This is a genomic window from Bacillus sp. MHSD_36, from assembly GCF_030757775.1.
In the GTDB taxonomy this organism is placed as follows: Bacteria; Bacillota; Bacilli; order Bacillales; family Bacillaceae_G; genus Bacillus_A.
On sequence record NZ_JAVBIS010000001.1, the window covers coordinates 1,266,915 to 1,324,585 of the forward strand.

Consider the following 57,671-nt stretch of genomic DNA (forward strand, 5'->3'; position numbering starts at 1 on the left):
CCTTCGTTGCATCTTCTTTACCATAACGTAAGTTCTCTTCTATGCTACCTGAAAACAACAATGCCTTTTGAGGCACAAAGCCTATAGAAGCACGAAGTTTTTGTAAATCATACGCCTTAACATTTATTCCATCAATGCATATTTCACCTTGATCAACATCATATAAACGCGGTAACAGTTTTGCTAAAGTAGATTTACCACTCCCTGTAGAACCGATAATCCCTATCTTTTCACCTTTACATATGCGAAATGAAATATCTTTTAAAACATATTCATTATTTTTCGTATAACTATAACTAACATTTTTAAAGTCAATTTGCCCCTCAATTTTCTTAGGTACAAGCGCATTTGTTTCACTCTTAATATCAACCTCAGTATTTAAAACTTGCTGTACACGATCCGCGGACGGAAATGCTCGCGCGATTTGCATAAATACCATACTGATAGACATAAGTGACATTAAAATAATATTCAAATAGTTAATAAACGCTAATATAGCTCCTACTTGAAGCGTTCCATTAAATACTTTTTCTCCACCGACCCATAATGTTGCGACAATACCGCCGCTTACAACTAACATAATGACTGGCATCATTAAAGAAATAAGCTGCACTGCTCGAATATTTATCTTCGTTAAATTTGTATTTACTTTTCCAAACTGAGTGATTTCATATTTTTGTCTTACATACGCTTTAATAACACGTACACCAGATAAATTTTCTTGCAATTTTGTATTCACTTTATCTAATGCTTCTTGCACTTTTTTGAACGTTCCGCTCGCTTTACTTGCAATAAATATAATCGCAAGCAATAAAATTGGAACGACTACGAGTAATATAGGAAATAACTCACGTGCTGTTACAAAAACAATTATTATACTTCCGATAAATAACAAAGGACCACGAACAAGAACACGTAATGTCATCGTCATCGCCGATTGAATTGAAGTAATATCATTTGTCACAATCGTTAATAATTTCCCAGTTCCAAATGAATCACGATTTTCACTAGAAAATGTTTCTATTTTCGCAAATACATCTTTTCGTATGTCTGTAGCGAAATTAACTGCTGCTTTTGTAGAATACATCATGCACCCAAGTCCTCCAACTAAACCGAGTGCTGCAGCTCCTATCATAAGAAGCCCCATTTTTATTACATAATTCAAATCACGGTTTGCTATCCCAACATCAATAATATGTTGCATAATAGTCGGTTGAATTAAGTCCATCGCAACCTCAAGTACCATAAATAGCGGTCCAATAATAGCGAAGAACATGTATGGTTTTAAATACTGTAATAACTTGCGAAATGATTTCATACATAATCTCCTTTTTCCTATGAAATTACTATTTAATAATTCATACCCTCCTTATTTAAACGATGTAGTTTATAATTTCTTTCTTATCCCTATTATATTATGTAAATTAATATTTAACATTATTAAATGATAAGCATTTATGACTTTCTGGTCAATAAATGTGCTTTATATTACGCAAATAGAAAAACCGTATTCTTAAGTAGAAAGAATACGGTTTTTCATCTATATCTCTTCAATTGTAAAATCTAAAAACTCAGTCTCAAATCCATTGTTTTTGGAAGGACTACACGTGTAAAAACCTATTTTAACAGGTGCATTCCCTATATCCTCCATCAAATGAGCGATTCTTATTTGTTCCCATTGACAGCTTTTTTTTACATATATTATATAATCGCCACGTTTACGAACAATTCGAAAACGAAGTTGCTCGTTAGCTAATTCTGTTGGAAAGTCTTGTGTTGACCAATCAGAATATCCATTATTCGTTACGACAGCTCCTAAATGAGAAGGGCCATCTGGAATATACTCTAATGAAGTTTTCAACCAACACTTTTCCGAAATCATAACAAAAAGACCTGCTTGATCGTATTTTGAATTTGGATTCATACACAATTGTACTTCAGCTTGAAAGTCTGTCATCATTTCATTATAAAATACATGACCATTCATTACTTCAAAACCATAATGTGTTTTAAGCCAAAAATCTGTTTCTGCTTTCGAACGGACAATAAACGCCTGATTATCATTAATTTTATAATATTCAGGGACATTCAATATAGTGAGTTGCTCAACATGTTTAGGTATATATGATATATTCATAGTTCCTCCATAATAAGCCTTTATACAAACATTTAAAACTCCGCTAATACAGGAAATTTATAACCTTTAAAATTTAACTCTTTATTACTTCGAACCATTAAATACTTACTAGACTGTAATTCTGTAAACTGTACATCCTCGATCCCTAATTGATCTGGAGAGAAGTAAAATTCGATTTCTGTAAATCTTTCAGCGATTTCCCCGCATATTTCATCTAAAACTGGAATTACTGGTGCAAATACTCCATATAATTTCAACTTTTCATTATCTACTTCATACACAATTAGTGCATCTAGTTTCTCTGAATAATATAATTTCTCATTCCATCCCGAATCATACATATTCAAATAAAACGAAGGATGGAAGTTTAATGTTGAAAAATTATTTGAAAGTCTTTGGCTGCTATCAATAGTTTCATGTATTAACTTTCTATCCTCTTCCATATAATAATCTAACTTTCTAAGTAAGGAATCATTATTATTCTTTTTATCATATAGAATAGTCATCAAATACTCCTGCACAACTTTAAACCCAAATGATGCATATAGTTCAGGTTTTTCCGTAAATAATAATGTACATTCACATTTCTTATCGATTTCTTTTATCATTTTACTCATTAATTGTGTCATGAGTCCTTGTCTACGAAAATTAGGGTGAGTCATTACCGATTGAATGCCCGCTGCATTTATTCTTTCACCATTTACTAGCAATGGTAGAGAAAATGCCGCAACATTTGCAACCGCTTTATCGTCATGTAAAAATGATAAAGCTTTGTATGTATTATCCCAATAACCTCTCTCTGAAAAATCATTCAATGCTTGAATTGAAATCCCGAATACTTCTTCAAATAAAGGAAATAACTGCTCTCTTTTCGGTTCTTCTAAAAGAAGTTTTTCTAAATTTTCAACATTCCCCATGTTGTCCCTCCATACGTTAATTCCATCAAATTAGATTTAGTTATATAACCTGCTCTTAATGTAATAGGTCTTACCAATCAATATACTATCATAAAATATAAAAAAAGAGTCTAATTAATTTTATGTTTTGACTATTCGAAAATAAGTCGAATAAAACAATATTAAGATTATTGAATATTAATAAGTGTATTATATAAAAATAGTGCTTTCTACTTCGTTTTTACTCATAGAAATACACCATTTATAAAAAAATATTTTTTATTTTTTTCCTTCTAGTCTCTCCTTCGTATTAATTTCTTCTCCCCTCATTCGCTTTTCAAATGTATTTCTCCAACTTGTAGAAAGCACATGTACTTCTAAGATTCTTTTTAGCTCTTCCATATTTTGTTTTTTCTTATGAATAATACGATTAGCAAATGCTACTGTAACACCTTTCGGAACAGACTTTATTAACTTTAACGTATCAACAGGTGATACCCAACCTTCTTCTAATACACGAAAATAAAACCCTGTATTTCCTGTTCTTGAAAATATAATGGTAACTTTGGAATATTGTATTTCTTTGCTAATTTAAAACAAGGTTGTCTTGGCTGCGTTACTTGTACAATTTTTACAAACCTAAACGAACAAAAGAGATTATCCTATGGAACCGTTTCACAACGATTTAGTAGAATAATCTCTTTTCAAAGCAAAGTAAAACATTATATATTTTAAGATTTCAATGTACCTTTTTAGATATTGGAATATACTTCGTAAAATATGCCGCTACTAACAACAAAGCAATTGAAATTAACCAAATAATAATCCCGCCAAAGTTTAACCAATATGCAAGTAAATTTAAGATTGCTAGTGTAAAGAAATAAATTGAAGTTAACTCACTCTTCAATCCTTTTACCCCTGCTTTTTTTCTTTTTTTATAAGTAATATATATTAAAACGACAACAAATAAGATAAGAGCAATCAGTAACACTACTTTTAGCAATGGCACTCCCTCCCGTATATATATCCAACTATCGCCATTTTATCTCATCTATTCTTTTGGAATCAATTAATTACGCTCTTCTCTCCAAAAATCAGTATAAGTTTTATTTTCAAAGTTCACATTCACCTCAGAAAAAGGAAGACTCCCTCCAACCTCCAACGAGTACCAGTCATTTAAAAGTGGAGACCCGAAACAAATATTCATTGTGCATTCATGCAAATCAAATAATACGGCATGTAAAGTTCCAAACCATTCTTCATAATTATGCACCGTCAGCCCAGCAGGATATTCTTTTTGTACTAATGCTTTTAAAGACTCTATACTCACTTGTTCATTTCGATTTAAATGTTCATACAATGTGTGATATCGGTTTGTAGATTGTTCTAATCTTCTACTATTCAGTTTTTGAATAGGTAAACTAATTGCATGGTTTGTTGAGACGATAAAGTCTTGGCTTTCCTCATCAATTGAAGTTATTGATTTATACCCGTCAAATATTTCAATACGCGCTGCGTCTAATGGATCTGCTACTATTAGATTAATATTACTCGCAATCGGTATTTCTTCTATTAGTGACTTAGCCTCTTGCACATTTTTGCATTTCTCCAATAAAACTCGAATTACCGCAAAACATTGTAAACCACTTACTATTGGCTTTCGTAAACCTTCAATATTTCCTACTGGTTGACCACATGCTGAAAATGTAACAGCTAATCCATGCTCATTAACCCCTTCCGTTCGACCAAAATATTGAGTAGAAAAGCCACTATGTGCATACGCACCTTCAACATGAGTTGAACAAAAACGCATATCATCTATTTTTGGTGACAAATCATAATTTCTTAATACATATGTGTGGTTTGAATCTGTCTTTTTAGGTAATACCACACAATGACTACATCCTGCTTTTAATAATGTTTGATAATAATACATCATATTTTTAGCAGGAATTTTCAACACTTCACAAAAACCTTCAAGTTCTTCATTAATTCCAGAACAATATTGATTTAGTATATTTCTAGATTCTGTAAAACAGTTATGCGATATTAAGTTTTCTTTCTGTATAAATTGCGGAATAAGATAAGAATGTTGTTTCACAAATTCACCTTGTTGCTTACCGATTTCATAATGACTTCCTTTAAGCGATGAAAAATACCCCTTTACTTGATACATCTAATTCCCCCTTATTGAATTTATCCATATCGTACCAAATAAACTGTATTCATTCTTGATGTTTTTTGCTGTCTTTCAAATCAAATGTGGCTGAAATAAAGCGAACAGTTATAAAATAAAAACTAGGGAACTGTAATCTTTAACAGTTCCCTAGTTTCCTTAATACTAAATGATTCCTTCTTCCACCATCGTTTCTGCAATTTGCACCGAGTTCCACGCCGCACCTTTTAATAAATTATCGGAAACGATCCAAAGATGGAATCCGTTTAGTGTATCAGGATCTTTTCTAATTCTACCGACAAATGTATCTATTTTCCCTTCTGCATATAATGGCATTGGATACAGCTGTTCATTAGGATTATCTTGTAATATAACACCTGGTGCATCTCGCAGTACTTCTCTTATTTCTGCAACGGTCGCTTCTTTTTCAAGTTCAATATAAACCGATTCTGAATGCCCTGAAACAACTGGAACACGCACACAAGTAGCTGCCATTTTCAAGCTTTGGTCCTCCAAAATTTTCTTCGTTTCTTGAATCATTTTTACTTCTTCAAATGTAAAATCATTATCTGTAAATATATCTACTTGTGGCAATACATTAAACGCAATTGGATAGTGTTTTTTATCTTTTTTCGCGGGCAATATAGTACTCTCCACTTCTTCACCTGCAAGCATTGACTTAGCCTGTTTTTTTAATTCATGAATCGCGTGAATTCCTGACCCTGAAACAGCTTGATAAGTGGAAACGATAATTCGTTCTAAACCAAATGCTTTTCGTATTGGCTGAAGAGCTGTTACCATCTGTAATGCTGAACAATTCGGAACTGCTATTATACCTTTATGTTCCTTTAAAGTGTGCGCATTTACTTCCGGAACCACAAGCGGTACATCACGTGCCATTCGATATTCACTTGTGTTGTCAATTACGATGGCACCACTAGCGACTGCATGATTAACAAATTGCCTAGAAACTTCTCCTCCAGCACTAAAAAAGGCAATATCTACACCTTCAAAGCTAGTTGTTTTTGCCTCTTGTATTATTATCTCTCGTCCTTTAAATGGTACTATCTTACCAGCGGATCGTTTTGACGAAAGCAATGTAACTTCAACTATATTAAACTTTATTTCATTCTCTAACAGTTCAATAATTTTTTGCCCTACCGCACCTGTAGCCCCAACAACAGCTACATGATAGCCCTTTTTGATCATCTTTTCTCCTCCAATTTCACTTAAATGAATCTTTCTACAATTTTATTTTATAAAGAATTTAATCATTTGGAAAATTGAAATATGTGATATAATCATTCACAAATCATGATAATAAAAGAGGGATCGCTTATGGAAATGAGACATGTTAAAACTTTTTGTGCCATCGTTAAGTATGGTAATTTTTCTAAAGCTGCTCATGCGTTAGGTTATGCGCAATCTACTGTAACAGCGCATATGAAAGCATTAGAAAACGATTTACACCTCCCTCTTTTTGATCGATTAGGGAAAAAAGTACTTCTTACAAAAGCAGGTCATCAATTTCATCCTTATGCTTTAGAATTACTAGCTATTTATGAAAAAGCGCAAGAAATCCCTCAAAATGGTGATAATTTAGAGGGAACATTAACGATTACATCTAACGAATCATTAGCCGTGTACCGATTACCACAATTATTACGTATGTACAAACAGGAGAATCCGAAAGTAAATATCGTACTGGAAACAACTACAAACGAACAAGCAATGAATAAGCTACGTGAAGGAGAAACAGATGTTATTTTCATAATTGGAGAAAGTATGGAACATAATGATTTTATTACACGTACTTTTAGTAATGAAACATTTGGATGGATTTTACCTCCCCATTACTGTACACACTCTAACCCATTTTATTTATTAAAGGATACTCAGTTTATTTTTACCGAACAAAGCTGCGGTTATAGACCAATGGTAGATCGTTTTTTACGTCAAAGCGGGAACATTCCAGCTAAAACATTTGAAACTTCCAACGTTGAAGTTATTAAACAATCCGTTATGTGTGAGTTAGGAATTTCAATTCTTCCTTACATCGTTGTACAAGAAAGTTGTCAAAAAGAGCAACTCTATTTTCATCCTATTGAAACACCAGCAATTATTCAAAGCCATGTAATCTATCATAAATCTAGATGGATTTCACCCGTTTTACAATCGTTTCTTTCCTTACTAGAGAAAAACTAAAAAGTGCACACAAAAAAGAGTAACTGCCTAAAAAGCAATTACTCTCCTCCAATATTGTCTTATTTATTAGTCTGTCCCCCGCCTGCAATTAATTTACTCCCTGAATATGTACCTTTTTGCATAAACAATTGATTGATTAATTCTTTTTGTTCCGCTTCTGACAGTACTCCTTTCCCTTCGCCTAAATTCCCGCTTTGTAATTTCCAAATCTTATTGTGATCCGCGTCCATCTTTTCATATTTCCCTTGTTTCCATCTCTCTAAAATGTCCGCATATGTATTTCCTTGTACTAGATCATTACTCTTTACAATATCAAGTAAGCTTTCAATACGTTCTTGTGTGATAAAAATATAACCCCACTTTTGATCAGCTTTCGTTTTTTGATGTGCCATTTCATGTAAAGCTGTCTGTATGTTCTCATCTGTCCACTTGAAATTTTTATTAAAGCCGCTATTTGGTAATGAATGATTGCCATTTTCTAAAAGCTTTGCATCTTCAGCTTTTACATTGCTATCAGCTAGTACTTCTGCAGCCGGCGCGGCTGGTGATACCTTTTTCGCAGCTGGTTTACTATTATTCAAATAATACAGCATACCATATGTTACACCTACGCCAATTACCGCCATACCAGCTATAATACCTATTATTTTAAATAATGTTTTCATCTTGCTTGTTTCCTCCCACATGCCCCATTCATAATAATCTGTTTATCAAAAACAGATATAGCATCTCTTTTTTTCACAACCTACAGTAATTTATTTTTTCATACTATTTTACATAAACATAACTTTCACTTTCTAAAAATATAGCAACTCCATCCTCATCATTACTTTTAGCAATAAATTTAGCGACTGCCTTTAATTCCTCAACAGCGTTGCTCATCGCTACACCAACCCCACACTTCTCTATCATTTCCATATCATTGTAGTCATCTCCAAAGGCAATTACTTCAGAGACGTCTCGATTTAAGTGCTGTAGAACATATTGAATACTATTCCATTTTGAAACATCTGCATGCATAATTTGGCACAATGTTCCGTCGTCTGTAATGACTGCCTTGCATTCATCAGGCAATTCTTTAATGAATTCCTTGTTTATTGGACCTTTAGTACAAATAATTGCTTTAGAGGCTTTTTCAAAGTCTAAATCTCTTACACCCATAATTTCACACGGTACATTACCGAAATAATCAGTAACATCAAAATTTGAATACAACTTATCACCTATTTCAAGACAAATCTCATGAAGATGATACTTTTTTGCTATTTCTATAATTTCTAAAATGTTATTTTTAGAAATCTTCATTTCATATAAAATATCATTACCTTTAAGAACTAAAGCCCCGTTATAACAAATTATAATCTCACTCTTTAACACGTTGGGGATATACTGTTTTATAGCTCTTGGCGGCCTTGCTGTAGCAAAAATCAATTCGTCTCCATTATTTTTGCATGCCCTTAAAATATTTATAGATTTCTCTGAAATTGTTTTATCACTTCTTAATAAAGTCCCATCAAGATCTGAAATAATAATCTTTTTCATACCTACGTTAATTCCCCTTTCACAAATAATAACTTAAAAAATTAATTATTCGTTGAATTAACTGAGCCTTTGCAGGTAGTTAATCTTTACCTACTTTTTTCTCAATTCCATTTCAATTCTCATTTGCATTTCTTAAATAGTCTCTATTTCCTCTACCACATATATATTTCCTCATATTATATTTCTTTTCTTTATAAATTGAAAGATTATTCTGTAAAAATACCCCATCTTTTTCAAATACAAATCCACCTCTAAGCATTTCATTTTAAATTGATAAAAATATATGCTAGCCTACATATAAAGGAGATGAATAAATATGAGTTTATTGTATAGCGGTTTAACTTTTTTAAACTTTGATGATACATATTTATTACAAAATAAACTTCATTCTTATTCACATGAAGATATTGATTTTAGTCATTTAGAGCACGCAAACCTGTATTGCGAGCCTCCTTCTTTAATGCGGATAAAACAGGAGTTAAACCGTAGAAAGCAAAAAGGAGTCACTTTTATCGGTTCTGGAAATTATCATTATGTATCTTATTTACTACTAAAAGAAATAGTTGAGCCATTTACCCTTATTTTATTTGATCATCACACTGACATGAACTTAAAAGAAGAAAATGAACATACTCTTATTTCTTGCGGGTCATGGGTATCGTTCGCTCTTCAAAATAACCCGAAATTAAAGAAAGTAATTATGATTGGACCTTCTTCTTTAACAATTCATTCCAATGATTATTCATGTGTAGAAGTGTTCCCAATAGATACGTCAAACGAAGTATCTACACATACAATACTTTCGCATATTCATACAAACACTATATATGTAAGCATCGATAAAGATGTTTTAGACTCAAAAGTAACTATTACGAATTGGGATCAAGGGCAAATGAAACTCTCTACACTTTTAAAATGCATTCATTCTCTTATTAAGAATAAAAATGTCTATGGTATCGATATTTGTGGGGAACTACCCGTTTATCCTTCTCAGCTCTTTCTAACTAAATATACAAATGCTATTCATAAAAATGAACAGGCAAACTTACAAATTTTAAAAACAATTTATGAAACGCACTCACATATTCAATATGCATAAAAAGAACGAGTCCTCTATAGGGGACTCGTTCTTTTTATGCATGCTTTTCTTTTAACCACTTCGTAATAGCATCTAACCTCGAAACATCAAAACGTCTCTCTTCACACACTTTTATACTGTTTAAACTTTTCACAATTTCTAATTCATTCGATTTTACACTTTTCGCGTCAATCATTTTGCAGTATCCGTCTGTAACGGTATTTAAATTTTCATAATAACGTTGAAACGATTTTGATATATGTAAATGTTTTTCAAAGTTTCTTCTTCTTTTTGTCTCGTCAGATTCTTTCCGTTTTCTCAGTTCTTCATCATTTGTATATAAATAAAAATATTGATCGGGAAAACCAATTTCCTTATTGATCAGCTTTTCTTTATAAAAGTTTTCTATTAAAGATAATGGCTGATCAAATATATCAAAATGGAAACACCAATTATAACTAAGCGGCTGATAAATATCGCCATCAAGTATTACTAATTCATATTGCTCTGACTTCTGTACTGCTATTTTCCAGCGCTCTACTTGTTTTTCCAAATACCATGTTCTATTTTCGTTTTTTGGTCTTTCAAATAATACATTCACTTCAGGTATAATGTACGCACCATATTTTTTTTCTAACTCACGACACGTGGTACTTTTACCAACCGCACTCGCTCCCTCAAACGCTATAATCCCCATAATTTCTCCCACCTTCATTAAGTTAATCTCTTTGCTTCACTTTTCTCCCCCATAACTGTCTCCATAAAACAATGGAAGCAATCGAAAGCAATACTGTCGTTATGATACTCCCCTCAATTCCGAACGAACCTCCATGAAGGAATTCCGATCCGTTTGTGACAGGTTTAAAAAGTGGTGTAGAATACATTGCCATTCCACTTACTGCAAAACCATAAATATTGAATTGTGCCCAATTCCACAACGAATGCCATGCGCATATTCCCCAGAGACTACTGTCCTTCAAAACGTAAAAAGCTGCAAATACACCAACTAATATTATATTCGATATTGAAAGAATTGTAATACCTGGATTTAGTAAATGTAGAAAGCCAAATAAAAAAGAAGTAACAACAACCCCAATCCATATACGACTTCTAACGGAAAGGACTGGAAATAACCAGCCTCGAACAACGATTTCTTCTGTTGCACCTTGTATTAAAAAAGCAACTAAAGATCCTGCAATTCCAAGTATGGCAGTCGGTGTAATTCTTTGCATTTCTAGTTGTACATTTCCTGTTATTAAAAGTAGCAAGACTGGTATTGAAATGAAAACAAAACCTAATAATGCACCTCTCAAATATTTTCTAATCCACTCGTTTCTCCAAAAGCCAATGGATGAAACTGATCTTTTCTCTACCAATCTAATCCATAAAAAAACAAAAAATATAGCCCCGCCAAATGTCAATATCATCTCAATATCACTATAAATTGCCTTCATTAAGCCCGTCTTTGCTTCCGGTAAAAACAGCATAAACAACATGAACAATTCACCTAAAGTTAAAAATACAATTGCAAGTATAACAGCGAATATGGGATGAACCTTTCTTCTTCCTTCTTTAGCTGCTTCAATTATTTTAAATTGAGTGAATTGCAATATTCTCGCCTCCTTAAAAAATATATCAATACTATATATTGTTTTCCTAATACAAATTCCTAATAAAAATGTTCTCTGTTTAGCATAAAACCAAATTAGGCATAATATATAAATAAAAGAGATGACTTTGTGCGTTTTACTATTATCACCAAGATTATTCACTGGTATTACCAGCACTTGCTATTTCCCACCATTTGTTGTAAGATAGTAATTAAGGTCAATTTAACAATATATTTTCTTTGCATATTATCAAGTATCAATTAGGAACATTTTATACTCCTTATGGGTTTTTGATAATATGTGAACTTTTATTTTTCAATCAAATAAGGCCGATCATATTGTAATCTTTTTAAATTTTAGGAGGCATTACCATGACATTAACAGGTAAAGTAAAATGGTTTAACAGCGAAAAAGGTTTCGGTTTCATCGAAGTTGAAGGCGGTAACGACGTATTCGTTCACTTCTCAGCTATCACTGGCGACGGCTTCAAATCTCTTGACGAAGGTCAAGAAGTTAGCTTCGAAGTTGAAGACGGTAACCGTGGACCTCAAGCTAAAAACGTTGTAAAGCTATAATTTAAACAATAAAAAGGTTGTTACCAGCACGGTTAACAACCTTTTTAATATATAACTAAAATTTTTTACATAAAAGGAGTGGTTACATGTATCGCAATCGAAAGAACGATGTAGCAGAAGTACCACCAGAACAAACCCCTGTTTGGGAATGTGAAGCAGAGGATTGTTTAGGATGGATGAGAAAGAACTTTTCATTTGAAGAAGAGCCTAAATGCCCTTTATGTAAAAGTAGCATGAAAAGCGGAGAACGTTTATTACCTAAATTAGGTTAATTTTTACTTAACCCCCCTTTTATAAGAGGGGTTTTTTGTTATACATTTATATCCTCTACATCCGTTCGAACTATAGAATACAACAGTGCATCATGTTGCTTATTTCCTTGATGAATATATCCACGTAATAATCCTTCCTTATGAAAGCCTATTTTAGATAACATTTTACAAGAAGTAACATTTTCAGGGTATGTAATAGCTCCAATTCTAAATAAGCCTAAATCTTGAAATCCATAATGAATAATTTCCCCGGCCGCTTCTGACGCATAACCATTCCCCCAATAATGAGGATGTAAATCATATCCAATTTCAGATCGTTTACTCCATAGTTGTAAATTATTTAACCCAATTGTACCTACTAAAGTATTTGTTTCTTTTAATACAATCCCCCATCGTATCGCCTTTTTCTCGAAATAATTTTTTGAAAAAGATTCAATCATACGTGAAGCTTGTCCAAACTCCGTAAAAGAATTCATACCGTAATAACATGTTACCTCATCCAATGAAAAGATTTCATATATTTTTTGACAATAAGATTGTTCTATTTCAACTAAACGCAAACGTTCAGTTTCTAATATAGGAAATGCCATAGAATCATTCCTTTCTTTCTACTCATTCATTATAGCAGAAAAAATATTTTAAATTTGGAAAGTCCTTAATGTCCCATTAATCAAATATTTCAAGAGAAGATTATTCTCTTAATTCAATACGAACTAAGAGTAACCCTTCATGCTTTTATATGATCATCTCTTTATTCTCTAGTTTTAAAATTAATTGTATTATTTCCATCACTCCGCTCCTAATGATATGTCTTATAAATTCGATTCCTTGCTCACTTTTCCCTTCTAAAACAACACCCTAACCCATACATTTATGGTAAAATATAGTTATAACTTTATTGCGGAGGTGTAAATTTCCTATGTATATATTCATAGGCTTATCACTCTTGCTCATATTACTCATATTTTTATTCGCAAAAAAATTCGTCCCCAACTCATTCATGATGACTAGTTTTAAAGGTAATAGCTTTAAAACATTTTCAATCAGCATTTTAATCGCCGCCACTCTTTCACTTTCCTACGGAATCTATCACGCAGCAACATATCAACCTAAACATTTAGATATCAAAGTTCAAAATCAAAACTTTACTGTTTTCGGTAATATTGGAGAACTTGGATATTTCTCAGAAGAGTTACTAAAAAAAGATACAGCAGTTGAACTACATTTTGCCTCTTGGGAACAAATGCAATTAAATAATCCCGAAATAATAGTAAACTATCCTTCAGGTAAACAAGAATCATGGAAACCGAACATAGCATTGCTTCCTGCTAATACATTAAAAGAGAAACACGGTATAAAAGAACTTTATCAACTCTCATCCTATTCATTTAAAGAGTCCGGAAATATAACATTAACGATTACTGAGAATAATAAAACTAATAAAAAAATCTCCATTCAAGTGAAATAAATAAAATGTCCCTCCAATATACTGAAGGGACATTTTATTTATATATGTATTCTATTTTGATGGTTCCTTTAATGTTGCAATTATTTCATTTGCAGTGTTCTTTCCATTTCCAATACATGCACCAATTCCGACACCGTAATATGAAGCGCCAGCTAAGTATACATTCGAATAAAGATCCGTCATTTTTTCTTGTAATGTTTGAACCGCTTGGTTATGTTCTAAATGATATTTCGGCATTAAATCTTTCCAATTTGTAACTTCAACTACTTCTGGTTCACCTTTAATTCCGAGACTCTTTTCGATATCATATAAAGCGACTTGTACTAATTCTTCTTCACTATAATTTTTAATCGTTTCATATACTGGATTGGTACTCTTATAAAACATTCGTACTAATAGCTTTTGTTTTCCAGATGTATGTTTCCATTTCCTGCTTGTCCATGTACAAGCATCACAATGTAAATCACTATTTTCCGTTACGATAAATCCTGTGCCGTCCGCCGGTAATTGTTCATCTAGTATGTCAAATCCTAAGTAAATACTTATAAGAGATGAGTTTTTAAATGTATGAAACTGCTCGTTTAATTCATTACACTGTAATAAAGATTCTGCGATATCATGCGGAGCTGCCAAAACAACATAATCAGCTTGGATCGATTCATGATTTGCAAAGGAAATTTCATAGTGATCACCTTGTTTTTTTACAGCTGTCGTTATAGCACCTTTCTTAACAACTGTGTCAGTCAGTACTTCTTCTAAACGATTAATAATCGTAGATAGTCCACCTTTAAATGATACGAACTTTTTGTTTCCCGCTGATTGAAACTGTTTTTTATTCTCTTCAAAACCTTTAATAATACTTCCATATTTATTTTTATAATCCAGTAAATACGGTAATGTCGATGCCATAGTAAGTTCATTCAATTTACCAGAATATACACCTGAAAGCACCGGAGCAATTTGTCGTTCCACTAATTCTTTCCCTAAAAAGCTTTCTAAAAATACAGCAAGTGAAGTATCTTTTGTAAATTCTTTATTTTTCGTTATGAAATCTTTTAAAGCAACAATTTTCCCTTTCGTTGATACTAACGTACTGTTAAACAATGATCGGGCACTCATCGGTATCCCAAATATAGTATCAGAAGGGATTGGATGTAAAATATTATCAGAATATATGTAAGAAATACCCGTTTCGTTATATACCATTTCTTCTTCTAAATTTAAATCTTTTACAAGCGGCATAACATGTTCATTACGAGCAACGATAGAATCCGCTCCTGATTCCATAATAAAATCCTTTTTTTCTACACTATGGATTTTACCACCTAAGTACTCTTCTTTTTCTACAAGGATTAAATTTAAATCGATATTATTATCCTTTTTTAATTTTTCTAAATAAAACATAGTAGAAAGTCCCGTTATACCTCCACCGATAACAACAACTGTTTTCATATGTGCTGTGCTCCTAACCGATACAATTAATAATTCCTTTCTTATTATACCCAAAAGTCATTATATTCGACTAGCAACTTGCGCATTCTGTAAGAAATTAGACAATATATTCGAATAGATTTCTGGTTGATCATTATGTACTAAATGACCCGCAAACGGAATAACAGCAATATGAATATTGTCATTTAATTGTTTGAACGTTGTAGCAGCTACAACTTCATCTTCTGAATCTCCCCCAGCAATACAAAGTGTAGGTACTTGAAGATTAGCAACATCACCAGTTTCGTCGAATGGGTACCAATCTTTAACTTGCCACGATTCAAGCAATGCTCTCCAATCACTATTTTCATGAATTTGATTCATATACGTTACTACTTCTTCATTTTCCATCAATTGCTGATGACACTTCGCTTCATACTCCTGAGACTCCTCCCAATTTTCTCTCTTAACTGGAAAGATACCTGAAACAGTTAATGTTCTCACTCTATCTGGATAGTTTTTTGCAAATAGTAAAGCGATTAATCCTCCCAGTGAAACACCAGCTATATGACATTTATCAATTTGTAAATGCATTAACGTACCATGTAAATCCTTTACGGAACTTAGAAAATAATTCTCCAATGTCCCACCTGACTTTCCATGCCCTCTTAAATCAGGACGAATGACTTGATAATTTTTTTCTCGAAAAAATGCTACCTGCTCTTCATATTCTACTAAACCTGTCATACCACCAGAATGTAACAGTACGATTGGTTCCCCTTCGCCTGAAATGTACGTATGTAATATCATGTATCCCCCTCCCCTAAAACAGAATATTCTATCTATTATTAGTATATAGAATATACATTTGAATTTCCAAATAAAAAAGAACTATAACATTTTAACATCATGTCATAGTTCTTCTTATTTTAAAAACATAAAGTAATTAATTAATTTGTCTATTTCTTGACTTAATGCCAATACTTTTTCATGTTGAATTCCATAATCCGATACTAAATATAAAAGTTCTTCTTTCTTTATTTCAATTACTTTTTCCAATTTCACTAATTCCATGTCGTTTTACTTCTCTCTCTCCAATACTAAAATGTATGTATTTTAGTATAGCCTATTTACAGAATTAGTAAAAGTAAAATACGTATGTAAAATCTTACAAATATAAAAATAATATACTATTAACAAAAACTTTAAACCCCTTTTTATAATTCACTAGACATCATTACTTCTGAATAACAAATCAGAATTTCTTTAATGATATATCTTTATATTTTGGAGCCTCTTTATATGATCAAAGTAACTATATGAAAATTTAAAGACATGTCCGAAATGTGCATGCCAAATATCATTTGTTTGTTTTTTACATTGAGCAATAATTGAAAGGCCACCTTTTTATCCTCCGTAATAAAAATCAATTTATACTCATCCTAAAGATGGTGTCAATACAAATAAAATATGATTAGATTCATCACTTTTATTTAAAAAACGATGATTCACGTTTGGCGGGATACGTACAACATCACCTTCTTCTAAATAATACTCTTTTCCTTCTAACTCCACATACACTTCCCCTTTCATAACAACAGCAATCTCTTCCTTATCTTCATGTGAATAGTGACTTTCCGTTGTTTTTGCTTGTTTATTTAAATCCATCATTAACATTTCAATACGCGCCTTCATAAAATCCGGTGTTAATACATCATATACAATGTGATCATTATTTTCCCGATATACTTTTTTTCGATCTTTTTTCTTAGATATGAGAGAATCTGTATCAATCTCATTAATAAAAAGTGTAAATAGTGGAACATTTAATGCTTTCGCAATTAATTCCAATACACTTAAAGATGGATTCGCATTTCCTCGTTCAATTTGACTAATTAATGAAGTACTAATCCCTGCATAATTAGCAAATTCTCGAATTGTCATATTATTTTTCTTACGATAACTTAATACAGTTTGTCCGATTCTATCATGTATCATAGTAAAAACTTCCTTTCGTCCATCATATTGCATCTTTCATTGCCTTTGTGCTGACATAGTAAAAAAAGACAAATAATTCTTTCCTATCGTCTCAAGGACTTATATACTTACTTTTGTACATTATATCGTATTAATTTTATTATAATAAACATTGTATCGGAGGAACAAACTGTGAAATCACCTATTCATTCATATTTCATCTTATTTTTCGGCGTATTCGCCTTATCGACTTCAGCGATTTTTGTAAAATTAGCCGATGCTCCTGCAGCTATCATTGCTTTTTATCGATTATTCTTTGCTGCACTCATTCTGTTACCTTTATTACTATTTAATAAAAATAATCGAATCGACCTAAAAACAGTAACAAGAAAACAATGGGGGTTCGGATTCATATCTGGATTATTTTTAGCTGCACATTATGTACTTTGGTTTGAATCCTTACAATATACTTCTGTAGCAAGTTCTACAGTTATCGTAACGTTACAACCTTTATTTTCAATGGTTGGCGGTTACTTTCTATTTAAAGAGAGATTTACGAAAGGCGCAGTTATTGGTTGCCTCATCGCTATTTCAGGAAGTATCATCATTGGATGGCAAGACTTCCAAATTAGCGAAGAAGCTTTATCCGGAGATATTTTAGCGTTTATTGCGGCCGGAATTATTACAGCTTACTTTTTCATTAGCCAACATGTTCGTAAAGATGTATCACTTATACCATATTCGGTAATTAGTTATGGAAGTAGCGCCTGTTTTCTTGGTATATTTACTTACATGCAGCAAGAATCTTTCATCCATTACTCTACGCAAACATGGTTGTGCTTTATTGGCTTAGCATTTGTTGCAACAATTTTAGGTCAAACAATATTCAATTGGTTATTAAAATGGATGAGCGCTACTGTTATCTCTATGAGCATTTTAGGAGAAACGATTGGAACTTGCATACTAGCGTACTTTATATTAAACGAAACGATTTCTTTACAACAAGGACTAGGTATTGCAGTTATTTTTATTGGTTTAGCATTATTTTTAATGCAACCAAAACTGCCGAATCGCAACTAACAAAAAAAGCATGACAGTATAATGTCATGCTTTTCACTATCCATTATGTACGATTAAACCATCAGGCCTAAAGCGACTCATCATAATTTCATTAATAAACTTTCCATGAGCCTTCAAATTCCCTATCTTTACTCCCTCTTCTACAAACCCCAATTTTTCATATAGCGATTTCGCTTTCGGATTCGTTTCTAAAACACCTAATTCCACTCGCTCTAGCATTAGCCAATTATCAGCCAAATCAAGCATTTTTGTAAGAAGCGCTTTTCCAATGCCTTTATTATGATATTCACTATCTACCCCTATAAACAAATCACCAGAATGAGATCTACGTCCAGGACTTTGGGTTAACCCAACAAATCCAACAACTTCGCCATCGTACTCTGCAACAAATTCAAATTGATTTGGCGCTAAATTACGAATTCGATTTTCCATTGCATCTACACGCATGCTAGGTAAGAAAACCATATAAGGTAAAACATCATCTTGTATGCATATACGATGAATGGCTCTAGCATCTTGTATTTCTACCGCCCTTACTTTGATCCCCATATCTTCTCTCCTCCATATCCATAACAATAATTCATTCTAGAACCCTGAGTGAAAGTCCTTCTTCCCTTTATTTCTTTATGTTATTTTTACATAATTATTTCAGTTTAGCATCTGATTTACGAACACCTTATCTACACAATTTAATTACAGGTTAACTTTTTACTTTATTATATAACTCAAGTAAATTTCCAATTGGAATACCATTTATTTTCATACCGGATATATCACAATTTTCTATTTCAATATTTTTCAGATTACAATTACTAATCGTACTACCTTCTAAATCACATCTATTAAATGCAATAGGATCTTTATCTTCTCCGAGACTTGTATCTTTAAATTGAACTCCACCTAAAGTCACAAAATCAATTTTGCTACCAGAAAGATTTAAATCTGCATATGAAGAATTTCTAAAATTTATATTTCTAAAATTTGATTGACTCACATTACAATTACTCATCTTCAGATTCATCATATTACTACCAACAAAGGAACCGTTTTTTAAATTTACTTGATAATACTCTGTATTTGCAAGATTACAGTTTTCGTATTGGCTATTTTTCATATCTTTATTTTTAATTAGGTTCTCTTCAGCTGACTCTACAGTTATTCTTTTTACATAACAATACTCATCTTCAGATTTAAAAGTTATTTCATAGCCCATTTTTTTATAAAAATGATGATTATTAAGTTGTCTACTAGATGTTTCGAGATCCCAAATCCTTATGCTTGGATATTCCTCTTCTATTAATTTAATAACATGTGATCCAATTCCTTTTCCTTGATAAACAGGATCTACAAAAATACGATCAATTCGACCGTATGACTTACCGGAGATTGTAACTATAATTCCCCCGATTATTTTTTCATCCATTATCACTTTGGAACAATCCAGCTCTTCAATCGAATATTTCATCATTTCTACTGAAGAATAGCCAGGTGGTTGGATGTTATAGTCAATACCATCACCTTGACCGCATAGCCATCGTTTTGCTTCTTCATCAAATGTTTTTGTCATTATTTCTGTTAACTTTTCAGCATCTAAAATAGTAGCTTTTTCTATAGATATTATTGTCATTTTATTTTCCCCTTTATTGTTACAGACCATTAACTTTTGTGAACGAAATAGTTATCCATTTACTTTCATTTTTAAATTTTTTCCCATTATTACATATGGAACATCATTTTTACTTGGATGAAATGGCTCTAATACATCAACCCAATCTAATCTTTCATATAAAGAACGTGCCTTTTTATTGTTTATTTGCGTTGTTAAAACACTCGTTCTATTTGAAATGCCTTCTAATAATTTATTATGTAATGTTGTTCCAAGTCCTTCATTTCGATATTGCGGGTGAACTGCTAACTCTACAAATTCAAAACAATCTTCTAACCATTGCTCTATTTGTCTAAAATTTAATGATTTTCTCATTAATTGATTATAGTACTGTCCATCTAATGAACGATAACCATAAGTAAAACCAATAACTTCATTTTCATCATTCATTGCTACTATACCTTTAAAACCTGTATATTCTATATGTCTATTAATTCGCTCAATCATTTCAGTAAAATTTGTTTTCTCAAATACTTTACAATATAACTGTGCCATATTATTGATTAAAACCTCATCATTTTCAATACGTAAAAATTCCATTCTACTTCCCCCCCCCTATTAAAACCGATAAATTATTCAACTTTTATAGTTATTTAAAAATAGATAAACTTCAAACTAATCATCTCTCTTCTATTAAACTACGAATATACCTATATTTTCCACTAAAAAATTAGTATACATGTATAAAAAGAAGAGCATCTGTAAAATATACAGATGCTCTTCTTTATCTATTAAATATCAAAACTTATTCTCATTAAAAAATAAAAATTACTTAAGCCATTTGTTACAATTACTAATTAGTTGCTGTAAATCCTCTAGGAATCGACTCGCATGATACCCATCACAAACCGAATGATGTACTTGCAATGAAACTGGTAGCATAACCTTATTCTCTTCGTTAAAATATTTCCCACAAGTTATAATCGGTAATAGAAAATCACCATCATTATTAATATTTAGGTTAAATCCAGTAAAACTAGCCCAAGGTATGCTAGAAATCGGAAAAACATTGGGAGGAATGTTTTCTTTCGTGAAGAGACCATGAACATTAGTATACAACCTCATATCCTCTTCATAGTTTTTATAGAAAATGTGAAAATCACTAGAATAATTCGTCCATATACTTAAAAAAGATTTATCATCTTTATGGAAGATTGTATAACTTGGTATCATTTGCTCCCAATATCCTAAAATTCCTTTATCGTTAAAACATGTTCGAAATTCTTTATGATTATTTACTACTCTAGAAATTAAATATATAAAAACGGGATAAAATTTTATTCCCTTTTGATGTAATTCCTTTAATAACCTCGTGATATTAACATTCACAGTCATACTAAATGTACATTTCAACTTTAAATAATGTTCAAAATACTGCTCTCTATTCCAATTTTCTCTGTCAATTATATGAAACCTCATTTTAATAGCCTCCTAAAATGTCATTTTATTTTAGAAGGCTAACTTTCTTGTTTTCACCAAACCTATTCACTCCTTACAATTTAAACTTATCCTCAAGTTTTTATTTAATTATATAACATCTGCAAAAATCTATTCACATATTTTTAGAAATCCAACCACATACTATACATAAATCAAATGAAATTTGGAGGGTGCCTACATGAATAATAAAAATGTAAATAAAAAAGAAAATGTTACCGAAAACGCTACACCTATTCAAAATAATAATACTACAAATCTTAATATCGAAGAACAAGCAATGAACGGCTTATATGGAATGCCAGAAACTGCTATTGAAGATGCTGATCACGCTGAAACTGAAGATTTGACTTCAAAAAATTAATGTACTACATAGAAAAAAGCCAGGGGAAATTATCCTTGGCTTTTTTAACTATGCATCCATCTTTTGTACTTCTTCACTCTTTCTTGAAAGCTTTCCTGGCCAAAAAGCAAAGCGTCCTAGAACAACTGTAATTGCTGGTACAAGTAACGGTCTAACAATAAATGTATCTAGTAGTACACCAATTGCAGTTACAATACCAAATTGAACAAGAACTTGAATTGGAAGTGTACCTAATACTGCAAAAGTTCCTGCTAAAATTAAACCTGCTGATGTAATAACACTACCTGTTTGTATAACCCCATTTTTTACTGCATCCAAATGATTTTGTGTTTTTCTGTTTTTCCATATTTCCGAAACCATAAAGATATTATAATCTTCACCTAAAGCAACTAAAAATACGAATGCGTATAACGGTATCGCACCTTGAATGGCCGGCGCTCCCATACCATAATGAAGTAATAGCCACCCTGCTCCTAGTGCCGAGAAGAACGATAATACAACTGTTACAATTAAATAAATCATCGCAACAATTGATCGTAAGTAAACAAGTAATAATAAAGCTATAATACTAATCATTACTGGAATGATAACTGCTTCATCACGCTCCGTAATTTGCTTAGTATCATATAATGACGCTGTTTCTCCGCCAATCCAAAGTTGATCATCTGCATTACTAACCCCAGCATCTTTTAATACTTTTTCTACACTGTTTTTCAATTTAGGTATTTGATCTAATGCTTCAATTGAGTATGGATTTTCAGCTAAGGAAACCTCATACATTTGTATTTGCTTATTTTCTTTACCCTCTTTTGGGTCTTTCACAGTTTTTATGAAAGAAAATTTCTCGAGTTCTTCTTTAATAGGAAGCTCTTTTCCTTTCGTATCAACAACAACTTTTACTGGCGCTAGTTCGCCAGCTGAGAAATGATCACTAATTAATGTAAATCCTTCGCGTGAAGGCATATCTTTAGGAAACGATTCTAATAGGTCATATGTGTATTGAATACGTGGTACAAATGATGCCAATCCACCTAATACAAATACAGTGAGCATAATGATTGTCCACGGTCTTCGTACTACAACATCTCCAAGTTTTTTACTAAAGGCGCCTTTTGATTTTTTAACTTTTACTACTTTCTTTTTCCTTCTTGCTAATTCTTCATTCATCGAAGTTGTTCTCGGTATAAATGGGAAGAATGCAGTTCTACCGAAAATTAATAAAAACGCTGGTAAAATCGTTAAAGCAGCAATTCCCATTATGAATACAGCAACACTAAATGGCACTGCAAATCGATGAAAGGCACCATAATGAGCAAGTAATAATGTTCCTAACCCAAGTACAACAGTTAACGCACTCATTATAATTGCTCCGCCAGAAGCTTTAATTGCAAGTTGTAGTGCCTTATATTTACTTTCTTCTTCTAGCAAGTATTCCCGATATCTCGAAATTAAAAATAGACAATAATCCGTTCCAGCACCAAACAATAGTACAGTCATAATTGATATAGCCTGTGCATCTACTTTAATCCATCCGTGATCAGCTAAAAACCCAAGCGTAGGACTAATAATACCGTATGCAAAGCCAACAACAAGTAAAGGTAAAATTGCTAAAATTGGTGAACGGTACAGTAAAATTAATAGGACTAATACGAGTAGTACAGTTGCAATTAATAATTTCACATCAGCTTGACTAAACAAACTAACTGCATCTGTTTGAATGCCTACTGGTCCAGATAATCGAACATGTAACCCAGAATCACTTATTTTTTGTTTAAATGGATCTAAATCCACCTTACTATTCACTATCTTTCTTAAATCCTCAAGATTTCCTTTTAATATATCTGTTCCAGCAGCCTTGTTAAAGAATACTGGTGTAACAAATGATGTACCATCTTTTGATGCACTTTTTGATAATACTTGTTCCGGGATTGTATCAAATGGTGGTAATGTTGATTGTTCCTTTAAAGGACTAGCTTTTAACTCTTTATAAACGTCTTGTATGAGTTTATAATCCTGCGACTGTAATCCACCATCTCTATACCATACTACTAATAAAGGATTCCCTGCATTATTCGGAAACTCTTTTTTCATAAGTGCTTCCGCTTGCTGCGACATAGCTGTTTCAGGTAAATTTTTCGGATTCGGTTCTTTCGTACTATTTACTTGTGGTAACGTAAATGAAAGTACTAATGTAATAAGAATCCATACCGATAAAGTTATCCATTGTGTATGCTTCCCTGTTACCAGCCTCCCTAACATATGTAACGGCTGCTTTTTCATAAAAACCCACCTTCCTTTTCTCCTCTACCATTAATTATATATACTGGTCGGTTAATTAATCAAGAATGAATAAAAATTTGTGTTATAATTATCTCAACAATACATGTCAGGAGCGAATGGATTTGGAACAAAAACAACGTCCTCTTGGAAGGCCTCGTCAAAATAAAAATACAAAATCTACAAAAGAAACCATTTTAGAAGTGGCAACTCGGCTATTTCTGACTCAAAATTATCAAGTCGTTTCCATGGATGAAGTCGCAAAAGTTTGTGGGGTTACGAAAGCAACCGTCTACTATTACTATTCAACAAAAGCAGATTTATTTACCGCTACTATGCTTCAAATGATGGTACGTATACGTGAGAATATGTCGCAAATACTCACTACAAACAATACTTTAGAAGAGAGATTATTAAACTTTGCTAAAGTTTACTTACATGCCACAATGGATATCGATATGAAAAATTTTATGAAAGATGCAAAACTGTCTTTATCTGAAGAACAATTAAAGGAATTAAAAAAAGCTGAAGATAGCATGTATGAAGTGTTAGAAAAAGCACTCGATAAAGCGATGCAACTTGGAGAAATCCAAAAAGGTAACCCTAAATTTGCCGCTCATGCGTTCGTATCTTTATTATCAATTGGGAATTTTAAAGATGAAAATGACAATCCTATTATAGTAAGTATAGATGAATTAGCACAAGAAATCGTTTCTTTTTATTGGAACGGATTAGGTCATTCATATTAAACAGATTTCCTTTAATAAAAAAGCATGTTTGAATTTTTTTCAAACATGCTTCTTTATAATTTAGCATCCATTATCAAAAAATTATTATCTTCGACTTTTACAAATTTTGAAGTTGAATCTTTATATTCCCCTTACTTAATCCCCCATGATAACAAACTACAGATTCAATATCTAGATTTAAATACTTCTTCAAAGACTGCTGTGCTTCCATAATATTTAAAGTTGTTGGGGCGTGAATTCCTCCTAACTTTCCATTCACACAATACATTGAGTCTCCCGCAATAAGAGTTTTACTTTGTTTCAAATATAAACCAATATGACCCGGAGTGTGTCCTGGAGTATGTAGAATTAATATCCCACCGCAATATGGAAGTTCTTGACCATCAATAACAGTATCACTTACTTTTCCACTTGGGGGATTCTTTATTTGTCCATCCTTCAATAAAGGAAACTCCCCTTCAATATATGGTTTATCTAGCTCGTGTGCATAAACTTTAATATCGCTTACACCTTTCTCCAATAATTCAGGAAGGCTACCTATATGATCTATATCCTGATGCGTTAAAATCACAACTTTTAGCTTATCAAAAGATACCCCAACTCTCTTCATCTCTACTTGTATATCTTCGAATTGTCCAGGAAAACCAGTATCTATTAAAACTGCCATTTCATCATTCCATAAAAGAATTGGGTGAATTATAAATTCTTGAAATTCAAGTTGTAACATTTCTACCCCTTTAGTAATCTCCATACAGCAATTCTCCTTTATACTGAAGTTTGAAAATATGTACGAGTAAACTGAAAATATAAAGCGCAGCTATCTCATAATATGTTTTGTCATCCCAATCGAGAATGCCTCAAATCCTATAGATTCATAGTAAGGTTGTAACGATTCTACACACATAAGTTGAGGAATAACTTTGCTTTGTTCACATCGCTGGATTAACCGTCCTATTATTTCTTTTCCAATTCCAATAGATTGATACTCTCGCAATACACAAACACCACAAATAACGCCTGTTATTACACCATCTGATATAATACGCCCCATTCCTACTAACTTCTTATCATCAAATGCATAAATTGCATACCAACTTTGTTTACACATTTGTTCCAATTCATTAACCGTTAATTTTATAGAATTCCATCCTAAAGATTCGTATAAGGCAAATAATTCATTAAAATCTGAAGGATGTTCGCTTTTGTAACGTATACGATTTCCCATGTAAATACTCCCAATTCTCTAGTTTATTTATATTTTATTGCATATCTCTTTAAAAAATTATGATCTATTTGAAAATAACTAGAACAAACTTCAATACGAAAAAAAGAATTCCTTCTCAACATAAAATAAAAAGAAGTTACCTCACTTAAGATAACTTCTTTTATATAAGACTCTCATTATATTATTAACCAAAAATTATACAACTACATACGATAAGCACAAACACAACTAATAAACCATTTGAGAAATAACCCATCGAATACTACCCCTTTATCTAATTATGTAAAAGATTTTATCACAAATTTTTTAATTACATAATAACTGAAAAAGACATTGAATTCATTAGTTACGTATATTTAGTAATATTTTAATTCCTGGTCATATTCTCCCCTCCTAAAAGGATCTCTCATACTCTTCTATTTCAATTCATATAATTTCAAAAACAAATTATAATAATAATTATTTTACTACAATAGATTAAATCGCTTGTTTTATCATTATAATAGTAATAAAATATTTACTAAATGCATAAAGGAAGCGAAAATGATGACCCAAAACGAATTATTAAACGAGTACATGAATTTGTTATTAAATATGTCAGGTACTTTCAAATTATTATCGGAAAAATCATCTGAATTTACACATTTAGAGCAACACGTTGTGGAATATATCGCACAACAAAAGATGCCTGTAAATTTAAAAATGATTGCCAGTTATTTAAACATCCCTAAACAACAATTAAGCGTAACAGTTCGTAATTTAGAACTAAACGGATACATTATAAAAAAACAAGATACGGTAGACAAAAGAGCTATATTAATCTCTCTAACAGAAAAAGCTCAAAAGGTACATTATGAGAGATGGAAACAAATATATAATAATTTCACTCATAATCTTAAGAAACTAAGTGAAGAAGATCAACGTGATTTAACTTACGGATTGTATAAAACAAACAAAATGCTCTCAAAAATGTTAAATAACGATTAAAAATACAAATAATTTTTCATTACACGGAGGATGTTTCATGGTTAAAGAAATAGATATACATTCAGTACAAGGTACGATGCTTATTCCACTATGGGGACGTGCCTATGGCAGTGAGAACAATAAAGATATTTTAGATGATACGGAAGCAATTCGAATTATTAAAGAATGTAATTTTGACTTCTCAACAATAGCAAATACATTTGGTGAATACGGATGCATCACATACATTACTCGCGCACGAAAAATTGATGATACGATAAAAAAATTCATTATAAAACATCCAAATGCTACTATTGTAAATATCGGTTCTGGACTAGACACTACTTTTTCTAGAATTGATAACGGTACGATACATTGGTATAATCTTGATTTGCCCGATGCTATTTCATTTCGAAAAACATTAATTGAAGATACACCAAGAAACATGACCATCGCTAAATCATTTTTTGATACTTCTTGGTTTGACGATATAAAATATGACCCAAACGACGGTATTCTATTTATATCAGCAGGTGTATTCTATTACTTTAAAGAAGAAGATTTAAAAAAGATCGTAGTCGCTATGTCAAAACGTTTTCCTGGAGGCGAGTTATACTTTGACGCTGAATCAAAATTCGCACTCAATCTTTCAAATGCTACAGTCAAAAAATCGGGTAATAATGGCGCTCTAATGTATTTTTATATAAATAATCCAAAGACACTAGAAAAATGGTCTTCAAACATAAAAGTATTAAGCTGCTCCCCTTTCTTTAAAAATATACCTACAAATAAAGATTGGGATGGTAGTACACGTATTATGATGCGAATTGTAAACTTAATAAAGATGTTGAAGTTTGTTCATTTACAGTTTGAGAAGTAAAATATTAATACCTTATATAGTCAAAGCCCCCACTTAGTGCCTCTTTACGAGCTTACTTGAAGTGGGGGCTTTTCTCGCTTCAACGCTCCTTATAACTACCAACGAATTTGTCATAGATAAGCTGAACTAACTTTCTCTGTAACATGTTCCAACAACTTTATCGCTTCTAACTAAAATATCTTTGCATTATGGACACACATACACTATTACTCCTTGTTTTTTATGGTACAAAAAACTAAAAGGCTTTCCCCTCTCTTTTCATCCCTTACATAAAAATCCGCACTACATATTTACATTCTAAAGGAATTTTTTGATTATAAGATATAAAATCAAAAAAGATTAATATATGATAAAATAGATTTAAAAACTCTACACTTTACTTTCAACAATAAGGAGGCCTGATTATGAAGGCAAATCTAGGAACAATAAAAGAACACTTAAACAGTAAGGAAGATATTCTTTCTACGATCTACTGCGTAATCAATTTTGGTTATATAAGTAGATCTGGGATTTTAGCTGCTACAAATAAAAAATTATTATTCTGCTCTGATGCAATGTTTAGAAAAGGACTGAAATGGGAATTTCTATACACTGAGATTCAAAATTTCAATCATACAGATGGTGTAGTGCTAGAAATGTCTGCAATCCCCTTTATCAAAAAAATAACTATGAACTATAAAGACGATTTTATTGTATTTGACAATTTTTCAAATCCACAAAACGTACAATCCTTTTTTGAGTTGGTTCAATCGAAGCAATAAATCTATCAATGCACATATAATCATTTGATTTCTTTACACTTACTCTTACATATATCATATTCCAAGGTATAGAAAATCTTATAGAAGTGTAGAAAGAGAGTTGCAATTGCAACCCTCTTTCTACTATTATTTCGCTTTAAAATCTCATTCTCGCATATAGCCATACTTATATTTTTCTTTTGAATCTTAATGCCCTTTTATTATTACAAAGTTTTAACCTAACTAAACGTATTTTATAAATCAGCATGCAACAATCATTCAATAGATCGAATTAATATTATATATTTTATATAAACTAATAGAATGTATTAATTTATGCTACATTAACAGATTTCTTCGTCAAAATAAACTTTCCAAATAAGAAACGCACAAGCGGTCCCATAATAATTAATTGTAATGGATACGCCATAATGAAGTTTTTAATAAAAATCGAGAAATACATTGAAACGAATGATTCACCATGTAACCCATTATGCAAATACATCATAGCCATACCATAAAACGACATGAAGAACACCATTCCGATTACCATCGTTGTTGCCATCGCAATAATAACATTTACTTTTTTCGATTTATCAAATGGTAACGCGAATACAAGTTTTTTCGCACAAGGTCCAACGATACATATTTCAATTAATAATGCAATAATAAATCCAATTAGTAGTTCTAATGCGATCTCCTTAATATGAATTTGTCCCCCTGTTCCGTTCATCAATAAATTATAAAACGTCATTACAATAACCATCCCAAGGCACATCATCATACCAAACTGGAGGTTTTCTTTTCTTGTTGTTGGCACTTTCTATCATCCTTTCTGTTTAAGTCTTTGTCATTATATCGATTGTGGAAACCTCTTCGTAAGTGAACATTTTGTGAACAAATTTAAAGCGTTATCATATTTTCTTTTCTTTCTCCTCAAATTCACACGTTTACTTATAAAGGTTTTATATATTTCAATGTTGAATTACTAAATTTAACATTAAATAACATCACTACTAGGAGGATAACTATGTATGAACAAGAGTTTTACGCATATCACATCGTAACAAAGAAAAAAATGAAGATAGGACAAATCATTCATTTCAATAAAAATCAAACGAATACCCTATTTCAGTTCTTTTTTGAAAGAGAACATTTAAATTCTAACGGTGAAGATGCTATGCAAATTTTAAAAGAACATTATACAAATGAAGAATTACACATAAAGAATGAAAATGCTACAGTAGTTATGGATTATATGGATCAAACCATTAGAGCCGTTAGAGAAACGATTGTGGAAATGGTTAGGCTACAAGAATATCCTAATTATCCGTCAAGATTGTCTTGTTTATATGCTGCAAGAAGCTATGAAGATGCTTTAAAATGGAAAGCATTATTTGATTCTTACAACCGAGAAGTTTTGCAGATTGTTAAATTACAAGTGATTGGACATTGTTTTGAAGGTGACGGAAGCCTTTTACCGAAAGAAGACGGTATTCCATTCTCTCAAAAAATTGAACAAGCTAGAGAGTATTGGAAAGGAAACATCGGTAATGAACTTCCTGAGTTACTGATTAATGGAAAAATTGAAGTGGTGGAAATTATTGATGATTTTTCCTTAGTTTATAATTCCTAACTAAATCATATAGGGTGGAGATTACAATGATGAAAAAAGTGTACTTCAATCATGATGGTGGTGTAGATGATTTAATTTCACTATTTTTATTACTTCAGATGGATAATGTCAAACTTACAGGTGTTTCAGTTATACCTGCAGATTGCTATTTAGAACCAGCAATGTCTGCAAGTCGCAAAATTATTGATCGCTTCGGCAAAGGAACTATTGAAGTAGCCGCATCAAATTCCCGTGCAAAAAATCCATTTACAAAAGAGTGGCGGATGCATGCATTTTATGTAGATGCTTTACCCATTTTAAATGAGACTGGAAAAGTTGTAACACCTGTAGCAGCAAAACCTGCACATCATCACTTAATAGAAACGCTTCTACACACTGCAGGAAAAACAACTTTATTATTTACGGGCCCCCTAACTGACCTTGCTCGTGCATTATATGAAGCTCCCATAATCGAAGATAAAATTGAACGTCTCGTTTGGATGGGTGGTACATTTCTTACCGTAGACAATGTACATGAACCAGAGCATGATGGAACAGCTGAGTGGAATTCATTTTGGGACCCTGAAGCAGTGGCTCGTGTATGGGAATCAAAAATTGAAATCGACTTAGTGACACTAGAAAGTACAAACCAAGTTCCATTAACTATAGACATACGTGAACGTTGGGCAAAAGAACGAAAGTATATTGGTGTAGATTTCCTTGGCCAATGCTATGCGATGGTTCCTCCCCTCGTTCACTTTTCAACGAACTCTACTTACTACTTGTGGGATGTACTAACAACTGCGCTTGTCGGAAACACTAACCTCGCAAAAACCCAAACGATTAATAGTATCGTTCATACATATGGACCAAGCCAGGGGCGTACAGTAGAATTTGATGGTGGGCGACCTGTAAATGTAGTATATGATGTAAACCACAATGAATTTTTTAACTATATAACTGAATTAGCTAAGAAAGCTTCTACTTGCTATCTATACGAAAAATACATAGAATGACATCCCTGCAGACAATGATCCCCCATTTAGAATTTGGTTGAAACTATATATTTAACTATTGAAAAGAGTATTGAATTAAATTTCAATACTCTTTTTGTGCAATTTAATTATATTGGATTCATGTAGCGTCTTATTGATTATTCATTTCATAACCATTTACAAAAAACGTTATTGTTTCTAGTTCATCTTCATTTAATTCTCTATCTATGTCTCGTTTATACGCTTCCCTTATCTTCCCTTCATCGCCTTTATATATTTCCGTATAAGTTCCTACTGTTTTTAACATACGAATCTCTTGTAAAAACTCCTCTCGATTTATCGCTTCCCCATGAGAGAGAATATATGTCTCAGCATCAAATTTTTCTAATTCATCTATTAATGCAAACGTTCGTTTCGTCGTATAGTTCCACTTTGGCGAAAAGATATCTGCATATATACAGTCTCCTAAAAATAATATCTTTTCTTCTTTCACGTAAATAACAACTGAATCATGTGCATGATCTCCGCCCACATGTTTTAACACGCATGTCACTTCACCAAGGTCTAATTCAATTTGATTCTGGAACGTTAAGGTTGGAAGAATAATTTTAATATTTCTCGCTTTTTCTTCAAACTCTTTTTTGATGCAATCCGCACAAAATGCAATTTCAGTACCCTCTTTTACGCGTGCGTCCAACGCTTCATCTGTCCATTCATAAGATACTATTGCCTGCATTTCTTTTTTCGTTTCAGCGTGCGAAATAGTTAATGCATTCTGTAATACAGATAATCCAAAAATATGATCCCAATGCCAATGCGTTAGTGCTACAAAATCAGGAATCGATACATTTTTTTCTTTTAACATTTCTAAAAATAATTGTGCATGTTCCTCTGAATTCCCTGCATCAATCATTAACGTTTTTTCTTGTCCAACAACCATTCCTAATATAGGTCTATCTGTTTCAGAAACTGGTGTCATATACCAAAATGAGTTTCCTATTTTTTTAATTTGTTGCATCATTTGTTCCTCCATTTACTATTACCCTCTTGAATTATTATCTGTAGAACCTTTATCAAGCACATAGCGTGAAATTATATTGCTTTCTTTAAAACGTAATAACTTTTTCTATCCATTTAAATATGCATCCCAATCGTAGTCTTCAATTTTATAGAATCTACCCTCATCATTTCTTTCATATGCACATAAAGGTGGTTCCTCAAGAAATTTTAAAATAGAATCATCTATATTCAAAATGACTCCAATTGAAATAATTTGAAAGTTTTTAGGATTATTGACATAGTCATCACTTTCATAACCACTCAGTATTGACCAACCAGAGTCACCTTTTTCTCTTGAATCTTCTTTAAGCATAAAGTTAAATTCCCTTTTTTCAAGTACATCATCACTAACAATTACCTTCGTATCAAAATAAAAGTCCCAATCTTTTGAAGCTGGATCGTTATATTCCGTATCACATATATTTTCAATTCCAAATGAAATTTTATCACCCACTTTTAAATCTAAACGATACGGATTATTATTGAGTGTCCCTACAAAATTTTTCTCGTTTCTTTCAATAATTTCAACCCACATTCTTTCACCATGAAACCCATCTTCTTCCTCATTTTTAGATACAAAAATGAGCTTTACCAAATCTCCAACCTTTAATTTCTCCAACACTTCTGGACTAGGAAGATAGAATGTATAGGGCGCTTCTTTATTTATTTCATAAACATTATCTAAGTACCAAGTCATCTTTTTCTCTCCTTAAATGCTTTTCACACTCATATTATAAAAATAACACTATTGTTTCTTCCGGCAAACTACTACCATAGAACAACAATCTTCTCCTAACTCATTTCCTTCCCAATCATTATATATATGTAATAGTTCAAAACCATTCGCTACTAATAATCTTTCTAACTCCTGCGGATACGTATAGCGAAGATCAATCGTTGTTTTCAGTTCTTCTATTTTCACATCATCCTCATAAAACCTTCTTGTTGTTATGTAGTGCTGTATTTGCTGAATTGAATCGTATGTCATTTCAGTATATAGATCACATTTTCTTCCCTTTTCATCACTAACGGTTGTCCAATACTCTTCTGTAGATGGTTGTATTAATTCTTCTTTTGAAGGAAAACGTGTATCGAATATGAATATACCATTGTCAGCTAACACATGATGAATAGATGTTAATAACTTATTTTGATCAGTATTCGTAAGAAAATGCTGAAATCCATGGCCAACCATAAATGCTAACGGAATTGTTTCTTCAATCTTCAATTGTAAGCAGTCTTGTTGTAACCATTTTACTTTCTTATATTTCATAGATTTTCTCTTCGCTTCAGCAAGCATTCCTTCATGTATATCTACACCGATCATTTTATATCCTTTCTCTACAAAGGGAATTGTAACCCTTCCTGTTCCGCAGGCAATATCTAGAATCCATTCATTTTTGATATTTAGTTTTTGTGCCCATGATAGTAAAAATGGGAAATCTGACAAACTTTTATTTTCCACATCATATCGTTTCGGATTTTCATATTCAGATAGACTCCATTTTGTTTGCAAACTTATTCCCCATTTCATTTTTCTAGTTAAATATAATATATAAATTATAACGAATTGTTAGTTTTTTCTCTATAATCAAACACAATTACTTGGACTAATCTAACTTTCCTTTTCGTAAGCTAAAAATAAGTGGAAGGATCGGAGTGTGATACGATGGAACGATTATGGATTCCTATGATAGTTACATTTTTTTCATTCGGTGGCTTATTATTAGGTGGTGCTGTCGGCATTGCTACCCGTCAGCTAATTGAAGAAAAAATGCATCGTTTATACGCATTATGCGGCGGAATTTTGCTTGGACTTTTATCACTTGAAATTATTCCTGAAACATTTTCAAGCTTTGAAATGATTGGGCCTATACTTGGTATAGCTATCGGTATTTTAGTTATGAAGTTATTAGATACCTATTGTCATCATCCAATGATACATAAAAAAGATCAACAAGCTTGGCAAACTTTCCTTTTTCTCTCTTTCGCTATATTTATTCATAATTTGCCGAGCGGATTTGCTTTAGGTACTGCTTTTATTAATCATGCTGACTCTGCCATACCTTTTTTAATAGCAATCGTCATTCACCATATTCCTGAAGGCTTAGCATTAATCATCCCCTTCCTCTTTACAAAGCATAAATATATTTCATTTTTATTAACAACTTTATTACTTTCTCTTATTCTCGGTACAGGTACTGTTTTTGGCATTTTGATGGAAGGAAAAGCTCTACATTTACAAGGACTCATTATGGGAAGTGCTATCGGATCACTTGGCTATGTTACAATTCATGAAATGCTGTGGAAGGCAAAGAATCAGCTCTCTTTCCTTTCATTTTTAACATGGGCAACTAGTGGTTTTTTACTAATAGCAGTATTTACACTATTCGCTGGTCATCATTAAAGATAATAATATAATTATTTGTATATTTTTCCTTTTTCTCCAAAACATAATAGTATCTACCTAATTATAAGGAGGAAAAATTATGTTTGGGAAAACAGCCGGTGAAGCACTAGTTGACCTATTAATTGACTGGGGCGTAGAACACATTTACGGAATGCCTGGAGATTCTATCAATTCTATAATTGAAGCTTTAAGAAAAAAACAAGATAAAATCAAATTTATTCAAGTGCGCCATGAAGAAGCTGGTGCACTAGCAGCTGCTGCCTATGCTAAGTTAACAGGAAAACTCGGCGTTTGCATGGCAATCGCAGGGCCCGGTGCTATACATTTATTAAATGGTTTATATGATGCTAAACTCGATAAAGCCCCTGTTCTAGCAATTTCAGGTCAAGTAGAAACCGATTTACTCGGTACGGACTTTTTCCAAGAAATAAACTTAGAAAGATTGTTCGATGATGTCGCGGTTTATAACCAGCGCATTATGTCGGCAGAACAACTACCTGCTGTCGTGAATCAAGCGATTCGAATGGCTTATACGAAAAAAGGGGTATCCGTTCTTACAATTCCGGATGATGTTCCGAAATTCGAAGTGAAAAATGGTGCTCGTGTTACAAATACTTCTTTTACATTACCTGAGTTATTTCCGCAAGAAGAAGATTTACATGCTGCCATACTCGCAATAAATGAAGCGAAAAAGCCTGTTATTTTAGCTGGAAAAGGTGCGAAACATGCGAGAGAATCTTTACTTACATTCGCAGAACACATTGGTGCTCCAATCGTACTTACATTACCAGCTAAAGGGATTATCCCTGATGAACATCCACTTTGTATCGGTGGATTAGGATTAATTGGAACGAAACCTTCCTATGATGCAATGAAACATGCAGATACTTTAATTATGGTTGGTACTTCCTATCCGTTCACTGGTTTCTTACCTGAAAAAGCAAAAACACTCCATATCGATACCGATCCGGCCCAAATCGGAAAACGTTATGTAACAGATATCGGCTTAGCTGGTGATGCTGATAAAACATTAAAATGGTTAATTGAAAATGTAGAAAAACATGAGGACCATTCCTTCTTAGAGCATCATCAAGAAATGATGAAAAAGTGGGAAGAAAAATTACACAATCAAGAAGACGATTCTTCTACTCCTATTAAGCCACAACGCGTTATGCATGCACTGCAACATGTAGCTCATGATGACGCGATATTATCAGTGGATGTCGGAAATGTAACAGTATGGACAGCAAGGCACTTCCGTATGACAAATCAACAATTTATCATTTCTAGCTGGCTTGCAACTCTTGGCTGCGGTTTACCTGGTGCACTTGCAGGGAAAATTGCTTTCCCGGATAAACAAGTATTTGCGGTTTGTGGAGACGGGGGGTTTGGAATGACAATGAACGATTTCGTAACAGCTGTTAAATATAAACTACCAATCGTTGTCGTCGTTTTAAACAATAATAAAATCGCCATGATTAAATTCGAACAAGAAGTTATGGGAAATATCGAATTTGGTACAGACTTAACAAACCCTGATTTTGCAAAATACGCAGAGGCATGCGGAGGTATTGGATATCGTGTTGAGAATGTAGATGAGCTACTTCCTGCTTTTGAAAGTGCGGTAAAACAAAATAGACCGTGTATTATTGATGTAGTTGTAGATGCAAACGAAGCACCAATGCCAGCAAAAATCACCTTTGGTCAAGCCGCTGGTTATACGAAGCATATGATAAAAGAATTGTTTGAAGAAGGTAAGATTGATTTACCTCCACTATAAACAAAAGAGATAGCTGAAAACGATTTGTCTTCAGCTATCTCTTTTATTTTTGTATTTCTCTATAAAAAGAAAAATCATTCACATTAGTTTGTATTCGTTTCTCTTCCTTTACTCCTTTATCCTTGCTCTTTGGTATTTTTACATTCCCTAGTTTAATCGCATCTTGCATACTATTACTTACTAAATTCCCCGCCAATATTGTCATACTATAAAAAGCAATCGGTATAAGTACAATCCATGTATGTGTAGTTAAATGGCGGAAGTTTTGACCAATTAGGCCAGTCCATTCTTTTGTTACACTATCTGGATCCATTCCACTGAAGGTTATTGTTCCGCCGAAAAATAATTGTAACAAGCCAAGATGTAAAAGAAGTAATAACGTACTTACAAATTGTTGAGCTACTAATAAAAGAAATGGTGGTAACATATGAGGCCATATATGGCACTTCAACCTATGCCACTTACTACCGCCGAGCACAGTGGCTGCCAACATAAATTCTTCTTTCTTAATACGTTTTACTTCTTGCGCTACATACAACATTACTGTTGGTACAGCAAGACATACAAGAACTATAATTTGAAATGACACCCGCAAATATAACGGCACAACTTCTGCTCCACTATCAAACGTTAATACTTCATTTAACATAAAATAAGAAATCATAACCATCGGTACAATACTAAAAGGATCAAAAAAGGATGAAATAACTGGAAAAGAACGTTTACCATACATACCAAGAAGTAAACCAATTCCCCCTCCAACTATAACTCGTAAAATCGCTATAATTATACTCGCTCCAACTGTCCATTTTGCACCTTCTATTATTAATTGAACAAGGTCACGACCTTTCACATCACTTCCAAACCAAAATTTACTTGATGGCGAAAATGGTGCTGCCTCTAGTTCCCCTTTTTCGTTATACATCATCGTAAGTTCACGAATAACCCCATCAAGAAACACCGTATATCCAATACTAACAATCATTAGTACACTCAAAAAAGTAATACCTATCCAGAATCTCACATCTCTTTTTACAACTTGCCACATGTTACACACGCTCCTTTATAACATTTTGTAAAAGCGTATGTAATATACGAAATAGTATAAAAAGCGGTACGTATAATATTACTAGACTCACCGTAAATATTTCTAATTTTGAATTTTCTTTCACAAAAACAAACATACCATATGTATTAAATATCCATTCAATAATATATAAATTGGAAAGCATAAATAAAATATTTGTTTTCGCGTAATAAATTGTCGTTAATAAAACATTTCTTGAAATATGATGTGTCAAAATATACCGTAAGCTTAGCCCCTTACTCTTGGCAAACAAACTATAATCTTTCTCTAATTCTTCTTTAAACCGTAATAACAACAGTTTAATAAACAATAATGTTGTTGGTATTGTAAGACATATAATTGGTAACAAACGTATCCTTTCTTCCCCTAATCCAGCCAGTTTGATCGGCATAAATCCTGTTTTTTGAAACATAATTACCACAAGAAGTTGCGATAATAAAATAAGTAATATATCTGGTATACTCTCAAGCGTAAGAAAAATCCCGTTCCACATTTTCTGTTTCATATGAGAACGCTGTAATACCCAAATGACAAGTATATACGCTATAAGCAAAGAGAGTAAAAAAGCTGAAAGAAATACAATCATCGTTTCAATATAATGAATCCATATTTGCGGAAATAATTTTCTTGAATCTCGAAATCCATATGTAATTTCCCCCGGTTGAAGTAACTTTCCTCCAAGAAATACAATCGTGTTCCAAAAACCGATTAAATCAATTTGCAATCCCTTAAATAAACGCGGTAGCGCCCCTAGGCAGATTATACATAAAATTGCAGCTACTAGTTGTAAACAAGTAATCCCACACCACTTAACCATTCTCATCAACATAACGATTTCCCCTTACCGTTCGATAGAATATTCAAAAACAAAAACTAAATATATCACATCTCTTTAGCTACAGCATGTACTTGCTTTTGCCCACTTGGTAGAATAGCTTGATATAAACATGTAACAAAAAATAATAAACCAAATAAAATAATATATAACGTATCTGCACGAATCCATTTCGGGAACAACATCGCTATCGCACCGAGGGATAATAGCTGGAATCCTGTCGTTAATGGACTAAGTAAACTTTGAACACGTCCCATGAATGATTCTTCTACAATTTCATACATCCAACCCATGATTGCAACATTAATAAACGGTAAAAAAAAAGTCGCAAAAGCGATACATACATAAAAAGACCATATGTGGTTTACAAAGTAACACATACCGAAAAAGACTCCTGAGCCCGCCATACCAAATACAATAATAGGTTTGGGCGCATATTTCTTACCTACACTTGTTGCTACTATACTCCCAATTAATAATGAAATCCCTCCAACTACACCGCCCACCATTGCTAAACTTTCATATGTTGCTGGTGCTAATTTGTATTTTAATATGTAGGTAGTAGATACGCTTAAAATACCATTTAATAACCCAAATACAATAAATCCTAGAAGTAATTTTTTTAAAGTTTCATTTTGGTATATATACTTGATTCCTTCTTGAAACTCTGTTATTAACATCTTTAAATTAACTTCTTTCCATTTTGTTCTCCCATTTGGTAAACGAACTTTTTCTGGAATGGAAATCGTTTGAATCAAAATACCACTCATAATAAAGGTGAGCGTATTTACTAAAACGCTCCCGTAAATTCCAAAAGTCCAGTACACCATCGTTGCAATTCCTACACCAAACAAAGCATACAAACTATTTACCATTTGATTAATACCCGCTGCTGCACCGTATTGGTCTGATTCAACTACTCCCTGTATCATTGATTGTTCTGATGGAGAGAAAAATTGTATACATGCATTTTCCAAAAATAAAAATATAAAGACAAGTATAATCATTCCGTAATAAAGCGAAATTAGAATTCCGATATTACAAAACGAACAACATATGTTACTTACTGTACAAATACGTTGTCTATCAAAACGATCCACTACTGTCCCTACTAATAGAAAAAAGATTAATGCAGGTAATGCAATCATAATTTGTGTCATTGTTGCGTAAACTGGTTGTTTTCCGTATTGATCTAACAAGTAAAACATTAAAGAAATTCCAGCAATCATAGAACCGAGTCGTTCTAAAATATTCGCTAGAAAAAATCGTGCATACACTTTGTTGCGAAATAACTGTAGCATTTCTTTCATACTTCGTATCCTTTCTCTCGACAAAATAGTATTATTTTAGTCATTTCTCGGAAGTTATATTATATTTTTCGACCATTATCCAATCTTTTCCTTCTGTATAAAGAACAATAAAAAAACTCTTGTTATCTATACAAGAGTTTTTTTATTTAACTTCGCTTCATGTAATGATATATCTCGCTAACTTTTTAATTCTCTATAGTTTGGATACACTTTATTTATTTTACAAATGTATCGGACATCCACTCATAAAACTTTTCCTTCTCTTCAAATTGCGGATAATGCGCGGATTTTTCAAAAGTAATAAATTCTTTTTTCTCTGCTTCAATCGTATCAAAATATGTTTTTGCCGCATCAAATGAAGTATTATAGTCATATTTCCCCATAAGGAAATAAAACGGTAGCTTCAGTTTCTTCACCTTAGTAGGTAATGGATTCTTTAAATCTTTTTCTAATAAGACAGTCTGAGAGTGTGATAACCCAACGTTATAACGAATTACGTCTAACAAGCTATATTCATTACTGAGTAACATCCCGATGTTATCACCATCTGGATTTTCAATGAGTCTTGATGTTCCACCATATTTCGCAACATAATTTCGCGGAGTGTACGTATCGCCATTTTTAATTTTTTCAGTCAATCCATTTAAATAGGAAACCTCATCTGTATTCCGAGCATTTTGTGCCTGTTCAATTACATAGTTTAAACTTTCCATTTCGCTTTCTACTGTATCACTCATCTGCCCTATACCAACATACGCTTCATATTTTTCAGGGGCTTTATTAGCAGCTTGCATTCCGATATATGTACCGTAAGAATGACCAATTAATATTACTTTTTCTTTTCCCATACGTTTTGAAACATAATCTGTCATAGCTAATAAATCTTCTACAAGAAGATCTGATGTAAGATTTGAATAATCCTCAAAGAAATGATAAGATTTCCCGCTTCCTCTTTGATCGTAATTAACAACTGTGAATTTCTCTTCCAATAAGTTTTGGTATTTTTGGGCATATGGTATTTCTGAAGAACCAGGTCCACCATGTACAAAAATAATAACTGGATTGTTCTTATCTTTGCCTCGTATCATAATTTCATGACTACTTCCATTTATCTCTATTTGCTCTAATGTACTTATACTGTTTTTCCCTTTTATTTGCGAAGTCCATGTAGGAAATACTAGTGCTACGATTAATAATAGTGTAGCGATGACTCCAATAAGTTTTATTAATTTTTTCATCTTCTTCATAAGTCGTTTCCTTTCTTTTAAATTTATAAAAATATCAATTTAATTCTGTAAAACTACCTCAAAAAATATGAATGTACAACAATTGTACTTTCTAATTTCGTCTTGATCTTTTGTACATTATTAATATCCCATACACTTCTTAACATTCCGCTATATAAACCCTTAATATTTTCTTAATTTTCAATACATTAATCGTAGAAAAACTTGATCACAGGTATTACAAATATAGAAAAAAGCCCTTGTTTTCAAACAAGGACTCTTTTCTTAAACTATTTAGCTACCTCTTCTTTCGGCATTACCATTCCTTTATACAATTGAACTGTTATCCAGTAATAGATGAAATAAATGACTAAGAAAATCCCAATTGGCACCCACACTTTTACAAACGGGTCAACTAATATGAAGCTAAATAAGTTTAGCCCTACTATCACGTGGGAAATACCAATGATTGCTGGGAAGATAAATAAATATGAAATTTCTTTATATATACTTTTCGTTAACATACTACGCCTCACACCGATTTTTCGTAACATTCCATAACGGCGTACATCACGAGAAGCACCTGTTAATATTTTGAACATAAGGGAACTTGCCATCATTGCTAAAAATGCAATTCCGAGGAAAAATCCCATAAACATTGTTCCGCTCATGAAGCTGTTCATAAATTGATAAATTGTCATTTTCGTAAATAAGTCTACTTTTGCACCTGTTGCTTTTTCAATTTGTTCTTTTTGTCTCTTATCTATATCAATCAACAACGGTTTATATTTTTTCATATCGTCTACTTTTGCTAATGTTACAGTGTGTTCTGTTCCTTGAATTCCTTTATAATGTGCTTCATCTGCAATTCTTACAGGTTTTCCGTTAAATTGATTATTTGTAATTTGTATTTCTCTTACAATTGCATCTTCCCAATCTCTCGGCATACGAGGAAATTTTGCTACTTCAGGAGACTCTAAAGCAGAATATACTGGTTCAGTTAAAGGTTCAGTCACACGTTTACGAACAGGCTCTTTTAAAGTTTTTGTATCAAAGTGGTCTGAAACAAGTGGCGGTTTCGCAGTTAAATCGTTACGTAAGTAATAAACCGCTTCTCCATCAACTTTATACTTGTACTGGCTTTCTTCAACAATTTCCATTTCTTTTAATGCAGCTGTATCTTGTTCATTTGGATCATGAATTACGACATCATATACACGTGAGAAGTCTGTCATAATACCTACATTTTTTTGGAATGCCATACCTGCAGTCATCGCACCTGCGCCTAATGCAATTAACATTGCTACAGTACCTAGTACTCTCGATAAGCTATTCACTCGGAAACGTAGCTGTGCATATGTAAAACTATTTAAGCCCGTTTCATTTCGTTTTTTATTCCCTTTAATTTTCATCACAAAAAATGGGAGCAATGAACTAAAGATAAAATATGTTCCAAGTGTTGTAACGATTGTTGCTATTATAAAACCGAGTTCAGCAAACGTTTTTATATTTATCATAAAATAGTATCCTGTACTTACTAGTAATACACCAAGTACAGTCATTATAATAATGCGAGTTTTGCTTTTCTTCACTTCATCTAGTGTTTCATCTTCACGTATTAATTCTAATTCTGTTTTGCGTAATAAACGGATGCTATTCATTAAACCAGTAATAAAAAATAGTACTAAAAAGAAAATAGCTGTAACTATGATTGCTGGTGTATATACAGATGAATAACTACCTTTTGCTGAAATTTCTATACCATTCATTAAAAAGTTTCCTGCTACACTTGCAAGTAACATCCCTACTAAAATTCCTATAATAATACTGACAATACCCATACCGAATGTTTCAATAAATAATAACTGTGCTACTTTTTTCTTTTTCGCTCCGAGCATCATATACATACCGAGTTCTTTTCTTCTTAACGTGAGTAAGAAAGAATTGGCATATATAATATAAAATACAGTAATGAAAGATAATAATATTGCACCTACCCAAAATACGAGTCTAATACTACTAATTAGACTATTATCTTTCGTAAATTCACTATTCATCGCCATCGTTTGGAACATGTAAAAAATACTAATACTAATAACGAGACCGATAAGTAAAACCATATAATCTTTTAACATCTTTTTCATACTATGACGTGATAATTTGAATAACATAGTCTCGCCCCCTACTTAGACTCAGCAGCTGAGCCCATATGAGCGAGCACACCTAAAATGTCTTGATAGAAACTTTCTCGCGTTCCTTGACACTTTAATTCTTTATACAGAAGACCATCTTGAATAAATAATATACGCTCACAATAACTCGCACTAAATGCATCGTGTGTAACCATCAAAATACTTACATTGTGATTTTCATGTAAATCTTGCATCGCTTCTAATAAGCTTTTTGCATTTTTACTATCAAGCGCTCCTGTCGGTTCATCTGCTAATACGATTGCTGGATTATGTACTAACGCTCGTGCTGCCGCTGTTCTTTGCTTTTGTCCACCAGAAACAGCAGTTGGATATTTTGTTAAAATTTCAGTAATCCCTAATTTCTTCGCCACCTCATTTACCTTTCCCGTAATCTCGCTTGACGGTACACCTTGCAGAGAAAGTGGTAAAGCAATATTTTCATAAATTGATAAATTTTCTAGTAAGTTAAAATCTTGAAAGATGAACCCTAATTTTTGAGATCGAAAATCTGATAATGCATTCCCCTTCATAGAAGTAATATTTGTACCAGCTATTGTCACACTACCACCTGTCGCTTGATCCAATGTACTAATCACATTCAATAAAGTTGTTTTTCCAGATCCAGAAGGACCCATAATCCCAACAAATTCCCCTTCTTTAATATTTAATGACACACCCCTTAATGCTTTTGACTGATTCTCATTTCTTTTCCCATACGTTTTTTCCACACTTTCTACAGTAACTACATTTGTTGACATCTCTTTCACTCCATCCCTTTTGTATAAAATGAATTTCTCACATATTTCTTATTTTTTTCTCATGTAAATTCTTAAGAGTTTTTTAATTATTCATCCTATTAGAGTTACACAGACTACATGAACCTGTTTCCTACTTCATATTCTCATTTTTCTAAAACTCGTTCCTTCGATTTCGCTTACATTTACCTTACATTTTTGTAAGGTAAAAAAGAAAACACACCATTATGAATTGGTGTGTTTTCTCTTTAAACTCTATTTCCGATTATTTATTTCCTCTTTCATACTTTCCACAAATCCATTTAGTTCAACAACTTCTGATTTTTCTTCCCCATATTTACGTACATTTACAGCTCCGTTCTCCATTTCCTTATCCCCAATAACAAGAACATACGGAACTTTTTGCATTTGTGCTTCTCTTATTTTATATCCTAACTTTTCATCTCGTACATCTCTTTCGACACGAACGCCAGCTTGTGCTAATTTATCCACAACCTCATCAGCATATTGTACATGGACTGCATTCGAAACTGGAATGACTTTCACTTGAACTGGTGCCATCCACGCCGGGAACGCACCTCCAAAGTGCTCAATTAATATTGCTAAGAAACGATCTAAAGATCCTAATACTGCCCTGTGAATAACAACTGGCCTTCTTTTTTCATTCTTCTCATCTATATAATTTAAATCAAACTTCTCTGGCATTTGGAAATCTAGCTGGATTGTACCGCACTGATGACTTCTATTTAAAGCGTCTTTAATATGAAAATCGATTTTCGGTCCGTAAAATGCACCGTCACCTTCATTTAGTCTATATTTATAATTCAATGAATGTAATACATTTGCTAATGACGCCTCTGCTTGCTCCCATAACTGATCATCACCCATTGAATCTTCTGGGCGAGTTGAAAGCTCTACTTCATATTCGAATCCAAAAGTTTTATAAACGTAATCAATTTGCGCCATTACGGATTTAATTTCATCTTCAATTTGTTCTGGAGTTACAAATAAATGAGCATCATCTTGGCAGAAAGTACGGACTCTTAATAATCCGTTTAATGCCCCGCTAAATTCGTGTCGGTGTACTTGACCGAACTCGCACATACGAATTGGTAATTCACGATAAGAATGTAATTTATTTTTAAACATCAACATATGTCCTGGGCAGTTCATCGGTTTTAATGCAAAGCTTTTATTGTCTACCTCTGAGAAATACATGTTATCCTTGTAATGTCCCCAGTGCCCTGATTTCTCCCATAATTCTTGGTTCATCATAAACGGAGTACGTACTTCTTGATACTTATACTCTTTTTGAATTTCTCTTAAAAATGCTTCTAATTCATTTCGGATAATCTGTCCTTTCGGTAAATAAAATGGCATTCCAGGAGCCTCTTCAGAAAACATAAATAACTCCAGCTCACTACCTAATTTGCGATGATTTCTCTTTGCTGCTTCTTCAACGAAATGTAAATACTCTTCTAATTCTTTTTGAGAAGAGTATGCAACGCCATATATACGCTGAAGCACTTGATTGTTACTATCTCCTCGCCAATATGCACCTGAAACGTGAGTTAATTGGAAGGCTTTCAAATAGCCTGTTGACGGTAAATGTGGTCCTCTACATAGATCTACAAATTCACCTTGTTTATATAGTGTTACACTTTCCCCACTAGGAATTGCCTCTAACAATTCTAATTTCAGATGATCATTCATTTCTTGAAACAATTTTTTTGCCTCTTCTCGTGAAACTTCAACTCGCTCTATTTTTATATTTTCATTTATAATTTTTTTCATTTCTTTTTCGATTTTCGGTAAATCTTCTACATTTACACTACTCGGAAGATCCATATCATAATAAAAACCATTTTCAATCACAGGCCCTACTCCAAGTTTTATATCACCATACAATCTTTTTACAGCTTGCGCTAAAATATGTGCCGCAGAGTGTCTTGCAATTTCTACCCCTTCATTTGAATCTATAGTTACGATTTCTACTGCCGCATTTTCTTCAATATTTCGGCGTAAATCATATAACTGATTATTTACTTTCCCCGCTACTGCTTTCTTTTTCAAACTACTGCTAATGGATCCAGCAATTTCTTCTAAAGTAATTCCTCTTACAAATTCTTTAACGCTACCATCTGGAAATTTAATTTCAATCATTTGTTCTTTCATTTTTCATCTCTCCATTTCATAATAAAAAGCACACTCATCCCTAAAATAGGGACGAGCGTGCTTATACCCGTGGTTCCACCCAGATTCCCATTGTAAATATACAATGGCTTCTTTTACGGTAACGTCGTTTATACGGCACTAGATACTTCATTTCCCCAGTGCAGCTCTAAGGTGGTAAGTTATTTTTCTGCGTTAGGAAGTTCTCAGCTTTCCTTCCTTCTCTGTATAACCGGGGAAAATAACTCGTGTCCTTTTCTTCGCTTATTATGAAATTGAATACAAAAAAAGCATATTCATCCCTAAAATAGGGACGAATATGCTTATATCCGTGGTTCCACCCAGATTTCCCATTACAAAATGCAATGGCTTCTTTTGCGATAACGTCGCTTACACGGCACTAGATACTTCGTTTCCCTAGTGCAGCTCTAAGGTGGTAAGTTATTTTTCTGCGTTAGGAAGTTCTCAGCTTTCCTTCCTTCTCTGTATAACCGGGGAAAATAACTCGTGTCCTTTTCTTTGCTTTTATAAGTACATCCATTAATTGTTATTCACTATATCTTATTCATTTTATTTTTGCAAGTGTTTAAAAAAGATTTTTTATTTAATAAAAAAAGAAACCAAAACTAAATTTTTGGTTTCCTCTTCTCACTTTTACCAATCTTGTGGTTCGTAATTTAAGTCTGCAAATAGACGGCGTTTCTCTTTCTTCGTTAAATCTCTCCACTGTCCAACGGGTAAATTATTCAATTCAATATTCATAATTCTCGTACGTTTTAACGTGTATACTTGATAACCTAAAGCTTCACACATACGGCGAATTTGGCGATTTAGCCCTTGTGTTAAAATAATTTTGAACTCATATTTTGATAACTGTGTGATCTCACAAGGAAGAGTTTTCGTTCCTAAAATTTTCACACCAGCTGCCATTTTTTCTAAGAAATCAGGTGTAATTGGCTTATCTACTGAAACGATATATTCTTTCTCATGTTTGTTTTCAGCACGTAAAATTTCATTAACGATATCACCATCGTTCGTTAACAAAATTAAACCGTCTGAGTCTTTATCTAGACGTCCAATGTGACTAATTCGTAATGGATGATTCACTAAATCGATAATATTACCTTTTACTGATTTTTCACTCGTACATGTAATACCTACTGGTTTATTTAAAGCGATATATACGTGATCTCGAGCAATACGAAGTTGCTCTCCATTTACGCGTACATCATCACCTGGATTTACTTGGTCACCAATTTTTGCAACCTTACCGTTAATAATTACTCTTCTCTCATTAATTAATTTATCTGCTCCACGTCGAGACGCTTTTCCAGCTTCACTAATAAATTTATTGATACGCAAATTAGGCACATCCTTTTCTAAAAAAATTTCAAGCTCACACTGCTACTACCGTACAATACAAAAGGGTAAGCCTCCTATTATAACTTAAATATATTAACATGAAAGGGCATATAACGTCTTCTATTAATTACTTATTTATAAGAAAATATCTTTATTATACATTCATTTATGCACTTTTTCCGTGCTTAATATACAAACCATTCTTCCTTACATACAACTTGTTTACCTCTTATATCTTCTATATCTTCATGGGTATTAGCTAGTTTATACAACTCAGGGAAAATCTCTTCTACATAATTTTGACGCGCCATTCCATCTTTCCAATAAGTTAACACGATGTAACGATTTTCATTTTTTAAAGACTTCCCAACTACTCCACCTAACATCCCTTTTACATTTTCCATTCCTTTATTCCAAATTGTTTCTTGCTTATGTAAAAACTGCTGTTTCATTTCTACCTTTACATCACATATAGCAACTCTTACGAATGATCCTTCTGTAACAACTTTTTTTAAAGGCATATCAGTTATATCATACAACGTTTGAAATAGTTCAATTTCACATGAAAGAAATGTATCCTCTTGATTACTATTTATATAAATGGTATCGTGAGCACCATTCATAAATGATTGATATGCACTTCTATCTTCCCATAAAGTAAATACACATGCCTCATCTTCATTCCATCCACCAAATTGTCCATGAAATCCATCTAGATGCTGTATATCACGCCATTTTTCTTGTGCTTTTGAAAATAACTCTTTTTTCTCTTCTTCTACCTTACAGTATATTGTTTTTAACAACATTTTTAGTTCCCCCTTAGGATATAATTTCTCTTCCACTTACAACTTTTTAGTTTACATAATATTTTTATGGTCTCTTCATTGCTTTTTATCAACATATAGAACTTATCATATTTATCACTACATCTATCAAACCATCTATCTGATTTTATTTCAAATAATTCAGAATCAAAAGAAAAGATGTAATCCTTAACGAATTACATCTTTATCTTATCTCCCATATTCACCTTTTTCTCAAATAAATAATACGTTAGTTCTCCCAGATAATGTATTACAGTTACATTCCTCTCCCCTTCTTTAAAAGTAACAGTATGCCCGTTTTCCCCTAAGTTCTCCCATCCACTCGCCTTTGTAATTGGCATTACACTTATATATTTATAATCCTCTTGCTTATTATTGTTAATATGTATTGCTGAAATTGGTACTGGAATTTTAGATTCTTTGTCCAGATATATGAGTGCAAATAAGCCAACTAATAACATCGCCATTGAAATATTTGAAACTAGTTTTCTTCTATTCATTTTCACTAAAAATCCTCTTTTCTCACATATAACTTTCATTATTTTTGTATAGAAAATATATAATTTAAATCATTTCTAACCTATTTTCTCTACTTTAAACAGCATTATTGTTATATATTATAATTATAAGTTTTTAAATTTTGGAGGCGTTACATATTGCAGAAATTACTTTTTACTAAATGGACAGTTGTTATTTCTATTTTCATCATTTTCGGTACAATTTTCTACGTTACTAATGGTAAAAATAACAACGAAAAAGCAACTGTAGAAACAGCGGATACAAAAACTTTCAAAACTAAATTGCAACCTAAAATTAATAAATTGACTACTAATTATAATGACATCATCGAAAAAGATTGGTTGCCTGCTTGGGAAGAGATTAACACGAATGGAGATTCAGTAGATCGAAATAAACTATTAATTACAATGAATGCTGTTTCCAAACAATATGAAAACATTATGAATGAAATAGACACTTTGAAAATTAAAGAAGATATATCAGAAGTACAAATACAAGAACAACTAGTTTATTTCACAACTGAATTTAAGGCTGCTTCTAAATTTATGAAAAACGCGGCAGATTTAATTATAGACGGGGCCACTAACTCTACTCTAAACAGTGCAACAATTGAAAATACTAAACATGCTTTAGGGCTTGCGGATCAACATATTGTTATTGCTTTATCTACTTTAACTGAAGTTGAAGAGAAATTAGGACTTTCGAAAAAATAGAATTCTTTACTATTTTAAAATAAAAAATGATTGCATTTCACTAATTGTATATCTATAATGTTTTTATTGATCTTATACACATTCATTTCGTATAGGTTATTAATTTTATAATTCGGATGAACCATTCAGGAGAAGGTCTATTGATCTACCGACGGGGCAAAAAGTTGTTAACCGACTTTGAAACTCTCAGGTCTTGTTTACAAGTAGAACTGCATGGGGACGAATCTCTGGAGAGACTCCCTCTCGCTTTAATAGCGTAGAGGAAAACGAGCACCGAAGGAGCAAATCCGCTACTATAGCGGATAATCTCTCAGGTAAAAGGACAGAGACAAGCGAAAGAAAATGCCGATTTGTATCGGTTTATTTTTCTATCCCTTGTTTCTCCAGAGACCATTTCATTTATTTGAAGTGGTTTTTATTTTTTCTAAAAAAGGAGAATAAAGATGGAGACAGTAAGTAAAGTATTAGAACAAATCAATCACTATGTGTGGGGATTACCAACATTGTTGTTACTCGTTGGTACTGGTATTATTCTCACAGTGCGTTTAAAAGGTTTACAGTTTAGTAAACTATTATACGCTCACAAACTAGCTTTTAAAAAATCAGAAGATACATCTTCCTCTGGAGATATTAGCCACTTCCAAGCACTTATGACCGCTATGGCGGCAACGATTGGTATGGGAAATATAGCTGGTGTTGCAACTGCTGTAACGATTGGTGGTCCCGGGGCAATCTTTTGGATGTGGATTACTGCTTTGTTTGGTATGGCAACAAAATATGCTGAAGCAATTCTTGCGGTGAAATACCGTGTTAGTAATGAAAACGGTGAATATTCAGGTGGACCCATGTACTATTTAGAACGTGGCTTAGGTAAGAAATGGCTTGCAGTTTTATTCGCTATATTCGGTACAACTGCTTCTTTCGGTATCGGTAATATGGTGCAATCTAATTCAGTTGCAGAGGCCATGCGAATTAATTTCTCTTTCCCCCCTGCTTTAACTGGTATAGTAATGTCATTTTTAATCGCTATCGTTATTTTAGGCGGTGTAAAAAAAATCGGGAAAGTGACAGGATATGTCGTTCCTATTAAAGCTTTCTTTTATATCATTGCTGGTCTTATTATTATTTTCTATCACTACGATCAAATTCCAGAAGCATTTTCACTCATTTTTTCTGGTGCCTTTAACGGTACTGCAGCTGCTGGTGGTTTTATCGGTGCCACAGTTGCATCAGCTATTCAAATTGGAATGGCGCGCGGCGTATTTGCGAACGAAGCTGGTTTAGGGAGTGCCCCTATTGCCGCGGCGGCTGCAAAAACAGATTCTCCTGCAAAGCAAGCTTTAGTGTCAATGACGGGTACTTTTCTAGATACGTTTATTGTATGTACAATTACAGGACTAGTATTAATTACTACAGGTGCATGGAAATCTGGTAAAACTGGCGTTGAAGCTACAACACTTGCGTTCCAATCTGTATTCGGTACTGCAGGTAGTATGATTCTCGGTATCGCAATTATTTTATTCGCCTACTCTACTATTTTAGGCTGGTCATATTACGGTGAGAAATGTGTGGCTTATTTATTCGGAGAAAGTGCAGTTAAATATTATAAAGCAATCTTTATTGTCATGATTGCTATTGGTGCTAATTTAAAGCTAGGAATCGTATGGACATTTGCTGATATTGCAAATGGACTTATGGCAATTCCAAACTTAATTGGTCTAATTGGATTAAGTAGTATTGTTGTTGCTGAAACGAATCGCTTTTTACAAGCAGAGAAATTGAAAGAAAATAATAAAAAACAGGCAAGTTAATCTAAAAAAAGGAATGACTCATACATGATGAGCATTCCTTTTTTCATTCCCTCTTTTACTTAATTACTATCATTAAAAATATATTTATATCAATGTTTACTCCTTTTTATTCCTCCAAAAGTTTTTCACATAAATGTCATAAATCGTATGGTCTAACTATATAGTTGAAAAGGAATGCGACATTAAAGTGTCGCTGAAAAACTCATCCAAGAAAAGGGAGGAAAAATCTTTTGAAAAACAAAATCATTGTTTTCCTATCTGTTTTGTCATTTATTATTGGTGGTTTCTTCTTTAACACGAATACTTCAAGCGCTGAAACATCATCTACTGATTACGTTCCTAACCAATTAATCGTTAAGTTCAAACAAAATGCATCTTTAAATAATGTGCAATCTTTTCATAAATCTGTCGGAGCTACTGTCTTATCTAAAGATGATAAGTTAGGTTTTGAAGTCGTACAATTTTCAAAAGGTACTGTAAAAGAAAAAATAAAGAGTTATAAAAATAATCCAGATGTAGAATATGCAGAACCGAATTATTACGTTCACGCCTTTTGGACTCCAAACGACCCATATTTTAATAATCAATACGGATTACAAAAGATTCAAGCTCCACAAGCTTGGGATAGCCAACGAAGTGATCCCGGTGTAAAAGTAGCTATTATTGATACAGGAGTTCAAGGCTCACACCCTGATTTGGCTTCGAAAGTAATTTACGGGCATGATTATGTTGATAACGACAATACATCTGATGATGGTAATGGTCATGGTACACATTGCGCTGGAATTACTGGAGCACTTACAAATAACAGTGTCGGAATTGCCGGTGTTGCCCCACAAACTTCAATTTATGCTGTCCGCGTATTAGATAATCAAGGAAGTGGTACTCTTGATGCTGTAGCACAAGGTATTCGAGAAGCTGCTGATTCGGGTGCAAAAGTAATTAGTTTAAGTTTAGGAGCTCCAAATGGTGGTACTGCATTACAACAAGCCGTTCAATATGCATGGAATAAAGGCTCTGTTATTGTTGCAGCTGCTGGAAATGCTGGAAATACAAAAGCTAATTATCCTGCTTATTACAGCGAAGTAATTGCAGTTGCTTCTACAGATCAATCAGATAAAAAATCTTCATTTTCTACTTATGGTAGCTGGGTAGACGTTGCAGCACCAGGTTCAAATATATATTCCACATATAAAGGAAGCACGTATCAATCATTAAGTGGTACATCTATGGCAACACCTCATGTTGCAGGAGTCGCTGCTCTTTTAGCAAATCAAGGATATAGCAATACACAAATCCGCCAAATTATTGAGTCAACTTCTGATAAAATTAGTGGTACAGGTACGTACTGGAAAAACGGTAGAGTCAATGCATATAAAGCGGTACAATACGCTAAGCAATTACAAGAAAATAAAGCGTCTTAAAACTTTAAACTGTCGATCTACCATTCATGCGGGATAAAATAGAAGGAGAGACTTTTACAATGAAAGTCTCTCCTTCTTACAAACTATATTACTCTCCCTGCTTTTTAACCATATGTAAATACAGTACAAAATCCATCATTGTCGACGAATGACCAAGTTGACGAATCATTGCTGTTATATTTCCTCTATGATATGTACCATGATTTACGACATGTTGCACTAACTCTAAAATTGAAGTTTCTAATTTCCCTACATATGGATTTTCAATAACAAATACAGCATTCACATCTTGTATTGTACTTAAAAATTCTTTATATTGTTTTGCCATGTTTTCAAACATTTTTTCTAATTCATGTAACGATTTATTTTCGATTTGTTTTCGTAAATTTTCTCGGTCTTGTATTGCTTCATTCATACTTTTACCATGCAATATGTGTAACCACACTTGATCTGTAATATAAATATGCGCGAAAGTATCCTTAATTGATGGGAATACGCTCTGTATCTGTTCAGTAAAAATCGTCTCATAGTTTGGTAATTCTTTTAGTCGCTCGAATAATCGTATATTAGCCCAAGCGTGGTAATCCACCTGTTTTAACATGTACTCTTTCAATCTCAATCGCCTCCTTATTGTATGAAACGAATGGTTTGTTTCTTCATTTTTGATTCTCTATCGGTCTTTGCAATTCCTTTCTCTTCAATTTCTCGTTTATTTATAGTTTTATATTTTACATACGTATGAAATTCCGTTTGAAATGGAAACGGTGTAATCCGAATAGTTTCCTTATTCACCCATTCAGCTTGAATAGGTTTCTCCCCCTTACTATTAAACATTTCTGTTCCTTCAAAACCATCTTTAAACAAACCAATTTCATCTTCCTTTTCTACACCAGGTTTATTCATACATACATATAAAGAAAGTTCATCGCAAAACTTTAATAATCTATAATGTTTATCGAACATCGCAAATTGTTCTTTTGTTAATGTTTTCAGCACTCTTTTTTGTCGTTCCAATTCATGTTTATAAAATGACATCATCTCCTCGTCTTCCTCGTTTAGTGGAAATGATAAAAAATGTTTACTGCAAAGCAATGCCCCATATGGATTAGAATTTTCAATTTCATTCAAACCAATCGTATAAAAAACAAAACGTAACGGGCTTGGACAATCCATAAATGTATATGGGATATTTTTAGCATCATTCAAAATTGGAACTTTATCAAGCTCTATCCATCCTCTATCATGCTCATATATTGCATCAATCGTCTCTTTTAAGTATGTGTCATTTTCAAAAAAATCTTCTTTTATATGCTTTGCAATCTCTCCAGCTAAAAAACCATGATCATGTTGACGAATTAATATGCTTTCTTTCTCATTTTTTTCACGAAAAATCATCCGTATATTCCCCCTCATCCTCATATTACAGCGTTTTCTATGCATCAATTCTCAATTAATCCCTAAATATTAGCAGGGATTCAGTTTCTTGCAACGAAATTAACATAACTATATAGCATTCTTTCTAACAATATAAATAGCTTTTTCTTTACTATCTATTATACTAAATCATTCATTCCAAAATATTTTTTTATGAGGTGAAAACATGAATAAAACAGAATTAATTAAAAATGTAGCACAATCAGCTGATATTTCTCAAAAGGATGCTTCTGCAGCTGTACAATCTGTATTTGACACAATTGCTACTGCATTACAGTCTGGCGATAAAGTTCAATTAATTGGCTTTGGAACTTTTGAAGTACGTGAAAGATCTGCTCGTACAGGGCGTAATCCGCAAACTGGCGAAGAAATTCAAATCGCTGCTGGTAAAGTTCCTGCATTTAAAGCAGGTAAAGAGTTAAAAGAAGCTGTGAAATAAACAAGAAACCAGCCATTTTATAGGCTGGTTTCTTGTTTATTTCAGTAATCCCTTTATATTCTCAGCATGATATACTTCACAAATATAAAATATGCATTTGCAGTTACTTACAATTTGATATTTTCTAGTTGGATACACATTCGCTGTAACAGAGCATCCATCAAACAATTCAATAATATTTCCAGAAGGCTGATATCCTTCATATAATACGTTCCTTCTTACTTCCATCTTTTCTATAAGTTTTTCAACTGGAATGTTTCCACTCTCTAACTCACTCTTAATTGTATGTGGTAAAAACGTGGTATCCGCAAAAATGAGGTTTTCAGATAATACTTTCCCTTTATAACTAACATTGGATACACGGTAAAGAAATGTTCCGTTTTTAGCAAAGAAATTCTTTGCTTCTTTCGGGATGTACTGTCTATCAATTACCTCTTGTTCGAGAACGTCAAACTGAACTGTATCATTCAAAAGCTTTTCTAAAGCATGAATAGATGATGTATCTCCAGAAAATAAAATGTTTTTAATTGCTTGTACATTATAAGTGAATTCATTTGTTCTATTTTCCGCTACTAGCATGAGGAACACCTCTTCTATAAAATATTTTATTAAACTTCTTTATAATTTAAAAGCGCTACTGCATCCAACTGTGTGATTTCGGTGACTTCTTTACTAAATATTGCAATTGAAGCCATATAATCTACACTTGGCCTTAAATCTCTCATCACTGTATTTTCTACTAACTCTTGTCTATCCTTAAAAACTAGCAAGTTTGGAGGATCATTTGGGGCTGATATAATAATATCCACTGGTGAAATCATTAGTCCTTCACCTGTTGCTTTTAGCACTGCTTCTTTTCTAGTCCAATATGTTAAAAAACCTTCTATTTTCTGTCCATTAGGTAATTTCATAACTTGCGCTTTTTCAATGTCTGTTAATACGCCTTCTGCCATTTTCATTACATTTACATTTGGATTCATTTGTTCAACATCAACGCCTACAGGTGCAGATTTTGTAAATGCAACAACAACCCACTCACCCGAATGTGAAACAGATATTTGCGGCATGCCTTCTGGTAATTGTGGTCTACCATGTTGTAACTTACATACTGGGCACATTCGATCAATCGGTACTTGGACTGGCGACATAGAAAGTATCTTTCCAAGAACTAATCTACTAATTACACAACCTATTATAAATCGTGCACGATCTACCGAATGATGATATGAATTTGCTTTCTCTCGTTCAACATCATTTAGTAAATTGTAATGCCATGATTGTAAATCTGAAATTCTTGCCCACCATATTTGACAATCATTCTCATTAAGAGTTGGTATAGAATCTACAACTTTACTTTCTATCATGTAAACTCTCCCCTTCTTAGTACGAATATCACTTTATTCCAAAAGAATACTATCATGATATAACTTATTCATTTACAACTTCTTTCTCTTTTTGTAATACGGGTAACGGCTTTTTCTTCTTATTTGACATTACTTCTTTATCAGAAATACGTAAAGAAAATAGTAATGCTACGAGTAAAAATATTGCAGATCCAATTAATGCAGCTTGATATGGTATGAAATCTGACTGTGTATAATTCTGTATTTCATTACTTCCAAATCCAGATAATATGCTAGTTAAAACAGCAACTCCTAATGCAGATCCTAATCGATTTTGCACATTAAATATAGTCGTTGCTCTCCCCATAGAAGGTGGCGCTATATTGTTAAATGCAGAAAATTGAACTGCTCCAACAGACTGGCCTAAGAAAATACCTATGCCAAACAATAATGCCCGTATTTGCCATGGATTCGTATCGTGATTTACAAAACTTAATAAAACAAAGATAATCGCCGTACAAATTAACCCAATAGAAATTACTTTACGAGCTCCTAATTTCTTATATGACCATGGTACAATCTGTGACGATATCATTAACCCAATCGCCTCTGGGAATGTCGTAAGGCCTGATTCCAATGCGGAAACTCCTATTACATTTTGATACATAAGAGGAAAAACAAATAACATTCCTAGTAAACCAGCGGATGAAAACAATGAAATAAGACTCATCTTTCTAAAAACAGGTTCTTTTAATAAGCGTAAATCTAACATCGGTTGCTTTACTTTAAGTTCAACAATGATAAACAATGTAATGAATACAATCCCAGCTATTCCAGTACTTATAATTTCTGGGGAAACCCATCCTTTTGATGGTCCTTGACTGAGCGCATAGATTAGCATCGAAAATCCTGGTGTTGAAAGAATAAAACCAAGAGAATCAAAGCGACCAGCTGATTTTTCAATATGCTCTTTTAAAAATAGTAGACCGAACAGTAACGCTACGATTCCAAACGGTACATTAATATAAAATGCCCAGCGCCAAGACATTTGATCTACAAAAAAACCGCCAATAATTGGTCCTACTGCCGGTGCTACAGCAATTGGCAACACAATAAATCTTGAAATTTTCGGCCTTTCCTCCCGTGAAAATGTTCGAAATAACATCGCCATCCCAACTGGTGTTAAAAGCCCCCCGCCAGCACCTTGCATGATGCGAAAAAGATTCAATGAAGTAATATCGTTCGCTATTCCACATAATGCAGACGCAGTTGTAAATACGAAAAGAGCGGTTAGAAATACTCTTTTCGTACCGAAGCGATCTCCTAACCAACCAGAAATCGGAAGGAAAACAGCTAAGCTAACTAAATACCCAACATTAACAGTCCCCATTGCAGATGGAGGTACTTGTAATTCTTTACTTATTGTTTGGAGTGCTACATTCACAATTGTTGCATCCATCGCAGCCATAAACATCGCTGTTATATATACGATACTTACAACTACTTTTGGATTTATTTTTGCCTTCATTATCGTTTTCCTACTAATATTTTTTCGCCCACATGATTACTTTTTGGATTCAAATCTTCCCAGTTATTTTCAACATATTGTAAACAA

Annotated in this window: 61 protein-coding genes, 1 pseudogene, 1 riboswitch and 2 other annotated features (2 of these 65 cut by a window edge); of the genes and pseudogenes, 19 read left to right on the top strand and 43 right to left on the bottom strand. The window is 32.8% G+C overall.

What is annotated here, in order from left to right:
• From Q9B79_RS06705 to Q9B79_RS06735, 7 genes and pseudogenes are all read right to left on the bottom strand, one after another.
• Positions 1 to 1,318, bottom strand: the 5' portion of a protein-coding gene (locus tag Q9B79_RS06705; RefSeq protein WP_306183107.1) for an ABC transporter ATP-binding protein. Its footprint begins 437 nt before the window's first position; only the first 1,318 of its 1,755 coding nucleotides appear in the window; its start codon is at positions 1,316 to 1,318; the stop codon falls past the left edge of the window.
• Positions 1,319 to 1,540: 222 nt separating this feature from the next.
• Positions 1,541 to 2,137, bottom strand: a complete 597-nt coding sequence (locus tag Q9B79_RS06710; protein ID WP_306183108.1) for a DUF1349 domain-containing protein — start codon at positions 2,135 to 2,137, stop codon at positions 1,541 to 1,543.
• Between the two features lie 32 nt (positions 2,138 to 2,169).
• On the bottom strand, positions 2,170 to 3,054 hold the full coding sequence (locus tag Q9B79_RS06715) for a GNAT family N-acetyltransferase (RefSeq protein ID WP_306183109.1): 885 nt from the start codon (positions 3,052 to 3,054) through the stop codon (positions 2,170 to 2,172).
• Between the two features lie 224 nt (positions 3,055 to 3,278).
• A pseudogene (locus Q9B79_RS06720) lies at positions 3,279 to 3,662 on the bottom strand (MOSC domain-containing protein); the annotation flags it as partial.
• A 110-nt stretch (positions 3,663 to 3,772) separates the two neighbouring features.
• On the bottom strand, positions 3,773 to 4,036 hold the full coding sequence (locus Q9B79_RS06725) for a hypothetical protein (protein ID WP_306183110.1): 264 nt from the start codon (positions 4,034 to 4,036) through the stop codon (positions 3,773 to 3,775).
• A 66-nt stretch (positions 4,037 to 4,102) separates the two neighbouring features.
• Entirely contained in the window at positions 4,103 to 5,209 is a 1,107-nt protein-coding gene (locus Q9B79_RS06730; protein WP_306183111.1) for a C45 family autoproteolytic acyltransferase/hydrolase, read from the bottom strand.
• Positions 5,210 to 5,374: 165 nt separating this feature from the next.
• Entirely contained in the window at positions 5,375 to 6,418 is a 1,044-nt protein-coding gene (locus Q9B79_RS06735; RefSeq protein ID WP_306183112.1) for an aspartate-semialdehyde dehydrogenase, read from the bottom strand.
• Positions 6,419 to 6,547: 129 nt separating this feature from the next.
• Here Q9B79_RS06735 and Q9B79_RS06740 point away from each other — a divergent pair, with 129 nt between their 5' ends.
• The gene (locus tag Q9B79_RS06740; RefSeq protein WP_306183113.1) at positions 6,548 to 7,414 is read left to right on the top strand and encodes a LysR family transcriptional regulator; all 867 of its coding nucleotides are present in this window, start codon (positions 6,548 to 6,550) and stop codon (positions 7,412 to 7,414) included.
• A gap of 59 nt (positions 7,415 to 7,473) precedes the next feature.
• On the opposite strand, the gene Q9B79_RS06745 is transcribed toward Q9B79_RS06740, so the two are convergent.
• Entirely contained in the window at positions 7,474 to 8,079 is a 606-nt protein-coding gene (locus tag Q9B79_RS06745; RefSeq protein ID WP_306183114.1) for a PRK06770 family protein, read from the bottom strand.
• A gap of 103 nt (positions 8,080 to 8,182) precedes the next feature.
• The gene (locus Q9B79_RS06750) at positions 8,183 to 8,956 is read right to left on the bottom strand and encodes an HAD family hydrolase (protein WP_306183115.1); all 774 of its coding nucleotides are present in this window, start codon (positions 8,954 to 8,956) and stop codon (positions 8,183 to 8,185) included.
• A 316-nt stretch (positions 8,957 to 9,272) separates the two neighbouring features.
• Between Q9B79_RS06750 and Q9B79_RS06755 the strand changes: the two genes are divergently transcribed.
• Positions 9,273 to 10,055: an arginase family protein gene (locus tag Q9B79_RS06755; RefSeq protein ID WP_306183116.1), complete on the top strand. Its 783-nt coding sequence runs from the start codon at positions 9,273 to 9,275 to the stop codon at positions 10,053 to 10,055.
• A 34-nt stretch (positions 10,056 to 10,089) separates the two neighbouring features.
• On the opposite strand, the gene Q9B79_RS06760 is transcribed toward Q9B79_RS06755, so the two are convergent.
• Complete coding sequence (locus tag Q9B79_RS06760) at positions 10,090 to 10,749, bottom strand: nucleoside/nucleotide kinase family protein (RefSeq protein ID WP_306183117.1); 660 nt, start codon at positions 10,747 to 10,749, stop codon at positions 10,090 to 10,092.
• A gap of 4 nt (positions 10,750 to 10,753) precedes the next feature.
• Entirely contained in the window at positions 10,754 to 11,644 is an 891-nt protein-coding gene (locus Q9B79_RS06765; RefSeq protein ID WP_306183118.1) for a CPBP family intramembrane glutamic endopeptidase, read from the bottom strand.
• A gap of 371 nt (positions 11,645 to 12,015) precedes the next feature.
• On the opposite strand from Q9B79_RS06765, the gene cspD reads away from it, so the two are divergent.
• On the top strand, positions 12,016 to 12,219 hold the full coding sequence (cspD, locus tag Q9B79_RS06770; RefSeq protein ID WP_000176368.1) for a cold-shock protein CspD: 204 nt from the start codon (positions 12,016 to 12,018) through the stop codon (positions 12,217 to 12,219).
• 86 nt (positions 12,220 to 12,305) lie between these two features.
• Positions 12,306 to 12,491 carry a cold-shock protein gene (locus Q9B79_RS06775; protein ID WP_000286198.1) on the top strand — a complete coding sequence of 62 codons (186 nt, stop codon included), beginning with the start codon at positions 12,306 to 12,308 and terminating at the stop codon, positions 12,489 to 12,491.
• 38 nt (positions 12,492 to 12,529) lie between these two features.
• On the opposite strand, the gene Q9B79_RS06780 is transcribed toward Q9B79_RS06775, so the two are convergent.
• On the bottom strand, positions 12,530 to 13,081 hold the full coding sequence (locus Q9B79_RS06780) for a GNAT family N-acetyltransferase (RefSeq protein WP_306183119.1): 552 nt from the start codon (positions 13,079 to 13,081) through the stop codon (positions 12,530 to 12,532).
• 329 nt (positions 13,082 to 13,410) lie between these two features.
• On the opposite strand from Q9B79_RS06780, the gene Q9B79_RS06785 reads away from it, so the two are divergent.
• Positions 13,411 to 13,959 (top strand): hypothetical protein, encoded by a 549-nt coding sequence (locus tag Q9B79_RS06785; protein WP_306183120.1) that lies wholly within the window; start codon positions 13,411 to 13,413, stop codon positions 13,957 to 13,959.
• 51 nt (positions 13,960 to 14,010) lie between these two features.
• Here the strand turns inward: Q9B79_RS06785 and Q9B79_RS06790 are convergent, their stop codons facing one another.
• The 4 genes from Q9B79_RS06790 to Q9B79_RS06805 form a co-directional block, all read right to left on the bottom strand.
• On the bottom strand, positions 14,011 to 15,411 hold the full coding sequence (locus tag Q9B79_RS06790) for a protoporphyrinogen oxidase (protein WP_306183121.1): 1,401 nt from the start codon (positions 15,409 to 15,411) through the stop codon (positions 14,011 to 14,013).
• A 60-nt stretch (positions 15,412 to 15,471) separates the two neighbouring features.
• Positions 15,472 to 16,200, bottom strand: coding sequence for an alpha/beta fold hydrolase (locus tag Q9B79_RS06795; protein WP_306183122.1), 729 nt, complete (start codon positions 16,198 to 16,200; stop codon positions 15,472 to 15,474).
• Between the two features lie 114 nt (positions 16,201 to 16,314).
• Positions 16,315 to 16,464, bottom strand: coding sequence for an aspartyl-phosphate phosphatase Spo0E family protein (locus Q9B79_RS06800; RefSeq protein WP_000424361.1), 150 nt, complete (start codon positions 16,462 to 16,464; stop codon positions 16,315 to 16,317).
• Between the two features lie 363 nt (positions 16,465 to 16,827).
• Entirely contained in the window at positions 16,828 to 17,421 is a 594-nt protein-coding gene (locus tag Q9B79_RS06805; protein ID WP_306183123.1) for a helix-turn-helix domain-containing protein, read from the bottom strand.
• Between the two features lie 138 nt (positions 17,422 to 17,559).
• Between Q9B79_RS06805 and Q9B79_RS06810 the strand changes: the two genes are divergently transcribed.
• Positions 17,560 to 18,447 (top strand): DMT family transporter, encoded by an 888-nt coding sequence (locus Q9B79_RS06810; RefSeq protein ID WP_306183124.1) that lies wholly within the window; start codon positions 17,560 to 17,562, stop codon positions 18,445 to 18,447.
• A gap of 36 nt (positions 18,448 to 18,483) precedes the next feature.
• Here Q9B79_RS06810 and Q9B79_RS06815 read toward each other — a convergent pair whose 3' ends face one another.
• From Q9B79_RS06815 to catA, 4 genes are all read right to left on the bottom strand, one after another.
• Positions 18,484 to 18,996 carry a GNAT family N-acetyltransferase gene (locus Q9B79_RS06815; protein ID WP_306183125.1) on the bottom strand — a complete coding sequence of 171 codons (513 nt, stop codon included), beginning with the start codon at positions 18,994 to 18,996 and terminating at the stop codon, positions 18,484 to 18,486.
• 151 nt (positions 18,997 to 19,147) lie between these two features.
• Positions 19,148 to 20,074, bottom strand: a complete 927-nt coding sequence (locus Q9B79_RS06820) for a GNAT family N-acetyltransferase (protein ID WP_306183126.1) — start codon at positions 20,072 to 20,074, stop codon at positions 19,148 to 19,150.
• A 51-nt stretch (positions 20,075 to 20,125) separates the two neighbouring features.
• A complete protein-coding gene (locus Q9B79_RS06825) occupies positions 20,126 to 20,653 on the bottom strand; it encodes a GNAT family N-acetyltransferase (protein WP_306183127.1) in 528 nt (175 codons plus the stop codon).
• A 228-nt stretch (positions 20,654 to 20,881) separates the two neighbouring features.
• Positions 20,882 to 21,532, bottom strand: a complete 651-nt coding sequence (gene catA / locus Q9B79_RS06830; RefSeq protein WP_306183128.1) for a type A chloramphenicol O-acetyltransferase — start codon at positions 21,530 to 21,532, stop codon at positions 20,882 to 20,884.
• A gap of 199 nt (positions 21,533 to 21,731) precedes the next feature.
• On the opposite strand from catA, the gene Q9B79_RS06835 reads away from it, so the two are divergent.
• Positions 21,732 to 21,914 (top strand): DUF4021 domain-containing protein, encoded by a 183-nt coding sequence (locus Q9B79_RS06835; RefSeq protein WP_306183129.1) that lies wholly within the window; start codon positions 21,732 to 21,734, stop codon positions 21,912 to 21,914.
• Positions 21,915 to 21,962: 48 nt separating this feature from the next.
• On the opposite strand, the gene Q9B79_RS06840 is transcribed toward Q9B79_RS06835, so the two are convergent.
• The gene (locus Q9B79_RS06840; RefSeq protein ID WP_306183130.1) at positions 21,963 to 24,194 is read right to left on the bottom strand and encodes an MMPL family transporter; all 2,232 of its coding nucleotides are present in this window, start codon (positions 24,192 to 24,194) and stop codon (positions 21,963 to 21,965) included.
• A gap of 116 nt (positions 24,195 to 24,310) precedes the next feature.
• On the opposite strand from Q9B79_RS06840, the gene Q9B79_RS06845 reads away from it, so the two are divergent.
• Positions 24,311 to 24,940 carry a TetR/AcrR family transcriptional regulator gene (locus tag Q9B79_RS06845; protein WP_306183131.1) on the top strand — a complete coding sequence of 210 codons (630 nt, stop codon included), beginning with the start codon at positions 24,311 to 24,313 and terminating at the stop codon, positions 24,938 to 24,940.
• 97 nt (positions 24,941 to 25,037) lie between these two features.
• Here Q9B79_RS06845 and Q9B79_RS06850 read toward each other — a convergent pair whose 3' ends face one another.
• Positions 25,038 to 25,691, bottom strand: coding sequence for an MBL fold metallo-hydrolase (locus Q9B79_RS06850; protein ID WP_306183132.1), 654 nt, complete (start codon positions 25,689 to 25,691; stop codon positions 25,038 to 25,040).
• Positions 25,692 to 25,757: 66 nt separating this feature from the next.
• A complete protein-coding gene (locus tag Q9B79_RS06855) occupies positions 25,758 to 26,165 on the bottom strand; it encodes a GNAT family N-acetyltransferase (protein ID WP_306183133.1) in 408 nt (135 codons plus the stop codon).
• Positions 26,166 to 26,711: 546 nt separating this feature from the next.
• Here Q9B79_RS06855 and Q9B79_RS06860 point away from each other — a divergent pair.
• The 3 genes from Q9B79_RS06860 (at position 26,712) to Q9B79_RS06870 (ending at position 28,772) form a co-directional block, all read left to right on the top strand.
• Positions 26,712 to 27,152, top strand: coding sequence for a MarR family winged helix-turn-helix transcriptional regulator (locus tag Q9B79_RS06860; RefSeq protein WP_306183134.1), 441 nt, complete (start codon positions 26,712 to 26,714; stop codon positions 27,150 to 27,152).
• Positions 27,153 to 27,189: 37 nt separating this feature from the next.
• Entirely contained in the window at positions 27,190 to 28,011 is an 822-nt protein-coding gene (locus Q9B79_RS06865; RefSeq protein WP_306183135.1) for a class I SAM-dependent methyltransferase, read from the top strand.
• Positions 28,012 to 28,415: 404 nt separating this feature from the next.
• The gene (locus Q9B79_RS06870) at positions 28,416 to 28,772 is read left to right on the top strand and encodes a PH domain-containing protein (protein ID WP_306183136.1); all 357 of its coding nucleotides are present in this window, start codon (positions 28,416 to 28,418) and stop codon (positions 28,770 to 28,772) included.
• Positions 28,773 to 29,085: 313 nt separating this feature from the next.
• Here the strand turns inward: Q9B79_RS06870 and Q9B79_RS06875 are convergent, their stop codons facing one another.
• The gene (locus tag Q9B79_RS06875; protein ID WP_306183137.1) at positions 29,086 to 29,571 is read right to left on the bottom strand and encodes a DUF2798 domain-containing protein; all 486 of its coding nucleotides are present in this window, start codon (positions 29,569 to 29,571) and stop codon (positions 29,086 to 29,088) included.
• Between the two features lie 210 nt (positions 29,572 to 29,781).
• Here Q9B79_RS06875 and Q9B79_RS06880 point away from each other — a divergent pair, with 210 nt between their 5' ends.
• Both Q9B79_RS06880 and Q9B79_RS06885 read left to right on the top strand, forming a co-directional pair.
• Positions 29,782 to 30,387, top strand: coding sequence for a DUF2441 domain-containing protein (locus tag Q9B79_RS06880; protein ID WP_306183138.1), 606 nt, complete (start codon positions 29,782 to 29,784; stop codon positions 30,385 to 30,387).
• Positions 30,388 to 30,413: 26 nt separating this feature from the next.
• Positions 30,414 to 31,382 carry a nucleoside hydrolase gene (locus Q9B79_RS06885; protein ID WP_306183139.1) on the top strand — a complete coding sequence of 323 codons (969 nt, stop codon included), beginning with the start codon at positions 30,414 to 30,416 and terminating at the stop codon, positions 31,380 to 31,382.
• A 130-nt stretch (positions 31,383 to 31,512) separates the two neighbouring features.
• Here the strand turns inward: Q9B79_RS06885 and Q9B79_RS06890 are convergent, their stop codons facing one another.
• The 3 genes from Q9B79_RS06890 to Q9B79_RS06900 form a co-directional block, all read right to left on the bottom strand.
• Positions 31,513 to 32,379, bottom strand: coding sequence for an MBL fold metallo-hydrolase (locus Q9B79_RS06890; RefSeq protein WP_306183140.1), 867 nt, complete (start codon positions 32,377 to 32,379; stop codon positions 31,513 to 31,515).
• 108 nt (positions 32,380 to 32,487) lie between these two features.
• Positions 32,488 to 33,117, bottom strand: a complete 630-nt coding sequence (locus Q9B79_RS06895; protein ID WP_306183141.1) for an immunity protein Imm33 domain-containing protein — start codon at positions 33,115 to 33,117, stop codon at positions 32,488 to 32,490.
• Positions 33,118 to 33,165: 48 nt separating this feature from the next.
• Positions 33,166 to 33,954 (bottom strand): class I SAM-dependent methyltransferase, encoded by a 789-nt coding sequence (locus Q9B79_RS06900; RefSeq protein WP_309513761.1) that lies wholly within the window; start codon positions 33,952 to 33,954, stop codon positions 33,166 to 33,168.
• Between the two features lie 135 nt (positions 33,955 to 34,089).
• On the opposite strand from Q9B79_RS06900, the gene Q9B79_RS06905 reads away from it, so the two are divergent.
• Positions 34,090 to 34,827 carry a ZIP family metal transporter gene (locus Q9B79_RS06905; protein ID WP_306183142.1) on the top strand — a complete coding sequence of 246 codons (738 nt, stop codon included), beginning with the start codon at positions 34,090 to 34,092 and terminating at the stop codon, positions 34,825 to 34,827.
• A gap of 82 nt (positions 34,828 to 34,909) precedes the next feature.
• Positions 34,910 to 36,610: a pyruvate oxidase gene (locus tag Q9B79_RS06910; RefSeq protein ID WP_306183143.1), complete on the top strand. Its 1,701-nt coding sequence runs from the start codon at positions 34,910 to 34,912 to the stop codon at positions 36,608 to 36,610.
• 43 nt (positions 36,611 to 36,653) lie between these two features.
• Here Q9B79_RS06910 and Q9B79_RS06915 read toward each other — a convergent pair whose 3' ends face one another.
• The 10 genes from Q9B79_RS06915 to Q9B79_RS06960 form a co-directional block, all read right to left on the bottom strand.
• Entirely contained in the window at positions 36,654 to 37,658 is a 1,005-nt protein-coding gene (locus Q9B79_RS06915; protein ID WP_306183144.1) for an ABC transporter permease subunit, read from the bottom strand.
• Between the two features lies 1 nt (position 37,659).
• Positions 37,660 to 38,526 carry an ABC transporter permease subunit gene (locus Q9B79_RS06920; RefSeq protein WP_113712381.1) on the bottom strand — a complete coding sequence of 289 codons (867 nt, stop codon included), beginning with the start codon at positions 38,524 to 38,526 and terminating at the stop codon, positions 37,660 to 37,662.
• Positions 38,527 to 38,579: 53 nt separating this feature from the next.
• A complete protein-coding gene (locus Q9B79_RS06925; RefSeq protein WP_372339537.1) occupies positions 38,580 to 39,842 on the bottom strand; it encodes an MFS transporter in 1,263 nt (420 codons plus the stop codon).
• Between the two features lie 215 nt (positions 39,843 to 40,057).
• A complete protein-coding gene (locus Q9B79_RS06930; RefSeq protein ID WP_306183145.1) occupies positions 40,058 to 41,089 on the bottom strand; it encodes an alpha/beta fold hydrolase in 1,032 nt (343 codons plus the stop codon).
• A gap of 269 nt (positions 41,090 to 41,358) precedes the next feature.
• Positions 41,359 to 43,239: an FtsX-like permease family protein gene (locus tag Q9B79_RS06935; RefSeq protein ID WP_306183146.1), complete on the bottom strand. Its 1,881-nt coding sequence runs from the start codon at positions 43,237 to 43,239 to the stop codon at positions 41,359 to 41,361.
• Positions 43,240 to 43,250: 11 nt separating this feature from the next.
• On the bottom strand, positions 43,251 to 44,018 hold the full coding sequence (locus tag Q9B79_RS06940) for an ABC transporter ATP-binding protein (RefSeq protein WP_098259234.1): 768 nt from the start codon (positions 44,016 to 44,018) through the stop codon (positions 43,251 to 43,253).
• Positions 44,019 to 44,270: 252 nt separating this feature from the next.
• The gene (gene thrS / locus Q9B79_RS06945; RefSeq protein WP_306183147.1) at positions 44,271 to 46,190 is read right to left on the bottom strand and encodes a threonine--tRNA ligase; all 1,920 of its coding nucleotides are present in this window, start codon (positions 46,188 to 46,190) and stop codon (positions 44,271 to 44,273) included.
• Positions 46,191 to 46,234: 44 nt separating this feature from the next.
• Positions 46,235 to 46,457 (bottom strand) — a binding site (T-box leader).
• 36 nt (positions 46,458 to 46,493) lie between these two features.
• Positions 46,494 to 46,716: a binding site (T-box leader), on the bottom strand.
• A gap of 125 nt (positions 46,717 to 46,841) precedes the next feature.
• Positions 46,842 to 47,549, bottom strand: a complete 708-nt coding sequence (gene rluF, locus Q9B79_RS06950) for a 23S rRNA pseudouridine(2604) synthase RluF (protein ID WP_001222167.1) — start codon at positions 47,547 to 47,549, stop codon at positions 46,842 to 46,844.
• Positions 47,550 to 47,734: 185 nt separating this feature from the next.
• Entirely contained in the window at positions 47,735 to 48,355 is a 621-nt protein-coding gene (locus tag Q9B79_RS06955; RefSeq protein WP_306183148.1) for a YdbC family protein, read from the bottom strand.
• Between the two features lie 194 nt (positions 48,356 to 48,549).
• Positions 48,550 to 48,915: a hypothetical protein gene (locus Q9B79_RS06960; protein ID WP_306183337.1), complete on the bottom strand. Its 366-nt coding sequence runs from the start codon at positions 48,913 to 48,915 to the stop codon at positions 48,550 to 48,552.
• Between the two features lie 114 nt (positions 48,916 to 49,029).
• On the opposite strand from Q9B79_RS06960, the gene Q9B79_RS06965 reads away from it, so the two are divergent.
• From Q9B79_RS06965 to Q9B79_RS06975, 3 genes are all read left to right on the top strand, one after another.
• Positions 49,030 to 49,605, top strand: coding sequence for a hypothetical protein (locus Q9B79_RS06965; protein ID WP_306183149.1), 576 nt, complete (start codon positions 49,030 to 49,032; stop codon positions 49,603 to 49,605).
• Positions 49,606 to 49,822: 217 nt separating this feature from the next.
• A riboswitch (glycine riboswitch) is annotated at positions 49,823 to 49,941 on the top strand.
• Between the two features lie 107 nt (positions 49,942 to 50,048).
• On the top strand, positions 50,049 to 51,416 hold the full coding sequence (locus tag Q9B79_RS06970) for an alanine/glycine:cation symporter family protein (protein WP_048552499.1): 1,368 nt from the start codon (positions 50,049 to 50,051) through the stop codon (positions 51,414 to 51,416).
• Between the two features lie 230 nt (positions 51,417 to 51,646).
• Entirely contained in the window at positions 51,647 to 52,840 is a 1,194-nt protein-coding gene (locus tag Q9B79_RS06975; protein WP_306183150.1) for a S8 family peptidase, read from the top strand.
• A gap of 88 nt (positions 52,841 to 52,928) precedes the next feature.
• Here Q9B79_RS06975 and Q9B79_RS06980 read toward each other — a convergent pair whose 3' ends face one another.
• Positions 52,929 to 53,453 carry a DinB family protein gene (locus Q9B79_RS06980; RefSeq protein WP_306183151.1) on the bottom strand — a complete coding sequence of 175 codons (525 nt, stop codon included), beginning with the start codon at positions 53,451 to 53,453 and terminating at the stop codon, positions 52,929 to 52,931.
• 14 nt (positions 53,454 to 53,467) lie between these two features.
• Complete coding sequence (locus tag Q9B79_RS06985) at positions 53,468 to 54,235, bottom strand: DUF3891 family protein (RefSeq protein ID WP_306183152.1); 768 nt, start codon at positions 54,233 to 54,235, stop codon at positions 53,468 to 53,470.
• Positions 54,236 to 54,440: 205 nt separating this feature from the next.
• On the opposite strand from Q9B79_RS06985, the gene Q9B79_RS06990 reads away from it, so the two are divergent.
• Positions 54,441 to 54,713 carry an HU family DNA-binding protein gene (locus tag Q9B79_RS06990; RefSeq protein WP_001043907.1) on the top strand — a complete coding sequence of 91 codons (273 nt, stop codon included), beginning with the start codon at positions 54,441 to 54,443 and terminating at the stop codon, positions 54,711 to 54,713.
• A gap of 36 nt (positions 54,714 to 54,749) precedes the next feature.
• Here the strand turns inward: Q9B79_RS06990 and Q9B79_RS06995 are convergent, their stop codons facing one another.
• From Q9B79_RS06995 to Q9B79_RS07010, 4 genes are all read right to left on the bottom strand, one after another.
• Complete coding sequence (locus Q9B79_RS06995) at positions 54,750 to 55,292, bottom strand: cold-shock protein (RefSeq protein ID WP_306183154.1); 543 nt, start codon at positions 55,290 to 55,292, stop codon at positions 54,750 to 54,752.
• Between the two features lie 29 nt (positions 55,293 to 55,321).
• Positions 55,322 to 56,077, bottom strand: coding sequence for a 4'-phosphopantetheinyl transferase Sfp (gene sfp, locus Q9B79_RS07000; protein WP_306183155.1), 756 nt, complete (start codon positions 56,075 to 56,077; stop codon positions 55,322 to 55,324).
• Positions 56,078 to 56,141: 64 nt separating this feature from the next.
• A complete protein-coding gene (locus Q9B79_RS07005; protein WP_306183156.1) occupies positions 56,142 to 57,584 on the bottom strand; it encodes an MDR family MFS transporter in 1,443 nt (480 codons plus the stop codon).
• Positions 57,584 to 57,671, bottom strand: the 3' portion of a protein-coding gene (locus tag Q9B79_RS07010) for an MbtH family protein (RefSeq protein ID WP_306183157.1). 137 nt of this gene lie beyond the right edge of the window; only the last 88 of its 225 coding nucleotides appear in the window; its start codon lies beyond the right edge, outside the window; its stop codon occupies positions 57,584 to 57,586. The genes Q9B79_RS07005 and Q9B79_RS07010 overlap by 1 nt, the downstream gene beginning before the upstream one ends.

What these genes read in the sequence shown, in the direction of transcription:
- Q9B79_RS06760 (WP_306183117.1), bottom strand. Translation starts at nt 10,749, where the DNA reads ATGAAGGTGGGAGAAATTATGGGGATTATAGCGTTTGAGGGAGCGAGT.
- Q9B79_RS06740 (WP_306183113.1), top strand. Translation starts at nt 6,548, where the DNA reads ATGGAAATGAGACATGTTAAAACTTTTTGTGCCATCGTTAAGTATGGT.
- Q9B79_RS06800 (WP_000424361.1), bottom strand. Translation starts at nt 16,464, where the DNA reads ATGGAATTAGTGAAATTGGAAAAAGTAATTGAAATAAAGAAAGAAGAA.
- Q9B79_RS06820 (WP_306183126.1), bottom strand. Translation starts at nt 20,074, where the DNA reads ATGACAATAATATCTATAGAAAAAGCTACTATTTTAGATGCTGAAAAG.
- Q9B79_RS06910 (WP_306183143.1), top strand. Translation starts at nt 34,910, where the DNA reads ATGTTTGGGAAAACAGCCGGTGAAGCACTAGTTGACCTATTAATTGAC.
- Q9B79_RS06955 (WP_306183148.1), bottom strand. Translation starts at nt 48,355, where the DNA reads ATGTTGTTAAAAACAATATACTGTAAGGTAGAAGAAGAGAAAAAAGAG.
- Q9B79_RS06915 (WP_306183144.1), bottom strand. Translation starts at nt 37,658, where the DNA reads ATGTGGCAAGTTGTAAAAAGAGATGTGAGATTCTGGATAGGTATTACT.
- Q9B79_RS06990 (WP_001043907.1), top strand. Translation starts at nt 54,441, where the DNA reads ATGAATAAAACAGAATTAATTAAAAATGTAGCACAATCAGCTGATATT.
- Q9B79_RS06795 (WP_306183122.1), bottom strand. Translation starts at nt 16,200, where the DNA reads ATGATATTACATACGTACATTTCAGGCGAAGGGGAACCAATCGTACTG.
- cspD (WP_000176368.1), top strand. Translation starts at nt 12,016, where the DNA reads ATGACATTAACAGGTAAAGTAAAATGGTTTAACAGCGAAAAAGGTTTC.
- Q9B79_RS07005 (WP_306183156.1), bottom strand. Translation starts at nt 57,584, where the DNA reads ATGAAGGCAAAAATAAATCCAAAAGTAGTTGTAAGTATCGTATATATA.
- Q9B79_RS06790 (WP_306183121.1), bottom strand. Translation starts at nt 15,411, where the DNA reads ATGAAAACAGTTGTTGTTATCGGTGGAGGTATAACGGGACTTTCTACT.
- Q9B79_RS06835 (WP_306183129.1), top strand. Translation starts at nt 21,732, where the DNA reads ATGAATAATAAAAATGTAAATAAAAAAGAAAATGTTACCGAAAACGCT.
- sfp (WP_306183155.1), bottom strand. Translation starts at nt 56,077, where the DNA reads ATGATAGAAAGTAAAGTTGTAGATTCTATACCAACTCTTAATGAGAAT.
- Q9B79_RS06880 (WP_306183138.1), top strand. Translation starts at nt 29,782, where the DNA reads ATGTATGAACAAGAGTTTTACGCATATCACATCGTAACAAAGAAAAAA.
- Q9B79_RS06710 (WP_306183108.1), bottom strand. Translation starts at nt 2,137, where the DNA reads ATGAATATATCATATATACCTAAACATGTTGAGCAACTCACTATATTG.
- Q9B79_RS06845 (WP_306183131.1), top strand. Translation starts at nt 24,311, where the DNA reads ATGGATTTGGAACAAAAACAACGTCCTCTTGGAAGGCCTCGTCAAAAT.
- Q9B79_RS06735 (WP_306183112.1), bottom strand. Translation starts at nt 6,418, where the DNA reads ATGATCAAAAAGGGCTATCATGTAGCTGTTGTTGGGGCTACAGGTGCG.
- Q9B79_RS06870 (WP_306183136.1), top strand. Translation starts at nt 28,416, where the DNA reads ATGAAGGCAAATCTAGGAACAATAAAAGAACACTTAAACAGTAAGGAA.
- Q9B79_RS06935 (WP_306183146.1), bottom strand. Translation starts at nt 43,239, where the DNA reads ATGTTATTCAAATTATCACGTCATAGTATGAAAAAGATGTTAAAAGAT.
- Q9B79_RS06825 (WP_306183127.1), bottom strand. Translation starts at nt 20,653, where the DNA reads ATGGAATTTTTACGTATTGAAAATGATGAGGTTTTAATCAATAATATG.
- Q9B79_RS06940 (WP_098259234.1), bottom strand. Translation starts at nt 44,018, where the DNA reads ATGTCAACAAATGTAGTTACTGTAGAAAGTGTGGAAAAAACGTATGGG.
- Q9B79_RS06750 (WP_306183115.1), bottom strand. Translation starts at nt 8,956, where the DNA reads ATGAAAAAGATTATTATTTCAGATCTTGATGGGACTTTATTAAGAAGT.
- Q9B79_RS06775 (WP_000286198.1), top strand. Translation starts at nt 12,306, where the DNA reads ATGTATCGCAATCGAAAGAACGATGTAGCAGAAGTACCACCAGAACAA.
- Q9B79_RS06930 (WP_306183145.1), bottom strand. Translation starts at nt 41,089, where the DNA reads ATGAAGAAGATGAAAAAATTAATAAAACTTATTGGAGTCATCGCTACA.
- Q9B79_RS06860 (WP_306183134.1), top strand. Translation starts at nt 26,712, where the DNA reads ATGACCCAAAACGAATTATTAAACGAGTACATGAATTTGTTATTAAAT.
- Q9B79_RS06855 (WP_306183133.1), bottom strand. Translation starts at nt 26,165, where the DNA reads ATGGGAAATCGTATACGTTACAAAAGCGAACATCCTTCAGATTTTAAT.
- Q9B79_RS06840 (WP_306183130.1), bottom strand. Translation starts at nt 24,194, where the DNA reads ATGAAAAAGCAGCCGTTACATATGTTAGGGAGGCTGGTAACAGGGAAG.
- Q9B79_RS06785 (WP_306183120.1), top strand. Translation starts at nt 13,411, where the DNA reads ATGTATATATTCATAGGCTTATCACTCTTGCTCATATTACTCATATTT.
- Q9B79_RS06895 (WP_306183141.1), bottom strand. Translation starts at nt 33,117, where the DNA reads ATGACTTGGTACTTAGATAATGTTTATGAAATAAATAAAGAAGCGCCC.
- Q9B79_RS06715 (WP_306183109.1), bottom strand. Translation starts at nt 3,054, where the DNA reads ATGGGGAATGTTGAAAATTTAGAAAAACTTCTTTTAGAAGAACCGAAA.
- Q9B79_RS06900 (WP_309513761.1), bottom strand. Translation starts at nt 33,954, where the DNA reads ATGAAATGGGGAATAAGTTTGCAAACAAAATGGAGTCTATCTGAATAT.
- Q9B79_RS06995 (WP_306183154.1), bottom strand. Translation starts at nt 55,292, where the DNA reads ATGCTAGTAGCGGAAAATAGAACAAATGAATTCACTTATAATGTACAA.
- Q9B79_RS06780 (WP_306183119.1), bottom strand. Translation starts at nt 13,081, where the DNA reads ATGGCATTTCCTATATTAGAAACTGAACGTTTGCGTTTAGTTGAAATA.
- Q9B79_RS06890 (WP_306183140.1), bottom strand. Translation starts at nt 32,379, where the DNA reads ATGCAACAAATTAAAAAAATAGGAAACTCATTTTGGTATATGACACCA.
- Q9B79_RS06905 (WP_306183142.1), top strand. Translation starts at nt 34,090, where the DNA reads ATGGAACGATTATGGATTCCTATGATAGTTACATTTTTTTCATTCGGT.
- Q9B79_RS06730 (WP_306183111.1), bottom strand. Translation starts at nt 5,209, where the DNA reads ATGTATCAAGTAAAGGGGTATTTTTCATCGCTTAAAGGAAGTCATTAT.
- Q9B79_RS06970 (WP_048552499.1), top strand. Translation starts at nt 50,049, where the DNA reads ATGGAGACAGTAAGTAAAGTATTAGAACAAATCAATCACTATGTGTGG.
- Q9B79_RS06985 (WP_306183152.1), bottom strand. Translation starts at nt 54,235, where the DNA reads ATGATTTTTCGTGAAAAAAATGAGAAAGAAAGCATATTAATTCGTCAA.
- Q9B79_RS06885 (WP_306183139.1), top strand. Translation starts at nt 30,414, where the DNA reads ATGATGAAAAAAGTGTACTTCAATCATGATGGTGGTGTAGATGATTTA.
- thrS (WP_306183147.1), bottom strand. Translation starts at nt 46,190, where the DNA reads ATGAAAGAACAAATGATTGAAATTAAATTTCCAGATGGTAGCGTTAAA.
- Q9B79_RS06755 (WP_306183116.1), top strand. Translation starts at nt 9,273, where the DNA reads ATGAGTTTATTGTATAGCGGTTTAACTTTTTTAAACTTTGATGATACA.
- catA (WP_306183128.1), bottom strand. Translation starts at nt 21,532, where the DNA reads ATGAGGTTTCATATAATTGACAGAGAAAATTGGAATAGAGAGCAGTAT.
- Q9B79_RS06850 (WP_306183132.1), bottom strand. Translation starts at nt 25,691, where the DNA reads ATGGAGATTACTAAAGGGGTAGAAATGTTACAACTTGAATTTCAAGAA.
- Q9B79_RS06925 (WP_372339537.1), bottom strand. Translation starts at nt 39,842, where the DNA reads ATGAAAGAAATGCTACAGTTATTTCGCAACAAAGTGTATGCACGATTT.
- Q9B79_RS06745 (WP_306183114.1), bottom strand. Translation starts at nt 8,079, where the DNA reads ATGAAAACATTATTTAAAATAATAGGTATTATAGCTGGTATGGCGGTA.
- Q9B79_RS06920 (WP_113712381.1), bottom strand. Translation starts at nt 38,526, where the DNA reads ATGTTGATGAGAATGGTTAAGTGGTGTGGGATTACTTGTTTACAACTA.
- Q9B79_RS06815 (WP_306183125.1), bottom strand. Translation starts at nt 18,996, where the DNA reads ATGGGGATCAAAGTAAGGGCGGTAGAAATACAAGATGCTAGAGCCATT.
- Q9B79_RS06865 (WP_306183135.1), top strand. Translation starts at nt 27,190, where the DNA reads ATGGTTAAAGAAATAGATATACATTCAGTACAAGGTACGATGCTTATT.
- Q9B79_RS06805 (WP_306183123.1), bottom strand. Translation starts at nt 17,421, where the DNA reads ATGCAATATGATGGACGAAAGGAAGTTTTTACTATGATACATGATAGA.